The following is a 54,224-nucleotide window of genomic DNA, read 5'->3' as shown; positions in this document are numbered from 1 at the left end:
TCGCGCCCGAAGTGCTTCGCCATCTGCTGGTGGCGCTTGCCCATGGCGGCGAGGAACTCCTCGGTCTGCGGGTGGGTGTGCACGTCGATCGCGACGAGCTCGTCGGTGCGGGTCATGCGCGGGTCCCTTCTGCGACGGCGACGTCGTCGATGATCGTGGATGCCTCGCCGAGCAGTCGCCCGTCGTGCTCGCCGAGCCTCGGGGCGGCGCGCAGCGCCGGGCGACCGCTGCGGTGGAACCGGGTGCTCGGCACCGGCACCCGCAGCGGCCCCTCGTGCCCGGCGATCTCCTCGACCAGGCCCATCGACGCGACCTGCGGGTCGTCGAAGAGATCGGCGACGGTGTTGAGCGGCCCATGGGGGATGTCGTGCTCGACCAGGCGATCGAGCCAGTACTGCCGAGGCATCCGCGCCGTGATCTTCTTGAGCTCGACGTCGAGATCGTCGTAGTTGCGCACGCGAGCCTCGCGCGTCGCGAAACGCGGGTCCTCGGCGAGCTCGGGGTGCTCGAGCACGTCGACGAGGCCGGTCCAGAACTTCTCGGGCACCGACATGTGGATCACGAACGCCCGGCCGTCGGAGCCGCGGCACGCGTAGGCCTGCGCCCGCCGCGGGCGAGAGTCGGGCCCCGCGACCTGGCCGGTCTCGAGGTAGGTCGACGCCGCCTCGGTGAGGAAGTCGATGAGCGAGCCGACCATCGACACCTCGATGTGCTCGCCCTCACCGCTCGCGTTGCGGGCGTGCAGCGCCGCGAGCACCGCCTGGGCGGCCTGCATGCCCGAGAGCAGGTCGGAGAACGCCGGCCCCATCGGCCGCAGGATGTGCTCGGGCACCACCTGGCTGTACATGCCCCCGACCGCCGAGATCACGGTGTCGTAGGCGGGGCGCTTCGCGTACGGGCCCTCGGCCCCGAAGCCCGTGATCGAGCAGCTGACGAGGCGCGGGTTGCGCGCGCGCAGGACGTCGGGCCCGAAGCCGAGCCGCTCGGCGACCCCGGGGCGGAAGTTCTCGATGAGCACGTCGGCGTCACCCGCGAGCCGCAGCAGCTCGGCGAGTCCGCGCTCGCCCTTGAGGTCGAGCACGACCGCGCGCTTGCCGCGGTTGTAGGCGGCGAACTGCGGGCTCATGGCGCCGTGGCCCTCCCAGCGGCGCATCGGGTCGCCGTCGGGCGACTCGACCTTGATCACGTCGGCGCCGAGGTCGGCGAGCAGCTTCGCCGCGTACGGGCCCGAGATGTACTGGCCGAGCTCGACCACGCGGATGCCGACGAGCGGGCCCGCCGCTCGAGGAGGCGACGAGGGAGCCGACTCGAAACCCTCACGTTCAACTGACATCGATGATCACCTTTCCTGGCGGCGAGTCGGAGAAGTCGCGGTAGGCCCCGCGCACGTCGCCGAGGTCGTAGCGTGCGCCGATCGCGGGAGTCACCGCACCCGCGGCCACGAGGTCGAGCGCACGGCGCACCTGGGCGTAGTCGGCGCTCGCGACGCCGATGAGTCGCTTGCGCCTGAGGTAGAAGTCGCGGGAGTCGAGCTCGACGCCCGGGTCGACCGAGGCGGCGCAGAACACCGCTCGCCCCGCCCACGAGAGCGCCGCGACGCCCGCACCGAGCGTCGGCCCGTGGCCGCTGACGTCGATGACGACGTCGAAGCCGCCGGGCTGTTCTGCGGCGAGCGCGGCGCGCAGTCGGGCGGTCCCGTCGGCGCGGATCGCGCGCACGCCGGGCGGTGCCTCGTCGAGCGAGCCTCGCGAGGCTGCGACGACGTCGGCGCCGAGGTGCGCGGCGAGCGCGGTCGCCGCCCGGCCGAGCGTGCCGCCCGCGCCCGTGACGAGCACGCGCTCGCCCTCGGCGACCCCCGCCGTCTCGATGGCGTTGAGCACGATCGGCACGCTGTGCACGGCCGCCGTCGCGACAGCGGACGGCAGCGCGCCGCGCGGGAACGCGTTGCGCGCCGGCACGGCGACGAGGTCGGCGGCTCCGCCGTCGCGGTGCACGCCGACGACGACCTGCGCGGGGCAGTCGGCCTCGCGCCCCCGCGCGCAGGCCGGGCACCCGCCGCAGGCGATGTTGGGTTTCACGACGACGGCCTCGCCGAGGCGGGCCGGGTCGACGCCGTCGCCGACTGCGACGATCTCGCCGGCGGGGTCGATGCCGAGCACGCGGGGCAGCTTCGCCGCGACACCGGGGCCGACGCCCGCGATGACGTTGAGGTCGAGCTGGTTGACGCCCACGGTCTCGACGCGCACGAGCACCTCGCCGGCCGCGAGGCCCGGCGCCCCGCGCTCGGCGACGGCGAGACCGTCGAGGCCGTGGGCCGAGAGCACCGCTGCGCGCACCGTCGCCTCCTCGTCGAGCGCTCGAGGGCCGTTCGGCCCATTTCTGGATACGGTATCCAAACTGGCCACCGCCGTCCAGCGATGGACAGGATCGGCATCGATCCATGCTCGCCGAAGCAGGCTCCGAAGTCACGGATGACTCGGAGCTCGTCGGCGGGGGTCGAGGGCGCGCGCCGGCGCGCCGCCCTGACCCCGCCGTTACCTCACTTCTTCCGCGAGGTCACGTCGCTGATGTCGCTTCCGGCACGGCTGGCGGCCTTCGACTTCTTGTCGGCCCGCTTCTCCTTGAGCGTGCGGGTGGCTGCGGTCTTCGATGACGAATTCTTGGGGGACTTGCCGGACATGGTGACGACCTTTGATCGGGAGCTCGAACGGCCCCGTGCGCGCAACCCTACGCGGTCGACCTGTGCGCCCCTCGCTCGGACCGGACGAACGGTGGTCTCGCGATGACCATGGACAGTTCCCTCATTTTTGGATACCGTATCCACAACTTCGCGAGCGGCCTCCGTTTCTCGCCGGGCCGGCCGCGAGGCATCCCACTGAGAAATGGAGAGTCATGCGCACATCCATCCCCCGATCCGGCCGCGCCGCGATCGCCGCCCTGGCAGCACTGGCGCTGCTCGCGGGCTGCGCCGCCGCCGGCCCCGGCGCGTCATCCGACCCGGTCGAACTCGCCGACGGCGAGCCCGGTGCCGCCGAGGACACCGAGATCACGGTGGCCATCCCCTTCCCCGACATCACGATGTACTCGATGTACGTGCTCGCGAACGACCTCGGCTACTACGAGGAGGAGGGCCTCGACGTCGAGGTCATCACCGCCGACAACGTCACCGCGGCCGTCGCGTCGGGCAGCGCCGACATCGGCGTCGAGTCGACCGGCACCGTCATCGAGGCGATCCGCGGCGGGGTCGGCGTCGACCTCGTCGGAGGCCACTACTGCCGGCAGAACTTCGACTTCGCCGCCCAGCAGGGCGTGACGAAGGTCGACGACCTCGACGGTACGTCGATCGTGCTCGCGGGCACCCCCGGCGACCCCGCCGAGTTCCAGCGCAAGCGCGTGCTGAAGGAGGAGGGCTGGGACCTCGACACGGTGCAGACCGAGGTGGTCTACCCCGGCCCCGGCTCCGAGTCGTGGACCGAGTTCTTCGTGAACGACAAGATCTCGATGCAGCCGTTCTACGCCGACGACCGTCCCGCGCTCGAGGAGCACGGCGCGAACATCATCGTCGAGTCGCTGCGCAACTGGGCCAACGACGTGCAGGTCGCGGGCACCGGCTGGGCCGCCGAGAACCCGAACTCGCTCGTGCGGTTCCTGCGGGCGACGATCAAGGCGACCGACTACATGACCGCGCCGGCGCCCGGCGAGTTCCCCGAGAACGTCGACTCCGTGCTCGACATCTACGAGGCCAACGACTTCGACGTCGCCGACCTGCGCGACTCGGAGAGCCCCTGGGTGCTCGACGGCCACCTCGCGTGCCCGAACCTCTCCTTCGACACCGAGGCGTGGGACACGACGATCGAGACGCAGAACCTGCAGCCGCTCGAGTTCGACGAGTCGCAGCTCGTGTACCTGCTGAAGGCGCAGGAGCTGCTCGGCCTCACCAACGAGGGGCCGGCCGACCTCGTCTACCCGGGCGACGTGTCGAAGTGAGCTGATCGCTCAGCGACTCGCGCCACCTCGCGACTCGCACCTTCCACCGAGAGCCCCCGCCGCAGCGCATGACGGCGGGGGCTCTCGCGCGCGGGTGGGCCGTCGACGTCGACCGGGGGCGCGGACCGCGATGCGACACTCGTCGGATGACCGCAGTCCTGCCTCGCCCCGTCTCACTCGAGGGACCGGTCGTCTCCCTCGCGCCGATGACGCACGCCGACATCCCCGAGCTGTTCCATGCCATCGGGCGCAAGGAGGTCTTCACGAACGGATATGGCGGCGGGATCGCCGCGCTGCCGCGGGATCTGCCGTCGTTCGAGCGATTCATCGAGTCGTACTACCTCGAGGATCAGCCGTCGGTCGCGTGGACCGTGCGAGGGGCCGGACACCCAGCCGGTCGGGTCGTCGGCGCAACGTGGCTGGGAGAGTTCGACCTCCGCAATGAGTCGACGCACGTCGGCGCCACCGCGTTCGACCCCGAGGTCTGGGGCACCGCGGTCAACGCTGCGACGAAGCTGCTCGTGCTGGGGTTCGCGTTCGACCAAGGCTTCGGCCGAGTGAGGATTCAGGCCGACAGCGCGAACGCCCGCTCCAGGGGCGCGATCGAACGGTTGGGCGCTCGATTCGAGGGCGTACTCCGTCGGGATCAGAGGCGGGCCGACGGCACGTGGAGGGACACCGCTGTGTACTCGGTACTCGCCGACGAGTGGCCGGCTGTGAAGGCCGGCTTGGTGCAGCGGATCGCGAGCACGGGGTCGCAGGGCTGAGATCGGCGCCGGTCGCCCACACTATCGACCGGTGCCGATGAGCCCGCCGGCGTGCGCCAGAGCGATGAGCTCGCTCCGCGATGACGCGTCCATCTTGCCGAGGATGCTGCTCACATGACTCTTCACGGTGGTCTCGGCGATGAAGGCGCGCCGTGCGATCTCCGCATTGGTCATGCCGGCCGCGACGAGGACGAAGATCTCCCGCTCGCGAGGCGAGAGCAGATCGAGGCCTTCCGGCGGGGCGATCGACGGCGCTGCTGGAGCCGTCTTCACGAGCGGCGATGCCGACGTCGAATCTTCCCGCCGCGCACGTGCGCTGCGCGATCCGAGCGCCCACATCCCGAGCGCGGCGGCGACGCAGACGACCGTCCAGGTGGCGATATCGGGCCAGAGCGGCGGTGCATCCCACGGCTTTCCGTTGATCGTTCCCCACACCCCCGACATCGAGAGGCTCGGGAGTGTGAGGAGCGCCGCCACCGCGAGCGCTCCGGCGATCACCGACGCCAGGAGCCAGCGCCGATGACGGACCGGCGATGACTCGGCGAGCAGGTAGGGCACGGGAAGCAGGATCAGATACGCGACCCATCCCGTCTGACTGAACCGTGCCGGCCAGAACAGCAACTGGCAGACGAGGATGACGCCGAGCACGGCAACGGCGACCCAGGGCCGCGATCGGGCCGACGCGAACACCAGCCCCAGACCGATCACGGTGATCGTCGCGTACGGCGATCCGGTGAACGTGTCGGAGCGGAGCGGCACGGACGTGCTGAGACTGTGCCACTCGACCTGCAACCACCATGCGACGAGGACTCCCCCGACCGCGATCTCCAGAAGGAACCTGCCCCGACCCATTGCACGCATGCCGCAAAGCTACGCTGCTCGCTGGACGTTCAGGCGCCGGTTGACTGCCCTTCCTCCCGAAGGAGGAGGACGATTGCCCACAGGAGCAATGCAGTTCCGCCTCAGCGTGAGGCGGAACTGGCAGAGGTCGATCGGGAGCCTGGCGGGTGGCCGGGTCGGCACCATGGTGCTCGGCCAGGCGACCCTGTCCGGCGCCCAGAAGCCGGCCACATCGTCGCGCACATGCGGCGGGGCTTCGCACGGATGGTGTTGCGCCTTCCCCTGGGGCAGCTCGTACGGTGGGAGCCATGTTCACGACCGGCCAGATCGCACGGCTCACTTCGGTATCGCAGAAGGCGATCCGCTTGTACGCGGACCGCGGCCTGCTGGTCTCACGGCGCGACGATGCCGACCGGCGGATCTTCGCCGAGGATCAGGTCGAGCGAGCGCGGCGGGTGGTGCTGCTTCGCAGCCTCGACGTGTCGCTCGCCGAGGTCGCGACCGTCCTCGATGCCGACGATTCCGCCGCCGCCTTCGACGCGATGCGCGACCGGCATCGGCGACACGCGGTCGGTTCGGACGAGGCGCTCGACTACGTGCGGACTCTGCTGCGGGGAGAGGTCGCGCTCCCGGCCGGCCTCGAGGTGCGACGGCGCACGGTCCCCGAACGGGCCGTGCTCGGCGTGCGGGGCGAGGCCTCGCTGGCCGACACGGGTGCGGTGCTCCGCGATCTGACGGGCCGCGTGTTCGCTGCGCTCACCGCGGCCGACGCACCGCTCGGCGGCCCGGTGTACGTCGAGTTCCGGTCTCGCGCCACCGAGACGTACCCCGCGGACCTCCGAGTGTGCGCGCCGTTCGAGGGAGCCATCCGGCCGCCGGAGGGGATGGAGATCACGCTCGACCCCACGCACGACGAGGTGTTCGTGAGCCTCGACCAGGTGCACGCGGACGATCAGGCGCTCCTGGTCGGCGTGCACGACTTCCTGACCGCTCATTGCGGGCCGCAGCGCGAGGGCCCGAACCGCGAGGTCTACCTGCCGTCCTTCGCCACCGGCGCGACGGGCGAGGTGATGAGCATCGCCGTCCCCGTCTCGCTCGCCGAACCGCCGGCCGGCGGCGCGGGCGAGCGAACCGCCGGCCGCGCGGCCTAGGCGGTGCGGCGTGCGAGGAGCCTCCGACGGAGCCTGTGGAGGGTGGGCATGACCGCGTAGATCACGATCGGAACGGCGATCGTGACGACGACGATCGTTCGCGGCACGACCGGCAGCACCGCGAGCACTGGGCCCAGCGCGAGATTGATGACGAGCAAGGTGGGGGTCACCGCGAGCCAGATCATGAGCGCGAGCTCGTGCTGGCTGGGCGGCTTCGGGGTGGACGCAGGAGTCTCGATGCTCAAGGGGGCCTCTCGGAGCGAGTGGAACGTGGGGACGAGAGTCCACAGTGTCGAGTTCCCCTCCGCCGGCGCAACGAAGCTTGCCGAAACCGCAAACTCGGCGTTCGCGGCAGGTGCTGGGCCCACCGCAGGAAGTCCTGCTGCGCCGGCGGCGTGTCATGCGGCGGCACGCCGCGCACACCCCCGAAGATCTGCACTCCGCATCTGCACCGCCCGCCACCGCGGCCGACGCGCGAGAGCCGGCCCCCGTCGTCGCGCATGAGGCGGGGGCCGGCGGCCTGCGGGTGGAGCGGTCTCGATGCGCTCCCCTTCACTGCTCGGTCGGCGGAAGACGCCTACTCGACCGGCGGCGACAGCGTCACGACGCCCCCGCGATCTTGCGATCGTCGTACCAGGGCGCGAGCCGGCGGCGCAGCGTCGAGATGAGCAGCAGCGTCAGGTTCGCGATGATCACCATCACGATGACGAGCGCGATCGCCTCGGCCATCTCGAACTGGTACGCCGCGAACTCGAGCATGTGGCCGAGTCCGCCGGTACCGCCGAGGAACTCGCCCAGCACCTCGCCAGTGAAGGCGAGCGCCGCGCCGCGCTGGATGCCCGACAGGCTGTACGGCAGGGTCGCCGGGAAGATGACCTTCCAGCCGAGCGCGAGGCCGTTGACCCCGTACACGCGGCCGGCGTTCACGAGCGAGCCGCCGACCGTGACGGCGCCCTCCATCGTGTTGAGGATGATCGGGAACACCGCCAGCAGGAACACGAGCGCGATCTTCGATGCGCTGCCGAGCCCGAGCGCGAGGATGAACAGCGGCGCGAGCGCCACCTTCGGCGTCGAGTACAGCAGCCACAGGAACGGCGCGACCGTGAACCGCAGCGCCGCCGACCAGCCGACCGCGAGGCCGACCACCACGCCGACCACGATCGCCAGCACGAGCCCGATCACGACGTTCGTCAGGCTGTAGGCGAACGCCTGCCAGAACGCGGGGTCGACCATCAGCTGCGCGAAGGATGCCGCGACCGCGGTGGGCGGCGGCAGGAAGGCCTCGGGCACGAGGTGCAGCCAGCTGACCGCGGCCTCCCAGACGAGCAGGATCGCCGCGACCACGCCGATGAGGAGCCACGTCCACTTCGCCTCGTCTCGGCGCACGACCCGGCGGGGCCGCACGATGCGCATGGTTCCGGTCGCGCTGGTGACGCTCATCGCCGGCCCTTCCTCGTCCACGGGGCGACCCATCGCTCGACGAGGGTCACGAGCTGCGCCATCCCGACGCTCCACAGCATGACGATGGCGATCGCCGCGTACGCCTGGCCGGTCTGGTAGGTGTTGACCGACTTGATGATGAGGGCTCCCATGCCGATCGCCGAGCCCGACAGCTCGGCGACGACCATGCCGATCGTCGCGAGCACGACCGCCTGCCGGAGGCCGGCGAAGAGGAACGGCACGGTCGACGGCAGGTACACCGACCGGTAGAGCTGCATCCGGGTCGCGCCGTAGACGCGCCCCGCCCTGATGATCGAGGCGTTCGTCGTGCGCATGCCCGCCGCCACGTTCAGCAGGATCGGGAACAAGGCGCTGATCGCCACGAGGAAGACGACCGGCCCGATACCGAACCCGAACCACGCCTTCGCGAGCGGCTGGTAGGCGATCGACGGGGTCGCGTAGATCGTCCACGCGATCGGGCCGACGACCCGGTCGACCGGCAGCGAGGTGCCCATGAGCAGGCCGAGCGGAATCGCGATCACGGCGGCGATGACGAAGCCGATGAGCCACGCCTGCAACGAGATGAGCAGGTTCGGCCACAGCACGCCCGACGCGACGAGCTGCACGAAGCCCTGCCAGATCGCGGTCGGCGGCGGCAGGAAGACCGGGTTGATCCACCCGAGCACGCCGACGACGACCTGCCAGACGAGCAGCATGACGACCACCTCGGCCGCGAGCACGCCCGCCTTGCCGGCCGGGCTCAGCCCCGCCAGCCAGGCCGCGACGCCGCCACCGCGGCCGAGGTTCGGCCCGCTCGCGAGGAAGGCGCTCATTTCGAGACCGCCGCCGCCGTCGCCTCGCCCTGCAGGGCGTCCCAGAGATGGTCGCGCAGTTCGAGGAAGCGCGGGTCGTGCTGCACGCTGCGCTCCGAGCGCGGCCGCTCGAGCCCGGTCTCGATGACCTCCTTGATCGCACCCGGATGGCTCTTGAACACCACGATGCGATCGCCGAGCAGGATCGCCTCCTCGATCGAGTGCGTGATGAAGAGCACGGTCTTGCCGGTCTTCTGGATGAGCTTGTCGATCTCGTCGCGCATCACCTCGCGGGTGAGGGCGTCGACGGCGCCGAGCGGCTCGTCCATGAGCAGGATGCGGGGCTCGGCGACGAACGCGCGGGCGAGCCCGACGCGCTGCTGCATGCCGCCCGACAGCTCGCGCGGGTACGACGACTCGAAGCCGGCGAGGCCGACCAGCTCGATCGCCTCCTGCACCCGGTCGCGCCAGCCGTCGCCGCGCAGCTCCTTCTGCATCTCGAGCCCGAACTTCACATTGTCGAAGACGGTGCGCCAGGGCAGCAGCGCGTAGTCCTGGAACACGACGGCGCGATCGGGCCCGGGCCCGGTGACGGGCGAGCCGTCGACGAGCACGGTGCCCGTCGACGGCTTCACGAGCCCGGCGACGACGTTCATGAACGTCGTCTTGCCGCAGCCCGACGGCCCGAGCACCGTCACGAACTCGCCCTCGTGCACGTCGAGGTCGACGCCCTCGATCGCGATGAGGCGCTTTCCGGTGCGGGCCACGTCGTACGCGACCGAGAGGTCCCGCACTGAGATCAACGGTGCAGACGGGGATGCCTCCGGCACGCGTGGTTCGGTCGTCGTCGTCATTCGCTCCTCCTCGTTGAGGTTTCGTGTCGATGGCTTCATCGCCGGTCGAGGAGCGAAGCGTATCGAGACCCGTGTGATGGTCTCGATACGCTCGCTTCGCTCGCTACTCGACCGGCAGAGGCAGGGTCACGCCGCAGCCTGCCCCTGGCGGAACTTCGGCAGCACCTCCGTGCCGAGCAGCTCGATCTGCTCGAAGAAGCGGTCGAACTTGAACCGGAAGTCGAACACGAGGTGCTCGACGCCGAGCGCCTCGAACTTCCGGATCTCCTCGACGGCCTGGTCGGGGTCGCCCACGATGAGCTGGCCCTCGAGGTCCTCGACGGTCTGGAAGCTGCCCGACTCCGGCTTCACCGTGAACCGCGCCTTGTTCGCCCACGCGAGCAGGCCCGGGATGTTCACGTGCTTGAGCGCCTCCTCGCGGGTGTCCTCGATCGACGTCGGCGGGATCACGGCGACGGTCGGCATCGGCCGCCCCGAGGCATCCGTCATGCTCTTCATGACCTCGATGCGCTTCTCCATCGTGCGCAGCGAGATGCGTCCCGGCATCCAGCCGTCGGCGTACTCGGCCGCAAGTCGGGCCGACGCGGGCGTCGCGCCGCAGTACCAGAACGGCACCGGCCCGCCGACGGGCTTCGGCTCGATCGTCACGTTCTCGAACGAGAAGATGCCGTCGTCGTAGGTGACGTCGTTCTCGGTGAACACCCGCTTCAGGATCTCGGCGTTCGAGCGCACCATCTCGACGCGGTTGAGGTCGCCCCAGCCGACGGCCTCGAACTCGTGGTCGAAGGTGCCGGCGCCGAACCCGAGGATGAGCCGCGGCCCGACGAGCTGGGTGATCGTGCCGGCCATGAGCGCCGTCACGAGCGGGTGGCGGAACGGGATGAGCGAGCCCGTGCCGAGCTCGAGCTTCTCGGTCACGGCGCCGATCGCGGTGAGCGTCGTGAGCGCGTCGTAGAAGGTGCGGTTCGGCTTCTCCATCTCGCCGTGCGGCTCGAACACGAGGTGGTCGCGCACCCAGACCGAGTCGAAGCCCTTCTCCTCGGCGAGCTTCGAGCCCTCGAGCAACTTCTCGCGGCTCGCCTCCTCGCCGAAGTGCGGCAGCAGCAGTCCGAATTTCATGTCAGTTCCCTTCTGCGGCCGAGCCGGCCGCCACGGCGGCGTGCGCCGCTGGTCCTTCGGCCCGTGCGGCCGCGAGCTTCCCGTCGCCGGGCTTGCCGACGACGACGCCGTCGGCGTAGACCTCCCGGCCGCGCACGAGGGTGCGCTCGATCCGGGCGGAGATGGTGCGGCCGTCGTACGGGGTCCAGCCGATCTTCGACAGCACGTCGTCGTTCGTGATGGTCCACTCGTGGGCCGGGTCGGCGATCACGATGTCGGCGTCGGCGCCGACCTCGAGCGAGCCCTTGACGCCGGCGAGGCCGAACTTCTCGGCGGGGATGCGGGCGACCATGTCGACCGCGCGCTCGAGGGTGAGCTCGCCCCGGTTGACGGCGTCGAGCATGAGCTCGTAGTAGTACTGGATGCCGGGGGTGCCGGTGTGGGCGCTCCACATCTCGGTCCAGCCGATCTCCTTCTCCTCGCGCGTGTGCGGCGCGTGGTCGGAGCTCGCGATGTCGATCGTGCCGTCGCGCATGCCCTCCCAGATCGCGGCGCGGTTGTCGTCGGGCACCCAGTAGCTCAGCGCGTACGGGCCGAGCGTCTCGACGTCGTTCCAGGTCGAGAGGAACGGCGCCCAGTGGTTCACCTCGCACGTCACGTCGACGCCGGCGGCCTTCGCGCGGCGCACCGCGTCGATCGAGCGGCGCGTCTGGATGTGCGCGATGTGCACGGGGCAGCCGGATGCCTCGGCGAGTCGCAGCACGACGTCGATCGCCGTGTCCCAGATGACGCCCTCGCGGGCGGCGTACGCCGAGGCGTAGCCCTGCGGCGTGTTCTCGCCGCGGGCGAGCACCTCGCCCTCGATGTAGTCCATGAGCGCCTGGTCGTGCGGGTGCACGATGAAGCGCTTGCCGGTCGTGGCGATGCGGTCCATGATCTGCAGCAGGTGGCCGTGGTCGTGGATGCCGGTGCCGGCCGGGTGCGGGTAGGTGCGGCCCGTGTCGACGACCATGTAGATCTTGTAGGCGCAGATGCCCATCTCGGCCATCGGCACGATGTCGTCGAACTTCGTCGGCGCCGGGTTGTGGTTCCAGTCGACGATCGAGCTCGCCGTGTAGCGGTCGAACACGTCGCGCAGGGTCGTCACGTCGACGGTCGGCGGGTTGAGGTTCGGCATGCCGAACATCGTCGTGACACCGCCGGCCGCGGCCTGCTGCGAGGTCGTGAGGATGTCGTCCTTGTGCTCGTAGCCGGGCTCGCGGGTGTGCACGTGCACGTCGACCATGCCGGGCAGCACGAGCCGGCCGGTCGCGTCGATCGTGCGGTCGGCCGGGGCCGCGACGCCGGCGCCGACGATGCCGGCCACGCGGCCGTCGTCGATGAGCAGGTCGGCGGCGACGGGCCCCGACGGGCTGACGACGATGCCGCCGGAGATCCTCAGGTCGATGCTCATCGCACGGCCTCCGAACGCGTTGCCTCCACGGGCGCCTCCAGTCGTTCTGCGGTCTCGCCCTGGCCGGGCGAGCGGGTGGTGCGGACCTCGACGTCGCTCGGCCGCACGTAGCGGTCGAGCCAGTCGACGATCAGCGGGGTGGTCTCGGTCCAGTAGCGGTCGTACGCCGCGTAGTGGGTGGTGTGCCGCTGCATGATGAGCTGCTTCGGCCCCTTCGCCGCGGCGTAGAGGCGCTCGGCGTGATCGGTCGGGGTGGTCGCGTCGCCCTCGACGCCGATCACGAGGAGCGGGGTCTCGAGGCGGGATGCCGCGTCGATGGGCCGGTAGGCGAGGATCTCGTCGGCGCACGAGAGCGGGATCGCGCTCGGGATCCTGTCGTCGACGTCGGCCTTGATGGTCGTGGCGCGGCGCTCGGGGGTCGGCACCATGATCTCCTCGCGGGGGTGCACGAGGCGTCCGGCGCCGGTCGCGACGCGCAGCCGACGGTCCTCCTCGAGGCCGGCGAGGAAGGCCAGCCATTCGTGCTCCTGCCGCATGCGGTGCAGCCAGTCGGTGCCGTCGGCGACGGGGACCTGGCTGACGGCCGCCTTCACGCGCGGGTCGGCGTCGGCGAGCAGCACGGCGTTGCCGCCGCCCGTGCCGCCGGTGCCGAACGCACCGATCGCGTCGGCGTCCACATCGTCGCGCGTGGTCAGGTAGGTGACGGCGTTCACGAGGTCCTGCAGCTGGCGGGCGGGCGAGAGGATGCCGCGGTCGCCGGCCGAGTCGCCGAAGCCGCGGTAGTCGAAGACGAGCACGCCGAAGCCGGCGGCGGTGAGCGCCTCGTGGTAGCGCACGTAGAGCTTCGCGTCTTTCAGGCCGAGCCAGCCGGGGCCCTGCACGATCGCACGCAGCGGGCCGTCGACCTCGTCGGGCGTCCGCCAGATCGCGGCGATGCGATCGCCTTCGCTGTAGAACTCGACCTCGGTGCTCTTCATGCGGGTCCTCCCGGATCTCGACGCGGCATTGCGCGGGACCCGGACACGGCGGGCGAACCGTCGCCCCGGCCCTGATCGAATGCTCGATCGAGGCCCGCGAGGACATCATGACCCATTTTGGATCCAGAATCCAGTATTGATTCCGAAGTCCTCACGGCGTTAGGCTTCGAAGCGACCACCGGGCTGACTTGCCCGGTCGTGGTGGCCCGGGATTGGGCCGCGAGTCGCCGACCGTCGTCGGACACGCCTGCACGCCATCCCGGAGGAACTCTGCCCATGCACCGCCACGCCCGCCTGCCCCTCGCCCTCACCGCCGTCGCCGCCGTCGCCCTGCTCGCCGGTTGCGCGAGCCCCGCCGGCGCCTCGCAGAGCACCGCCGACGCCGCGAACGGCGCAGGCGGCGAGGCATCCGCCTACCCGCTCACGCTCGACAACTGCGGCACCGAGGTCACGTTCGACGCCGCCCCCGAGCGGGTCGTCACCATCAAGTCGTCGACGCTCGAGCTCATGCTCGCGCTCGGCCTCGAAGACAAGATCGTCGGCACCGCCTTCAGCGACGGGCCCGTGCCCGAGGCATCCGCGTCGCAGGCCGACGGCCTCGAGGTGCTGAGCGACAAGGTGCCCTCGCAGGAGGCGACCCTCGCCGTCGAGCCCGACCTCGTCTACGCCGGCTGGGAGTCGAACCTCTCGGCCGAGGGCGCCGGCGAGCGCGACGCCCTCGGCGCGCTCGGCGTCGCGACGTACGTCGCCCCAGCCGCCTGCAAGGGCGAGGGCTACATGCCCGACCCGCTCACCTTCGACGAGGTGTTCCGCGAGTTCGAGGAGGCCGGGGCGATCTTCGGCGTGCCCGACCGCGCGGCCGACCTCGTCGCGTCGCAGCGCGAGGCGCTCGAGGCGATCACCCCCTCGCAGGACGGGCTGAGCGCGCTCTGGTACTCGTCGGGCGACGACCAGCCGTTCGTGGGCGCCGGCATCGGCGCACCGCAGATGATCATGGATGCCTCGGGGCTCGAGAACGTCGCGGCCGACGTGCACGACACGTGGACGGCCATGTCGTGGGAGGCCGTGGTCGAGGCGAACCCCGACGTGATCGTGCTCGTCGACGCGCCGTGGAACACCGCCGACGCGAAGATCGCCGCGCTCGAGCAGAACCCGGCGACCGCGTCGCTTCCTGCGGTGCAGGGCGAGCGGTACGTCGTCGTCGACTTCCCCGCGACCGAGGCGGGCGTGCGCAACGTCGACGCCGTCGCCTCGATCGTCGACCAGCTGGACGCTTTGGAGGGCTGATGTCCGCGCCTGCCACCCGCGGCACCGATCGTCGAGTCGCCGAAAGCCGTCCTTCCCCCGCTCGGGAAGCGCAGAACTCGGCAACTCGATGGGGCGGCGCGTCTCGCACCCTCCTCTGGGGCGCCGGGCTCGCGGCGCTGCTGGTGGTGTCGATCGTGGTCGCGGTCACGATCGGCCCGGCGGCGCTGTCGCCGGCTGACGTGCTCGCGAGCGTCGGCGCCCACCTCGGGTTCGGCGAGTCGACGCTGTCACCGCTGCGCGACGGCATCGTCTGGCAGCTGCGCATGCCTCGCGTGCTCACCGCCGCCGCGGTGGGCGCGGGCCTCGCCCTCTGCGGCGCCGTCATGCAGGCGCTCACCCGCAACCCGCTCGCCGACCCGTACCTGCTCGGCCTCTCGTCGGGCGCCTCGGTGGGCGCGGTCGTCGTGCTCGTGCTCGGCTGGTCGCTCATGCTGCCGCTCGCCGCCTTCGCCGGCGCGATCGTCGCACTGCTCGCGACCCTCGGACTCGCGCTCGGGACCGGCCGGGCCGGCCGCGCCGGCGGCTCGGCGGGCGCCCGGCTCTCGCCGACGGCGACCGTGCTCGCCGGCGTCGCGGTGACGAGCGTGTTCGGCGCGATCACGAGCCTCGTCATCTTCTGGAGCGCGACGAACGACAGCTACCGCGAGATCCTGAACTGGCTGCTCGGCTCGCTCGCGGGCACCGACTGGACGTCGGTCGCGATCTCGGGCGTCGCCCTCGTCGTCGTCGGCGTGCCGCTCGTCGCGAGCGCGCGCACGCTCGACGCCTTCGCGGTCGGCGAGACGGGCGCGGCCGCACTCGGCGTGAACGTCGCACGCAGCCGGGTGCTGCTGCTCGGCGGCACCGCCATGCTCACGGGTGCGCTCGTCGCGGTGAGCGGCTCGATCGGCTTCGTCGGGCTCGTGCTGCCGCACGCCGTGCGCCTCGTCGTCGGGCCGGGCCACCGGGCGCTGCTGCCGCTGTCGATGCTGGCCGGCGCGATCTTCCTCGTGTGGGCCGACACCGCGGCCCGCACCATGTTCGACCCGCGGGAGCTGCCGGTCGGCATCCTCACCGCCCTGATCGGCGGCCCGGTGTTCGCCTGGCTGCTGCTGCGCAGAAGGAGCACGACATGAGCCTCGACCTGTCCCGCGTGCACTTCGACCGCGCCGGGCGCACCATCATCGACGGCATCGACGCGACGCTCCCGGGCGGCGCGCTCACGGCGCTCGTCGGGCCGAACGGCGCGGGCAAGTCGACGCTCCTGCACCTCGTCGCCGCGGTCGAACGCGCGACGGCGGGCGACCTCGCCCTCGACGGCCGTTCGCTGCCCGGCATGCGCCGCCGCGAGCGGGCGCGGCTCGTCGCCCTCGCCGAGCAGCAGGGCGAGGTCGACGCGCAGCTCGACGTCGAGGCATCCGTGCTGCTCGGACGAACGCCGCACCTCGGTGCGTTCGCCGCCGTCGGCGCCGACGACCGGGAGATCGCGGCGCGGGCCCTCGACGCGGTCGGCGCGACCGCGTTCGCGGGGCGCTCCGTCGCCGAGCTCTCGGGCGGCGAGCGTCAGCGGGTCGTGCTCGCGCGCGCGCTCGCGCAGCAGCCCGAGCTGCTGCTCGTCGACGAGCCGACGAACCACCTCGACCTCTCGGCGCAGCTCACCGCCCTCGAGCTGCTCGCCGGGCTCGCCCGTGAGGGACTCACGGTCGTCGCGGCGCTGCACGACCTCTCGCACGCCGCCGCGTACGCCGACCACGTGATCGTGCTCGCCGACGGTCGCGTCGTCGCGGCGGGCGCACCGGGCGAGGTGCTCACCGCCGGGCTCGTCGAGCGGGTGTACGGGGTGCGCGCGCAGGTCGTCGAGCACCCGATCACGGGCCGCCCGCTCATCGCCGTCGCGGCGCCGGGGTCGCATGCTGCGGCGCCGGGGTCGTCGCATGCTGCGACGCCTGTCGCTGCCGGCTCGGGCGCGCACGCCGGTCTCGGCTGAACCCACGAGTTCGCGCTGCACACGCGTTCGGACCACGCTCCCGGAGCCCAGGTCACGGAGCACAGAGCACGGAGCACGGAGCGTCGAGCACGGAGCACGGAGCACGGAGCGTCGAGCACGGAGCCTCAAGCCTCGAGCCCAGAACCCGGACCTGCCGAGGGCGGGGCCTCACCTCCCGCAGTGCATATCGACAAGTCCACAAATCCACACCGCGCACGTCGACAAGTCCACAAATCCACACCGCGCACGTCCACACATCCACAAATCCACACCGCGCACGTCCACACATCCACAAATCCACACCGCGCACGTCCACACATCCACAAATCCACACCGCGCACGGAGCGACCACGCCTCAGCACGCCGAGGCGGAGACCGCTGCATCGCCGCTACCGGACCTCCGACCGCACGAATTCGGCGACCATCAGCCCGGGTCGAGCGGGGCCCCGCTGCACGTGCAGGAGCACGGCACGGCACGGCACGGCAATGCGGCGAACGACCGGCGTAGCCTTGGCGCATGAGCCCGATGCAGGTCGGCCCGCTGCCGACGATCGAGTGGATCGCCGACGAGTTCCTGCACAACGCCCGCCGCGGGCGCCGCCTCATCGCGGTCGACGGCGCCGACCCCGAGGCATCCGCTCGCCTGGCGGATGAGCTGGCGGCGGCGGTCGCCGCCCGCCTCGCCCTCGCACCCGGCCCGACCGACGCGAGCACGGCGGGCCACCGGCACGGCACGACCGTCGTGCGCAGCAGTGTCGGCACGGTCGACGAGGCGACCCTGCGGGCCGAACTCGTCGACCCCTTCCGTGCCCGCACGCTGGTAGGCGCCGAGGGCGACGACGTAGTGCTCGTCGTCGACGGCCGACACCTGCTCGACGACACGGTGCGCGGCGTCTGGCACTTCTCGGTGTGGACGCTCGCGGGCGACGAGCTGCCGCACTCCGGTGCGTCCGTCATCGTCGACGTGAGCGATCCGGCCGTGCCGACCCGGTACTACTACGACTACTGCGCGATCCCGCCGAGCGTGAACCGGCCCGGCCTGCACTGACCCCGCGAAGGCACAAAGGGGCTTGCCGCCCCCGCGCCCCGGGTCTAGCGTGAGGGCGAACGCGCAGATGTCACCACTTCGGGGGGTCCCCATGGTCAACGTCGATCGCGGCCGCTTCGCGGCCGGCCGCAGCATCATCGCCATCGCCGCGGCGCTCTCGCTCGCGGCGTTCGCCGCACCGACCGGTGCGACGGCCGACACCGCCGCAGCGGGGACCGCCGTCACCGGGCGGCCGGCACCACCGGCCCCGGCGACCTCGACCGGGTTCGGCGGTGCGGTCTCGTCGGTGGATGCCTCGGCGAGCGCCGTCGGCCTCGAGGTGCTGCGCGACGGAGGCAACGCGGTCGACGCGGCAGTGGCCACCGCTGCCGCGCTCGGGGTGACCGAGCCGTACAGCGCCGGCATCGGCGGCGGCGGGTACCTCGTCTACTTCGACGCCGAGACCGGCGAGGTGTCGACGATCGACGGTCGCGAGACCGCACCCGCCGCGATGCCGAGCGACGCCTTCATCGACCCGGCGACGGGCGCGCCCTACGCGTTCGCCGACGCGGTCTCTTCGGGGCTCTCCGTCGGCACGCCGGGCACCCTCGCGACCTGGGAGGCCGCGCTCGACGAGTTCGGCACGACGTCGCTGCGCGACGCACTCCAGCCGGCCATCCTGCTCGCGACGAAGGGGTTCGTCGTCGACCAGACGTTCCGCGACCAGACGCTCGCCAACCAGGCGAGGTTCGCGGCCTTCCCCGCCACGGCCGAGCTCTTCCTGCCGGGTGGCGACGCACCGAAGGTCGGCAGCGTCTTCAAGAACCTCGACCTCGCACGCACCATGCGCCAGATCGCGCTCGGCGGTACCGACGTGTTCTACGAGGGTGCACTCGCCGACGAGATGGCCGCCGTCGCGCAGGCGCCGATCACCACCCCCGATGCGACCCTGCCGGTCTACCCGGGATATCTGACCGCCGATGACCTCGCCGAGTACGAGGTGCTCGAGCAGGCGCCGACGCACGTCGAGTACCGGGGTCTCGACGTCTACGGCATGGCCCCCTCGTCGTCGGGCGGCACGACCGTCGGCGAGTCGCTGAACATCCTCGAGAACTTCGATCTCGCGGGCGCCGACCCCGTGCAGGCGCTGCACCTGTACCTCGAGGCCACGGCGCACGCCTTCGCCGACCGCAACGCCTACGTCGGCGACCCCGCCTTCGTCGACGTGCCGACCGAGACGCTGCTGAGCCAGTCGTTCGCCGACGCGCGGGCCTGCGTGATCGACCCGGATGCCGCGTCGGTGAAGCCCGTTCCCCCTGCACCGCTCGATGCGGCCGGTTGCGCGACGGCCGCGCTCGACGAGCCGCTCGACACCGAGAACATCTCGACCACGCACCTCTCGGTCGTCGACCAGTGGGGCAACGCGGTGGCGTACACGCTCACGATCGAGCAGACCGGTGGCTCGGGCATGACGGTGCCCGGGCGCGGGTTCCTGCTCAACAACGAGCTCACCGACTTCAGCTTCGTGCCGAACCCGGCCGACCCGAACATCGTCGAACCGGGCAAGCGCCCGCGTTCGTCGATGTCGCCGACGATCGTGCTCGACGGCGGGGAGGTGCGCTACGTCGTCGGTTCGCCCGGCGGGTCGACGATCATCACGACCGTCGCACAGGTGCTCGTGAACCGCATCGACCTCGGCATGACCCTGCCCGAGGCGGTCGCAGCCCCGCGCGCCTCGCAGCGCAACACCGCGGCGGTCGCGGCGGAGCCGGCGTTCCGGGCGGCCTACGAGGCGGCGCTCGCCGAGTACGGGCACACGTTCTCGACCTCGGCCGAGATCGGCGCCGTCGCGGCGATCGAGGTCGACGCCGACGGGCTCATGACGGCGGCAGCCGAACCAATGCGCCGCGGCGGCGGCACGGGGCTGGTGGTCGAGCCGGCGGGGTGAGTGCGGGGGCTCGTCAGCGGACTCATCGCTGCGGTTCGTGCTGATTCAGCGCCGCTCGGACTCGTCGACCCCAGATCGCCCTCGTGAGGCGCTGCGGCACGTGACCCGACGAACCACGATCGCCACGGCGATGAAGACGAGCTCGAGCCCGATGCCGGCGGCCATCAGACCCCATCCGAACGGGTGCGCCGTCAGGGCGATCACGAGTCCGCCGACGACGAGCACTCCGCACATGGCGATGTCGAACAGCGTACCGATCCGGCCGAATGGGCCGAGCCGGATCCCGTCGAACTTGTGTCGTCAGGGCCGGGATCACCGGGCGAGCGAGCTTGAACTCGGTTTCCGACCACTCCGGCCCCATCCCACCAACGCAGCATGTCGCCCGCGATGGGGTCCGCCTACCAACCCGGCTGAACGGAGTCGGGCGGCGGTGGGTGGCTGCTCACGCGAGGGATTCTTGCACGTCGTTCAGCCGAAGGCACGCTATCGTTGCTCCACCGCACTGCAGGGAGCACCGTTGCGCCGAATCCTCGATCTCAGGATCACCCACTGGGGCTGGAAGCTCGTGTATGTCGTCGCCGCGTACTTGCTGCCGATTCCGGCACCGGCCGCGACAGCGATCGGAATGAGCGATGCCTGGTTCATGACGATCAGTACCGTCTGGACGATCGTCGCCGTGCTCTACGGCGCCCGCATCTTCCGTGGCCGCGGCGAGCCCATCGCGCCCCCTCGACCGTGGTGGCAAATGACCGCGCGACGGACGCTCTCGCGAAACCTCGGCGTGTTGTTCGCCGTGGTCACCGTCTCCTCCCTGCTGGGTCTCGTGTTCGAACTCTCAGGCCCGACCGCCCCCAGGACCGCCCTGGTCGTCAGCGTCTTCAGCCTGGTCGAGTTCGGCGTGCTCGCGTTCCTCTATCTCAACTCCGCCGCCAGGCTGCCCCGGCGCGGCGCCCAGCCGACTGAGCCCACCTTCACGCCGAAGCGTCTGCCGATCAGCTGAGCTCGCCCGGCCGAAATGTCGGAGAATCTGCCGCGAACCGCTCAACTCAGCGCTGAACGAGCGAATCCTCCGACATGTCGACCGGCGGGCGGGCCCGCACAGCCCGCCTCAGCCGCGCGCCCGCAGCCGCGGCGCCAGGTCGCGCTCGAACAGCTCGAGGAAGCGGCGCTGGTCGTGCCCGGGCGCGTGGAACACGAGGTGGTTGAAGCCCCAGTCGATGTACTGCCCGATCTGCTCGGTCACCCGGTCGGGGTCGGTGCCCACGATCCAGCGCTTGGCGATCACGTCGATCGGCAGCGCATCGGCGGCGCGCTCCATCTCGACCGGGTCGGTGATGTCATGCTTCTGCTCCTTCGAGAGCGACAGCGGCGACCAGAACCGGGTGTTGCCGAGCGCGGTGTCGAGGTCCTCCTCGTACGAGAGCTTGATCTCGATCATGCGGTCGTACTCGTCGAAGGTGCGACCGTCGTCGCGCGCCGCGAGGCCCTCGCGAACCGCCGGCATGAGCTGGTCGACATAGAGTTCGGCGCCCTTGCCCGACGTGCAGATGAAGCCGTCGCCGGCACGCCCGGCGTACTTCGCGACCTGCGGTCCGCCTGCCGCGATGTACACCGGCACCGCGACATCCGGCCGGTCGTAGATGGAGGCGTCGTGCGTCGAGTAGTACTCGCCCTCGAAGCTGACCTGCCCCTCGTCCTTCCAGAGCGCGCGCATGAGGCGCACCGACTCGCGGAGCCGGGCGTAGCGCTCGCGGAACTCGGGCCAGTCCTGCTCGCCCGCGCCGCGGAAGCCGGTCGCGATCTCGTTGAGCGCCTCGCCCGAGCCGAAGCCCGCGATGATGCGGTCGGGGTAGAGCACGCCGAGCGACGCGAACGCCTGGGCGAGCACCGCCGGGTTGTAGCGGAACGTCGGCGTCATCACGCTCGTGCCGATCTTCACGGTCGAGGTGCGCTCGCCGACCGCGGCCATCCACGCGAGCGAGAACGGCGCGTGCCCGCCGGTGTGGCGCCACGGCTGGAAGTGGTCGCTCGTGAACACCGACTCCATGCCGTGCCCTTCGGCGGCGACGGCGATCTCGACGAGCTCGCGCGGGTCGAACTGCTCGGCGCTGGCCTTGTATCCGAGGGTGAGGGTCATGTCGTGCTCCTTCTTTCTGCTGGTTGAGCCGGTCGAAACCCGGTGTGCGGCAGCGATCCCTCGGCGAGCACGGCGACCGCTTCGGCCGTGCGCCCGCCGACGCCGAGCTGCAGGGCGCGCTCGAGCGCCTCGACGGTGTCGACGTCGCGGCGGAGGCTCGCGAAGGGGGCGCTGCCCGCGAGGTCGGCGAAGCCGGCCTCGCGATGCCGTGCCGCCGACTGCTCGCCGAACGCGGGGCGCATGGGCACGCCCTCCGCGGCGGTCGCGAGGGTCGTGCCGGTTCCGTCGGCGTCGGCGACGAAGGCGAGTGGATGCCTGGCGGCGGCCTCGAGCGCGAACTCGAGCTCGCTCGTGCGGAGGGAGGGCAGGTCGCCGAGCAGCACCGCGACCGGTGCGAGCCCGTGGGTGCGGGCGTGGTCGACCCCCGCGTCGATCGCGGCGGTCAGCCCGGTCGGGGCGGGGCGGGCGGGCGAGCCCGCCTGGGCGCCGTCCGGTGGGGCGTGGCCTTCGGCCGGTGCCGGTTGCGGTTCGCGCACGAGTTCGACGCCGTCGGGCAGCGGCGACCCGAGGTCGACCTCGCCGGTGACGACGACGATGCGACCGACGTTGCGAGCGGCGCGTGCCGCCGCGATCGTGTCGAGCGCGAACGCCCTGGCGAGGGCGGCACGCGCCTCGGCGGGTACGACGGGCCCGAGCCGGGTCTTCGCCGCGGCGAACGCCTTGACGGGGACGACGACGGTCCAGTCGGCCGATCGCGCCTGCGCGGTCGGCCCGGCCGGCGGGAGCGACTCGGCCGAGGCATCCATGCCGGCGCCGCTCATGCGCGCAGCCCCGGAAGCACCTCGCGGCCGAAGACCTCGAGCCATTCGGCCTGGTTGCGCCCGACGTTGTGCAGGTAGATGCGATCGAAGCCGAGGTCGAGGTACCGCTGGATCTCGGCCCGGTGCCGGTCGGGGTCGGCCGACACGACCATACGGCCCTCGAAGTCCTCGGGGCGCACCGTGCGCGCGAGCTGCTCGAACTCGAACGGCGAACGGATGTCGCTGCGCCCGAACCGCATGCCCGCGATCGGCCATTCGGTGAGCGCGTTGCGCATCGCGTCGCCATCGGTCGAGGCCCACGACAGGTGCAGCTGCAGGATCTTCGGCATGCGCCGCACGTCGCGGCCGCCGTCGCGCGCACCGTCGGCGAAGCGCGCGAGCAGCGCCTCGAGCCGGTCCATCGGCCCGGTCGTCGTGATGAGCCCGTCGGCGACGCGGCCGGCACGGCGCGCGGTGACGGGCCCGGCGGTCGCGACGTAGATCTCGGGGGCGACCGGCGGCATCGTCCAGAGCCGGGTCGTCTCGAGCTTGAAGCTCGGGCCGGCGTGGCGCACGTCGCGGCCGGCGATCGAGGCGGTGAACAGCTTCCTGATGAGCTCGACGGCCTCGAACATGCGGTTGATGCGGTCGGGCGCCTCGGGCCAGTACTGGCCGACGACGTGCTCGTTGAGCGCCTCGCCCGAGCCGATGCCGAGCCAGTGCCGGCCGGGGTACATCGAGGCGAGCGTCGCGCTGGCCTGGGCGACGACCGCGGGGTGGGTGCGGAAGGTCGGCGTCGTCACGCCCGGACCGAAGTCGCCGCGGGTGCGTTCGCCGAGCGCGCCGAGCACGCTCCAGACGTGCGAGGCCTGCCCCAGGCGAGGAGTCCAGGGCTGGAAGTGGTCGGTCGCCATGACCCCGGTGAACCCGTGCTGCTCGGCGAGCGCGGCGAGCGCGACCGCCTCGGCGGGAGGGAACTGCTCGAGCATGGCGGCGTAGCCGATGTGCACTGACACTCCTCCATCCTCTCGCGGGTCGACCGGGCGGCGTCACGCCGAGGCATTTCCTCGTGTGCGTCGTGAATCATTGTTTCGGATACTGGATCCAAAAAGCAAGAGCACGCGGACGCCTCGCACTCGCGCCGTCCGCGTCAGCGGCGCGCGGGCGCCGGGGCCGATTCGCGGTCGAGCAACTCGAGCACCGCGTCGCGCACGTGCTCGAGGTGGGAGCGCAGCACGCCGACGGCGTGCTCGACGTCGCCGCCCTCGACGGCCGCGATGAGCTCCTCATGCGAGTGCCCGTGCTCCGCGCCGTCGACGAGACGCCAGCCGAGCACGTACCGGCCGACCTTGAGGCGCAGCTGCTCGATCATCTCCCAGTGCACGGGCCGGCGGGCGGCGTCGTAGAGCTCGGCGTAGAACTCGGTGCGCGCGTCGACGAAGTCGGCGCCCTCCTCCTCGGCGTCGGCGGTGCGCCCGAGCGCATGCAGCCGCTCGAGGCGCTCAGGGGTCATCTCGGCCATCGAGCGACGCAGCGCCTCGACCTCGAGGAGTGTACGGATGTCGTACACCTCGCGCGCGACGTCGGCCGAGAGCGACTTCACCACGGCGCCCCGCCGCTCGTGGAACTCGACGAGCCCGTCGGCCTCGAGCTGGATGAGCGCCGAGCGCACCGGCAGTCGCGAGACGCCGATCGACTCGGCCAGCGTCTCCTGCCGCAGCTTCTGCCCCGGCGGCAGCGTGCCGTTGAGGATCGCATCGCGCAGGATGTCGTAGACCATCACGCCGACCGAGCGATAGCCCGTCTGGTGCTTGCCGGCGAGCTGCTGCAGGGCGTCGGCGTCGAGCCCGGAGCCCGGGGTCCGGCCCGTCGGGGCGGTGAGTTCGCTCATGGCAACCGAATGTATCGGAAGAACCGGCAGCGGGCACAGGGTTTGGATCCAAAAGCCGAAGCCGATGCGCCGATGGGCGGCGCCCTACTCGAAGTCCTCCGAGGTGGAGCGGAGCGACCCCTCGGCCTGGGCCTCGTCGAATCCGGCGCGGTACCCCTCGTCGTACGCCTCGTCGGCGCCCTGCCGGAACAGGTCGCGCTCGCTCGGCCGCTGGATCGAGCGCGCACCGGGCAGGTCGAGGTCGCCGACGTAGCGGTCGAGCCCCCGGACGATGGCGACCGGCACCCCCGACGACTTGCCCTTCACGAGCTCGGCGGCGCCGGCGATCTCGTCGGCCACGCACGGCATCGTCACGGAGAGGGGCTTGCCCGAGGCATCCGTGCCGCCCCGCAGGTCGTCGAAGACGTGCACGCCGGCCGCGCCGATCGCGAGGTCGGTCTGCCCCTCGCGCCAGGGCCGGCCGAGCGTGTCGGAGAGGATGACGCCCACGCGGTGCCCGGTGAGCGCGCGCAGGCCGGTCGCGAGATCGCGTGCGGAGGCGTCGGGATCGACGGGCAGCAGCAGCACGGTGCCGTCGGGCGCGTTCGAGGCGTCGACCCCGGCGGCGGCACCCACGATGCCCTGCCGGTTCTCGACGATGCGGGTGATGCCGCCGTCGTACTCGCGCGTCGCGACGACGCGCACGGTCTCGGCGGTGATCGCGGCTTCGCGGTCGGATGCCTCGACGACGCGCCCCTCGGCCTTCGAGACGATCTTCGACGTCACGACGAGGATGTCGCCGTCGGCGAGGTCGGTCGCCCCCGCGATGAGCGCGGCGAGGTCGTCGCCCTTCGAGATCTCGGGCAGCCCGTCGACGCCCTCGACGCTGAAACCTGCAGCCATGGACGCTCCCCCATCGGACTCCGCTGCCGCCGGGTGGCGGCGCAACCATTCTGGCAGTTCACCGGCCCTGCCATAGCGGGCGGGTCGCGGGCAAGGGCCTGAACCGACCGGATGCCGCGGCGATACGATCGCGTATGGCCACCGACACCTCCGCCGCGCGGAACGAGACGCCGACCGAGCGCCTCGACCGCAACTGGGCGGACATCCTGCAGGAGCTGCGCTCCGTGCTGACGGGCACGCAGCTCATCTCGGGCTTCCTGCTGGCGGCCGCCTTCCAGCCCCGCTTCGCCGACCTCGACGAGTACGAGCTCGTGCTCTACCTGACGCTCGTCGGGCTCGCCGGCCTCGCCACGGTGCTCGGGCTCGCACCCGTGATCCTGCACCGCATGCTCTACGGGCGCCGCCAGAAGGATCGCCTCGTGCGCACGGGAAACCGGATCCTGTTCGTGCTGCTCGGCGTCGTGTCGCTGCTCGCGGTCGGCGTCGCCGGGCTCATCTTCGACGTCGCGGTCAGCCGCGAGGCCGGCTTCATCGCGATCGCCGTCGCGCTCATCGCCGTCGCGGCGGTCTGGATCGTGGTGCCGGTGCTCGCGCGCAGCGGCGACTGACGCGGCTCGTGGTGTCGCCGGCCTGACCTACGCTGGAACCCATGCGCATCGCCACCTGGAACGTCAACTCGATCCGCACCCGCGTCGGCCGTGTCGTCGACTGGATGGTGCGCGAAGACGTCGACGTGCTGGCCATGCAGGAGATCAAGTGCAAGCCCGAGCAGTTCCCGCACGAGGCGTTCGAGCAGGCCGGCTACGAGCTCGCGCTGCACGGGCTCAACCAGTGGAACGGGGTCGCGATCGCGAGTCGCACGCCGATCCGCGACGTCGAGATCGAGTTCCCCGGCATGCCGGGCTTCCTGAAGGGCCACGACGGGCCCGACCTGCCGAAAGAGGCACGGGCGATCGGCGCCACCGTCGACGATGTGCGGCTCTGGAGCCTCTACGTGCCGAACGGCCGCGCGCTCGGCGACCCGCACCTCACCTACAAGCTCGACTGGTACGCCGCGCTCACCGAGTACACCCGCGCCGAGACGACGGCCCACCCCGAGCGTCCGTTCGCGCTCATGGGCGACTTCAATGTGGCGCCGTTCGACGTCGACAACGGCGACCCGACCGTCGTCGTCGGCCAGACCACCCACGTGTCGCCCGAAGAGCGGGCTGCGTTCTTCGCGCTCGAGGGCGCGGGGCTCTCCGACGTGGTGCGGCCGCACGTGCCCGAGGGGCTCTTCACCTACTGGGACTACAAGCAGCTGCGGTTCCCGCGCAACGAGGGCATGCGCATCGACTTCATCCTCGGCTCGAAGGCGTTCGCCGACGCCGTGACCGGCGCGTCGATCCACCGCAACGAGCGCAAGGGCGACGCCCCGAGCGACCACGTGCCGGTGCTCGTCGACCTCGAACTCGGCGACGACGACGGCGACCTGCCGATGATCTTCGGCTGACTCGCCCCGACCGCAACCCCCAGTCATGACGCAGGCGAGCGGGATACGCTCGAAGACGTGACGAGCACGCACCATCCCGGCGCCGACCCGTTCATCGGGGCGGTGCTCGGCGGGCGCTACCGGCTCGAGGCGCTCATCGGCCGAGGCGGCATGGCGAGCGTCTACCGCGCCCACGACGAGTCGCTCGGCCGCGCCGTCGCGGTCAAGCTGTTCGCCGAGGCCGCGGAGGGCATCGACGACGCCGCGAGACGGCGTTCGGAGGTCGCGCTGCTGGCGAGCCTCCAGCACCGAGCGCTCGTCCGCCTGTACGACGCCGCCCGCGACCCCGCGACCGGGCGCGAATACCTCGTGATGGAGCTCGTCGAGGGACGCGACCTCCGCGAGGCGCTTCGGCACGGGCCGCTCGACGCGGCCGACGCGGCCGGGATGCTCGCCGACCTCGGCGAAGGCCTGCACGTCATCCACGACCGCGGCATCGTGCACCGCGACGTGAAGCCCGCGAACGTGCTGCTCGAACCGGCTCACCTGCCCGCGCGCACGTGGAACGCGAAGCTCGCGGACTTCGGCATCGCCCGGCTCATCGACGACGCCCGGCTCACCCGCACCGGGCTGCTCGTCGGGACCCCCGGATACGTCAGCCCCGAGCAGGTCGGGGGCACGCCGGCCGGCCCGGCCTCCGACGTGTACTCGCTCGGGCTGCTCGCGCTCGAGGCGCGCACGGGCCGCACCGCGTTCCCCGGCCCCGCGGCCGAGGCGGCGGGCGCCAGGCTCGTCCGCGACCCCGAGATCCCCGAGGCGCTCGGCGCCGACTGGGTCGCGCTGCTCAGCGCGATGACCGCGCGCGAGCCCGAGGCGCGACCCTCGGCGCTCGAGGTCGCTGTCGCCGCCGGACGCCTCGACACGTACGACGCCGGCGGCACGGCGACGGGTCCGACGCGGGTGCTGCCGGTCGCGGTCGGCTCGGCTGCGGCCGGCGCGACGGCTGCCGGCTTGTCCGGCGCGTACGGAGCCACCGGGGCCACCGTGGCCATGCCGGCCGACGAACGCGATGCCCCCGAGGGCGATCGTCGCTCGCGTCGGCGTCGACCGGCCCTCGTCGTGGCCGCCCTCGCGATCGCCGCCGTCGCGATCGTGCTGATCACGCACGCGGTCATCGGTGCGGTGACCACGGGCGGCGAGGCCGACATCGGTCCGACGCCGACGACGCCGGCCGGCTCGAGCACGCCGAGCGAGACCGCGACGCCGACGCCGACGCCGACCGAGGCCGACGACGACAACAGCGGGCCCGGCAACAGCGGCGGCAACCGCAACGACGGCGACAAGGACGACAAGGGCAAGGGGAAGAAGGACGACTGAGCGGGGTCGACGCCGTTGCGCCCCCGGCGCCCGTTCGCCGGGGCGACGCCCCGAGCCCTAGCATCATGGGATGCCCGTTCTCGAACTCCCCGGCGCCGGACTCCGCTACGAGACGGCCGGCGCCGTCTCCGACCCCGCCCTGCTGCTGATCCCGGCCGGCATCGCGACCCTGCGCATGTGGGACGAGCAGGCCGAGGCCCTCGCCGCGCAGCACTTCGTGGTGCGCTACGACCCGCGCGGGTTCGGCGGCACGAGCCACGACTTCTCGGTGCCGTTCGCCAACCACGACGACGCGATCGCGCTGCTCGACCACCTCGGCATCGAGCGGGCGACCGTCGTCGGTGCGAGTCGCGGAGGGGCGCTCGCGATCGACGTCGCGCTCGCGGCTCCCGACCGCGTCGCCGGCCTCGTCACGATCGGAGCGCGCATCGGCGGCCACCCCGACGTGGCGCCGACGCCCGACGAGCAGCATCGCATGGACGCGGTCGATGCGATCGACCCGCTGGCCGACCCGGCCGGGTACATCCGGCTCGAGACGGCACTGTTCGCCGTCGGCACCGGGCGAGGCGAGTCGGACCTCGACCCGGCGTTCCTCGCCCGGGCGCACGAGCTCGCCGAGCCGAACATCGCGCACGTGGCCGACGACGGCGAGCAGGTGCCGCTCGACCCGCCCGCTGCCGAGCGCCTCGGCGAGATCGCCGTGCCGACCCTCGCGATCGTGGGCGAGCACGACCTCACGCCCTTCGCCGTGCAGTACGAGGCGATCGTCGAGTCCGTGCCGCACGCGACCGGGATCCGCGTCGCGGGCACCGCGCACCTGCCGAGCGTCGAACGGGCCGACGAGGTCGGCGCAGCCCTCCGCCGCTGGCTCGACGAGCACGGGCTCTAGCCGACTCCGCCCGCGCGGCCCGACTCGCCCGTCGCGTCAGTCGGGCCGCGGCAGCACCGTGAGCACGCGCGTCGTGAACTCGAGGAAGCGCCGCATGAACACCCGCAGGAACTCCTCGGTGCTCTCGACCGTCACCTCGCCGTCGGGGGTGATGAGCCCGGGCGTCACGTGGATGTACGCCTCCGGCGCGTTCATCTGCGGCGCGTTGCAGAAGCTCAGGATGCTGCGCAGGCTCTGCTGGGCGACCGCCGTGCCGAGCGCCCCCGGCGAGGCGCCGATGACGGCCGACGGACGCCCGGTCAGCGCGTTCTCGCCCCAGGGGCGGCTCGCCCAGTCGATCGCGTTCTTGAGCGGGCCCGGCACCGAGCGGTTGTACTCGGGCGTGACGAACAGCAGCGCATCCGACGCCTGGATCGCGGCCTTGTAGTCGCGCGCGACCTGCGGGTAGTCGGGGTCGTAGTCGCGACTGTAGAGCGGGAGGTCGCGGTAGACGATCTCGTCGAACGCGAACTCCTCGGGCGCGATTCGCATGAGCGCCTTCGCGAGCGTGCGGTTGATCGAGTCGCTCGCGAGGCTGCCGATGAAGACCCCGACCCGATAGGGCGGCTCGTGGTGGATGATGTCGACCTGCATGTGAGAACCCCCTCGTCTCGTGGGTTCCAGACTGCACCCGCTCGCGGCGACCCGCCAGAGGCACGACCCGGCGGGGATCCGCGAGGTCAGCGCATCGCGCGGTAGGCCGTCCGCTCGTCGGGCGTCAGGTGCTCGGTCGCGTACGAGAGCATCGTGCGCGGCATCCGGGCCGCGTGCTCGTCGAGGAACCGGGTGAGTTCGGCCCGGTCCACCCGTTTGCCCGCCTCGCGCAGCATCCAGCCGACCGCCTTGTGGATGAGGTCGTGGCGATCGTCGAGCAGCCGCTCGGAGATCGCGAGCGCCGGGCGGGCATCGCCCGCCTTCGTCGCCGCGAACGTCGCGAGCACCGCGACGCGGCGCGGCCATACCGAAGGGGATGCCGCGAGCTCGACGACGAGCGCAGGTTCGACCTGCTCGACGGGGGCGCTCGTGAAGAGCACCTCGCCGACGAGCACCTCGGCCGAGCTGTCGACGAGATCCCAGTTGTCGACGCGACCGCGTCGCACCGCCGCGAGGTAGGCGTCGTGCAGTCGCAGCCGAGCCGCCTCGTCGCGCGTGCGCGTGCGGCTCGCGCGGCCGAACTGCGCGACCATGACGAGCAGTGCCGCGAGGCGGTGCTCGTGGACGGGGCTGTCGAGGAGCTCATCGACCTCGGCGGGGGGCAGCTCGGTGAAGCGGCGCACGACCGCGCGGGTCTCGGGCACCGTCACCCCGATGAAGCGATCGCCTTCGGCGTAGCCTCCGGGGCCGGTCTTGAAGAACCGTGCGAGCTGCGGTACCCGGTCGGGGTCGGCCGCCTCTGCGAGCGCGGCGCGCACGGCGTCGGCGCCCTGGGCCGCGGGCGAGGCATCCGTCATGCCGGTACGCTACCGCGGCCCTTCCCTCTCGGCGGGGCATCGGCCACGATGGAGCGATGAGCGAAGCGATCACCGAGACCGAGCCAGCAGCAGCCGACGACCAGGTCGTCGAATTCCGCCCGATCACGGGCGACGACCTGCGCATGTGGCTGCCCGAGTCGATGGCCTACTACGAGGCGGCGCGGCTGCGCGCCGGCGACACCCCGTCGGAGGCGAAGGCGGCCGTCGAGGCGTCGACGAATCGCTTCTTCGCCGACGGCGAGATGAAGCCAGGTCATGTGCTGCTCGCGATCTTCGTCGACGGCGAGGATGCCGGCTGGCTCTGGCTCGGCCCGTGGGCCGAGGGCGGCGACGCCTGGTGGGTGTGGGACGTGCACGTGCGCGAGCCCTTCCGCCGGCGCGGCCTGGGGCGTGCCGCCATGCAGCACGCCGAAGAGGTGGCGCGCGAGCACGGCTCGCCGACGCTCGGCCTCAACGTCTTCGCCTACAACCTGCCCGCGATCGAGCTGTACGAGAGCCTCGGCTTCGAGGCGGCGTCGCTGCACATGGCGAAGAGCCTCTGAACGCGAAGGGCCCCGGCACGCGCGGCGTGCGGGGGGCCCTTCGACGGAGGGAGCGGTCAGGCTCGCGCGGGCTCGTCTCCGGCGTCGCGCGCCTCGGCCGGTGCGGATGCCCCGGCGGCGACCGGCTCGGCGGCGGCGTCATCGTCGGTGGCGGGCGCGGCGGCGACCGGCTCGGCGGCCGTCGCCTCGTCGAGCACCGGCGCCGCGACCGGCTCGGCGTCGAACTCGTCGTCGTCGATCGACTCGACCTCGTCGGCCGGCGCTTCGGCCGCGGGCTTGGAGAGGGCGCCGAAGCCGATCAGCGCACCGAAGAGGGCGAGCGACACGACGATTCCGACGATTCCGGCGGTGACGAGGCCGCTCGAGGCGACGATCGCCGACTGGCTGCCGTAGACGTCGGCCGCGGTGCCGGTCTGGCTCGTGAGCGCGGCGTTCAGGGTCGCGGTCGCCGAGTTCGTGGAGAGGGCGCCGATCACGGTGACGACCACCGAGCCGGCGAGCGCGATCGTGGGCAGGATCAGCGCAATGGGGGCGGACGGACGGGCAGTGGTCATGCGGGCGACTCGATTCGGATCGTTCACGACGGGTGCTCGGGAGCGAGCCCCGCGGGCCGACGGCATGCGACCCGAGCCTCGACGATACGGGTGAAGGCTATGGGTCGGCTATGCCCCGTCTCCACGAACGCATCGTGCGATCAGCACCGCTGCCTCAGCGCAGCACGAGAGCGGGGTCGGCCGGTCAGGCACGAGCCCCGCTCTCGGTCGCGGCTCATCGATTGCGCGGTGAGATCGGTCGCGGCGACGGGGTGGGCACCGGGGTCGCGTTCTCGTGGGCGGTGAACTGCTCGGCGTACTGCGCGAGGCGCTGCCCCTGCTGGTCGGCGGCGTTCGTGCCGGCCTCGCCGACCGATTCGGCCTGCTTCTGCTGACGCATGAGTTCGGGGATCGAGACCGTGACGCGACGCTCTCCGAGGCGTTCGCGGATCGCCTGCTGCTGCAGGCTCACCGCGTCGAAGGCGCGCGAGTCGAACGACTGCTGCACGGCCTGTTCGCCCTTCTCGGTACGAGCGGCCCGCTGCTGTGCGGATTCCGCACGAGCGGCGTCCTGCTGCGCCTCGAGCGAGGTGGTCGCGCGCTGCTGCACGCCGCCGTGGGCGGCGGTCCGCTGCAGGGCGGCCTCGCGACGGGCGCTGTCCTGCTGGGTCTGCAGCGAGGTGATGCTCGCGGCGCCCGAGCCCTGCTCGACCTGCGAACGCACTCCGGCGCACCCGCTGATCGAGATGATGATCACGGCGGCGCCGATCGCAGCGGCTCCGCCCTTCTTGATGTTCATGGTCCTCTCCTGTTCTGTCGGGGGTTGACGGGGATCTGAACGATCCTCAAATTACGGATCGGCGGGACCCTCGACATCAGGACGCCCACCGGACCTGCGGTCGGTTCCGGCGCGGGTCCGGAGGCGTGCAGGCACCGAGGGCGGTCGGGGCAGGCGCTGAGGTATTCTCATGATTGCTCGGCTGCGGCCGTTGCGCCGACTTGGCGATCTCGATCGCCGGATCGAGCCCGAACGCAGCATTCCCGCGTAGGGACGCAATCAATCGCGAGCGGATGCCTCGTAGCCTTGAGTTGTGCGGCGATTCATGCCGCGCGCCATCACCCATCAGCAGTATCGGATCCCTCAACGAGGAACGGAGGTTCACAATGTCGAACATCACGATCGACCCCATCGTCGGCGAACCCGAGGTCCTCGAGGACGTCACGCCCGAGCAGATCGCCCTCGCCGACGGCGTCGAGAACGACCCGTCCTGGCTCCGCCTCAAGGAGTCCGCGACGAAGCTCCAGTCGCTCCAGGTGAAGGACGGCTCCGTCCCCGTCGAGGCCGACAAGGCCGAGGCATCCGCCCTCGTCGACGCCATCGTCGAGTCGGTCGCCGCGCTCGCGCCGCGCTTCCCGCACGAGGCCGCGTACCTCACCGCGCTCCAGGCAGACTTCCGCAAGTGGCAGGCCGCGGGCCTCGAGGTCCCCGACTTCCTCGACTCGCTCGTCGAGTTCCAGCCGCAGCGTCACCGCATCGACGGCATCCGCCACCTCGTCGTCTTCCCGATGTACACGCAGAACGGCTCGCTCGACCGCCACGTCGAGGCGCTCGTCGTCGAGACGATCTGGCCCGAGTTCATCGCGGCCCTCGAGGCCGGCGACTACGGCAACAAGCTCTTCGTGTCGCTGCGCCTCGTCGACTTCACGCCCGGCTACGACACCAACTCGGCGGTGCTCTTCCCCGAGACCGTCGCGATGCGCGAGATCCCGCCGTTCACGTGGGGCGCCATCTTCCAGGACCGCGAGGCCGCCCGCTACCGCAAGGTCGTGCGCGCCGCGAGCGACATCACGAAGCTCGAACTGCCCGCCGACGCGGCCGAGATGCTCACCGACCAGGAGCTCACCGAGCGCACCTTCGTGATGTGGGACATCATCCACGACCGCACCCACATGCGCGGCGACCTGCCGTTCGACCCGTTCATGATCAAGCAGCGCATGCCGTTCTTCCTCTACTCGCTGGAAGAGCTGCGCTGCGACCTGACCGCCTTCCGCGAGTCGGTGAAGATCCAGCGCGGGCTCGACGCCCGCCTGGCCAAGGGCGAGGAGCTCACCGACGTCGAGGAGCAGATGCGCCGGGCCGGCAAGCTCGTGCAGTACGCGGTCATCTTCGACCGCATCTTCCGCTTCGCGATCACCGGTTCGCGCGTGCGCAACTACGACGGCCTCGGCGGCCAGCTGCTGTTCGCCTGGCTGCACAAGAAGCACGTGCTCGAATGGCGCGACGTCGAGCTCAGCTTCGACTGGGACAAGGTCGCCGACGCGGTCGTCGAGCTCGGCGACGCGATCGACCTGCTCTACTGGGAGTCGATCGACCGCCCGAAGACGGTGCACTGGCTCAAGGCCTACGAGCTCGTCTCGTCGGTCGTCACGCCGAACCCGGCGTCGGTCTGGGCCGAGGGCCTGCCGCGCGAGGTGCTCGCCGGCCCGCCCAAGGGCTACACCGACCTCGTGATGGACGACGAGTTCCCGCTCTCGATGTTCTTCGAGGCGCTCGACAAGAAGATGAAGCCCGTCATCGAGTCGACCGTCGGCATCACGGCCAAGACCGAGGTCTGACCCCACCGTTTCAGGAAGACGTACGCTGCTCAGGACGGAATCTGCGGTTTCGTCCTGAGCAGCTTCCTTTCTCCTGGATCACGCTTCCACTCAGCTCGACGAGGAGCCCCACATGACCGACCACCCCACCGGCGCCGCAGGGCGCACCGTGCTCATCGCGGGTGCCACGAGCGCCTCGGGCCGGGCCGTCGCCCGCGCGCTCCTCGAGGCGGGTGCCCGCGTCGTCGCCGTCGGCAGCGACCGCGGCCGGCTCGACGAGATGGCGGCGGAGCTGCCCGGCATCGTGACCGAGGTCGCCGACCTCACCGACCAGATGCAGGTCTGGCCGCTCGCGATGCGCGTGCACGGTCGCGTGGGCGACGTCGACGGCATCGTCCACCTCGTCGGCGGATGGCGCGGCGGCGGAGGCATTCCGGGGCAGACCGAAGAGGACTACCGCGTGCTCGAGCGCTCCTTCTCGGCGCTGCGCCATGTGAGCCGGGCGCTCTGGGACGACCTCATCGCCTCCCCCGCCGGCCGCATCGCCATCGTCTCTTCGACGACCGTCGAGCGCCCCACCGCGGGCGGTGCGAACTACACGGCCGTCAAGGCCGCGAGCGAGTCGTGGATGCAGTCGCTCGCGCACGGCCTCGCCAAGGAGGCGCCCGCAGGTGCTGCCGTCACCTTCCGGGTGAAGGGGCTCGCCGGCCTCGAGGAACGGCTCGCCGACGAGGTCGTCGCCCTCTGGTCGAAGGATGCCTCGGAGCTGAACGGGCGCGTCGAGACGCTCGCCTGACTACTGCTCAGCCCTCGACGCCCTCGGCGCCCTGGGGCGCCTCGACGCCGGACGATTCGCCGTCGGGCGCGCCGGCGTCGGGGGCATCGCTCGGCGGGGGCGTCGCCGACTCCTGCTGGTCGTGCTCGACGGCGACCACGAGGCATCCCTCGCCGCCCTCGGTGCCGTAGAGCGCCTCTCGCCAGGCGGCCTGCCCGGGCTCGGTGAGGTCGTCGGGCATCGCCGGCGCGAGCGATTCGGGGTCGGGCGACTCGGCCTCCCACCACTTCCAGTGGCGGTACTCGAAGCCGGCACTCGTCATGCAGTCGCGCACGAGCTGCTGGAACGACAGCCATGCCGCCTGTTCTTCGGCCGTGGGCACGGGGTCGGCGGGTGGCGGCGTCTCGTCGCCGGGTTCATCGGGCGAGGTTCCGGGCGAGGGCGCCGGGTCGTTCGGCTCGGGCGTCGTCGAGTGGCGCGGCACCGGCTCGGTCGGGCCTCGACCTCTGCCGGGATCGCCCGGGCCGCCCGGCGCATCGGTGCCGCGCGCACCTGCATCGTCGTCGCCCGCGGTCGCCTCGCCGGCACCGCTCGTGTCGCCGGCGTCCGCCCCGGGGACGCGCGGACCGGTGCCCGTCTCGGGGTCGAGCTCGTCGACCGCCCCCGGTTGCACGCGGGCGTCGTAGAGCACGGGTGCGCCGGTGCGCGCGACGGCCACGCCGAGCGACACCGAGCCGACGAGCAGCACGGCCATCGCGGCGCACAGCAGGAGGACCTTGCGCACTCGGCACCTCCTCGTCGCGCCGCGGCAACCGGTCGGCGCTCAGGCGTCCGGCCATGCTACGTGACCCCCGAACGGGGTACAACCCCCCTCAGGCGGTTTCATGCGCCTCCGCAGGGCGCCGATACGGGCGCGGCGAGACCGGCGACGTCAGCCGACGACGAGCGGCGAGATCGTCATCGTCGAGACGTCGCCGTCGCCGTCGCACACGGTGATGGCGTGCGCGGCGTCGATCCCGGCGTCGGCGCCGTCGGGGCTGAGGCGGGCGCGGACACCAGACGCGTCGACGGGCGTGCAGTCGTACGCGCCGGCCTGCGACGCCCGGACGTGCGCGGTCGCGACGCCGCCGGCCGGCACGACGACGAGTGACGACGTTCCGGCGTCGGCGACTGCGGGCATGCCCACCTCGGCGCCGTCGGCGGCGATCGCGATGAGGCCGGGCCAGCCGTCGAAGCTGCACGCGTCGTCGGACATGTTCGTGAAGACGAGGCTGAACCCGAAGGAGCCGGCGCCCGACTCGTCGGGCAACGGTTCGACCGCGAGCGCGAACTGCCCGTCGAGGCAACGGAGTGCGAACGCGTCGTCCGAGAACGGCTCCTGGTCGCGTTCGGCGACGCCGGGGTCGCCGGCGGAACCGGTGGCGTCGGCGCCGGCGCCGGGAGCCGTCGTCGCCGAGTCGGATGCGGCCGGCGTGCTCGAGGCGGTCGGCTCGCCCCTCGAGTCGCCCGAGAACGTCGCACCCGCGCAACCGCTCAGGGCGATCGCACCCGCCAGCAGCACGCCGAGGGCGACGACGATGCGTGCGACCCTGACCGACATGTCCCACTCCTCACCGCGGCGACGTCGCCGACGCCACAGGCTAACCCCCGAGGCATCCACCGGGAAGAGGGATGGCCCTGATGCGCCCCAACCGCTACGCGTCCCGGTCAGTCGGCCTGCGGCCCGCCCTTGGGCTCGGCCGCATCGGCGGCCGTCGCCTCGCCGGGGACGCCCGTCGCGACGTCGGCCGGCGACTGCTGGCGGCGGCTGAGCCAGATGAACGGCACGGCGAGCACCTGGAACGCACTGCTCACGAGCAGCGACCCCGGGTACCCCCACAGGTCGGCGGACCGGCCGAGCACGGGCTGGATGACCGCACCGCCGGCGCTGCCGAGCAGCGAGTCGAACGAGAGCACGGTCGCGCGCTGGGCCGACGGGATCATGTCGTTGAGGTACGCCCGCCGCACCGGGCCCGCGGCCGCGTCGACGAGGCCCCAGAGCACGAGCAGCAGGAGCGCGAGCCAGAAGCTCCGGTTGAGGCCGAGTGCCACGAGCACGCCCGTGCTCACGACGAGGCTCAGCAGGACGGTCGTCGTGCGCCGGCGGAAACGACGCCGCACCCACGGTGCGAGGTAGCCGCCGATCACCTGGGCTCCCGACAGGATGGCCGCCGCGAGTCCGGCGATCGAGTACGCCTCCTCATCGCCCCACAGCTCGACGAGATACGGCTGCAACGCGTAGAAGACGTAGAAGCCGACGCCGGTCGTGAAGAACGACGCGAGCATGAGGTATCGCACCGGCGGGCGGCCGAGCCCGTAGGTCAGCGACGCCTTGAAGACCGTCTTCGTCGCCTGCAGCGGGTGCGCACGGCCCGCGGGTGTGAACCCGAGGTCGTGCATGAGCAGGGCGGCGACGACGAACATGATGACGAGCACGCCCGCGCGCATGATGAACGGCACGCCCAGGTCGGTCGCCTGCGCCACAGCGCCGCCCGTGATCGAGCCGATGAACATCGCCGCGCCCGAGAGCGCCGTGCCGCGGCCGAACACCCGTTCGAGGCTGCCCGTGTACCCGGTCGCCGTGAGGGCGTCGACGAGCCACGCCTCGGTCGCACCCGAGAAGAACGTGAAGCCGAGGCCGAGCAGTACCGAGACCACGGCCCACGCCCAGAACGGCGCCTCGATCACCCAGAGCCAGTAGTACATGGCCGTCGTGGCGGCGAGGGTGATGGTGCCGAGCAGGTACGACATGCGTCGCCCGAGGGTGTCGGCGACGACCCCCGTCGGCACCTCGAAGATGACCATGCCGACCGAGAAGAACGCGTTCGCCGCGAAGGCCTCGAGATTCGAGAGGCCCGCGTCGAGCAGGAACAGCGTGTTCACGCCCCAGATGAACGACGCCGCGAGCGTGTTGCCGATGAGCAGGGTGAAGTAGACGGACTGCACCCGTCGCGCCGTCTGGGTCACCGCCGTCGGCTCGCTCACCCGCCCATCATCCTCCCGACCGGCCCCGCACGGAAGCGGTACGCTCACGCCATGGTGCGCTTCCTCATCCGGCTCGGCGTCTCGCTCCTGCTCGCCGCCCTCGCCCTCTTCATCGCATCGCTGCTCGTTCCGGGCATGCACCTGCACTGGTCGGGGTTCCTCGTCGCGATCATCGTGTTCGCCGCCGTGCAGGCGCTCCTCGAGTGGCTCGTCGAGACCCTCTTCCACCGCGGCGCCCCCGCGGTGGCGGGTGTCGCCGGACTCATCTCGACCGCGGTCGCCCTCTTCGTCGCCTCCCTCGGCGACGGCATCACGTTCGACGGCGTCGCGCCGTGGGTGCTCGCCGCCGTCATCGTCTGGATCATCACCGCGCTCGCCGCCTGGCTCTCGGGCAAGTACCTGCTGCCGCGCATCGCGCCCGCCAAGAAGGCCTGAGCACGCGCGGATGCCTCGGGGCCCTCGGCGGAAACCGAGCCGGATTCGGCCCCTACGGGCGGCCGGGTTAGCATGCTCGCACCCGAAACGGCGCGTGGGTGTCCCCCCGCTGGCCGCCGCCCTCCGTGCCCGAGCGACCCCGCCTCGAGGCATCCCGACCCGAAGGCACCACCCATGCGCAAGCGCACCGTCGCGCTCATCGTCGTCGCCGTCCTCGCCGCCGTCGCCGGAGGACTCTACTGGGCCGGCCGCCACCTCTTCTACGAACCCACCGCGAAGGGCGTCGACTCGGTCATCGACGAACTCGGCGGCACCCGCGTGCTCGGCGTGTTCGCCCACCCCGATGACGAGCAGACCGTCAACGGCCTGTTCTGGCACGCGCACGAGGGTGGCGCGTTCACGGCGATGATCACGGCGACGCAGGGCGAGGCGGGACACCAGACCCCGGTCGTCGCCCGGCAGGAGGACCTCGGCGAGATCCGCAAGGCCGAGGCGCTGAAGAACAGCTTCAACCTCGGCGTCGATCGCCACGTCGTGTGGGACTACCCCGACGGCGGCGTGCCCGAGGCCGACGAGGACGAGCTCGTCGACCGTGTCGCCGACGAGATGAAGCGGGTGGAGCCCGACGTCGTCGTCGCCTTCTGGCCCGGGTCGGGCGCGACCGGCCACAAGGACCACATGCAGATGGGCCACGTCACCGAGCTCGCGATCGCGAAGCTCGAGGAGGAGGGCGGCGCGTACGCCGGGCCCGAGCACCTCGTCTACACGATCAGCCCGTCCGGTGCGCTCGCGACGTTCGGCGGAGAGACCGGCGCCTTCGTCGTCGCCAACCAGCCGAAGCCCGACTACGCGATGGATGCCGCGGTGCAGAAGAAGCACGAGGGGTGGACGATCCACGCCTCGCAGGCGAACTTCATGCAGGAGTCGTACCTCCTGCCGACCTGGCTCATCTACCTGCTCTGGGACCAGGAGTTCTACCACGTGCGCGACCTCGAGGCCGAGCCGCTCGGTTGAGCGCGTCGGCCCGAACGGGTGCCGGAGCGGAGCGCAGCGAGCTCCTCGAAACCTCGCGCGCCTACCCGCGCGCCGTCTCCTCCGCGATCTCGGCCACGAGCCGCTCGACGCACGGGGCGACCCGAGCGGCGAGATCGCTCCATTCCCCGCCGTCCTCGGGCACCTCGCCGAGGTAGATCGCCCGAGCGCGCAGCACCACCTCGCGATGCCCGGCCGGCAGGCGCCCGGCCGCCCATTCGGCCGCGTCATCCTTCGCGACGATCTCGCCGGTCGCGAGCGTCAGCCACACCCTGGCGAGCGTCAGCACGACATTGCGGGTGTCGTCGGCGAGCTCGTCGACGAGCCCCGGAACCCCCTCGACGATCGCGCGGCGCAGGTCGCCGGGCGGCACCTCGTCGAGCACCTCCACCGCCGGGGACCCACGGAGGCCGATGCCGCGCTGCAGCACCATGGTGACGAGCACGGCCAGGTCGGCGTCGGACCCGGGTCGTGGCATCCCGCCCGCCTCGTACCCGTCGCGCAGCCACTCGCCGTATTGGAACTCGCGCTGCGGCGGGTACCGCCATGGCCGCAGCTCGTCGTGCACGGCGAGCGTCAGCTCGACCGGGCGGGCCGGTCCGCGCCGGGCCCGCCGACCGGAGAACTCGAGCAACCCGTCGACGAGGGCCGCACGTTCGGCCTCGGTGAGCGGTCGGCGCAGCACGCCGAACACGTCGACGTCGCTGGACGGCCGGAGCCCGCCGAGCACCCACGAGCCGTACAGGTAGGCGGCGACGAGGTCGCCGCCGAGCTCGCGCTCGAGGAGCGCGACGACCTCGTCGACCTGCGAGCGATCGGCATCGACCGAGCCGCCGGGGCGGGTACGGGGCATCCCGTCAGAACCGCCTCGTGAACGGCAGCGGCTTGCGCATGCGCACCAGCAGCACGATCGGCACGAGCACGTACGGCAGGTTGAACGCCAGGAACTTGACCGGGTTCGTCGTCTGCCACTCGGGCTCGCCGAAGAACTCGACGCCGAACACGATGATGCCCGTGATCGTCGAGATCATGGTCGCGTAGATGAGGCTCGGCAGCTGGATCCAGTTCCAGCCCTTGATGAGCGAGGTCACGAGCAGGATGTAGAACGGCATGTACACGAACGCCGAGAGCCCCGTGACGATGCGCATCCACCTCGGCGGCTCGGCGAACAGCGGATCGGTGTCGTGCGCGTACCAGTAGTTCGAGTTGACGAAGAAGTTCGACGACGGCTGCGAGATGTCGACGCCGAGGGTCGGCAGCATGTCGCTGATGAGGCTCGTGATCGTGAAGATCGAGAAGATCACGATGAAGAACCAGTCGAAGGGGCGCTCGCGCAGGCGCAGGTTCGGGGCGGACGTCGGGGCAGCCGTCATGGGTCGAGAGCGTACAACGAGGATGCCTCGTGGCGCACGCGTGTCGTCACGGGGCCCGGTCGCGGGCGAAGTGCGGCGACGGCAGCGAGCACCTGTGGAGGACTCGCGGCAGCACTTGCCTGTGCTGGGCGACGACGGCGGCGGCACGGCAGCGGCAGCGGCAGCGGCACTGTCGGCGACGGTCAGAGTCGATACCTCGGCATCGGCGCCGCGGCGAGCGCTCGACCGCCGCGTGTAGCCTCCCCACGTGACCACCGTGATCCGCGCCTCCGCCGTACTGCTCGACATGGACGGCACGCTCGTCGACTCGACCGCCGTGGTCGAGCGGGTGTGGACCGACTGGGCGGTCGAGCACGGACTCGATCCGGCCGACGTCCTGCCGGTGATCCACGGCAGGCAGGCGCACGCGAGCATGGCGATCCTGCTGCCGGCGCGAGCCGTCGACGAGAACCTTGCCGACAACCGCGCGATGCTCGAGCGCGAGACCACCGAGACCGAGGGCGTCGTCGCCGTCGCCGGCGCCGCCGGCCTCCTGCGTGCACTCGCCGGGGTGCCGCATGCGCTCGTCACGTCGGCCACGCTCGCACTCGCGACCGCTCGCATGGCGGCCGCCGCGCTCCCGATGCCCGCGATCGCGGTCACCGCCGAGAACGTGACCGGGAGCAAGCCCGATCCCGAGGGATTCCTCGCGGCGGCCGCCGCGCTCGGCGTCGCACCGCACGACTGCGTGGTGTTCGAAGACTCCGGAGCCGGGATCACCGCCGCCCACCGGGCCGGCATGCGCGTCGTCGGCGTCGGCCAGCTCGCCGAACGGCATGGGGCCGATCATCTCGTCGCCGACCTCTCGACCGTGCGGGTCACCGTCGACGGGCCGACGTTCACCATCACGCTGACGCAGCGCTGAGACACCGCGACGAGCCGCGCTGCGGATGACCGCGACGGGGCGCACCCCGCGCCCACTGTCGCACCACCGCAGCACCGGACCGCCCCATCTCCGCCGCACGACGGATCTCGCCGCGACCACGGCTCGCTAGCGTGGAGGGATGCCCGAATCCCTGATCAACGCGCAACCGGTCGCGCCGGGCGCGGAATGGGTGCGGCCGCGCCCCGACCGACGCGGGTACCGCAACGACCTCGTCCTGGCGCTCGTGCTCGCCGTCGGCACCGCCGCCAGCGTCGTGCTCTACCGGGCCACCGGCTGGGGCGAGGGAACGCCGTGGTGGGCCTCGGCGCTCTGGGTGGTCGGCATGAACCTCCCCCTGGCCGCGCGGCGCCGGTGGCCCGAGGCGGTCGCGCTCGTGGCATCCGCGGTCTTCATCGCGGGCGGGCAGACCGGCGTCGGCGAGGCGCTCTTCTCGAACATCGCACTCTTCGTCGCGATCTACTCGGTCGGCGCCTGGAGCCGCAGCCGCCGCATCGCGACGATCGTGCGCGCGGTCATCGTCGTCGTGATGTTCGGCTGGCTGTTCTGGGGGCTCATCTTCTACTCGGCCATGCAGGACCACCTGCCCGAACTCTCCCGCGAGGGCGGCCTACTCTCGCCGTACGTCGCGTACGGCCTCATCAACGTGCTGACCAACCTGCTCTTCTTCGGTGGCGCCTGGTACTTCGGCGACAACGCCTACCGGTCGGCGCGCGCCCGGGCCGAGCTCGAGCAGCGCACGGGCGAGCTCGCCGCCGAACGCGAACGCACCCGCACGCAGGCCGTCGCGCTCGAACGCCTGCGCATCGCACGCGAACTGCACGACGTCGTCGCGCACCACGTCTCGGTCATCGGCGTGCAGGCGGGCGCCGCCCGCCGGGTCCTCGCGAAGGACCCGGCCGCGGCCGCCGCGTCGCTCTCGACGATCGAATCGAGCGCCCGCGAGGCCGTCGACGAGTTGCACGCGCTGCTCGGCACGCTCCGCAGCGACGGCGACACGGGTCCGGTCGACCTCGGCGACACCGGTGGGGTCGACGACCGCGGCGGCGTCGGCGAGGCGGCCGCCACGAGCACCTCCACCCGCGGACTCGCCCGCCTCGACGAGCTCGTCGCCGAGTCGTCCGACGGCGGGCTGTCGGTGACGCTGTCGATCGTCGGCGAGCCGCGACCGATCTCGCAGATGGTCGACCTCAGCGCCTACCGCATCGCGCAGGAGGCCCTCACGAACGTGCGCAAGCACGCGGGCGCCGCCGCGACCGCCGAGGTCCGGGTGCGCTGGACCGACGCGGCGCTCGAGGTCGAGGTCACGAACACGGGCACGGCGACCACGCTCGCCGGCAATGCACGACGCGGGGATGCCTCGACCGGGGCCGGCCTCGGCCAGCTGGGCATGCGCGAGCGGGTCGCCGCCGTCGGCGGCACGCTCGAGCTCGGACCGCGCGCCCGCGGCGGCTATCTCGTGCGCGCGAGTCTCCCGCTCCGGCGGGTCGAGGAGGTGGGCGCGTGAGCATCCGCGTGCTCGTCGTCGACGACCAGAGCCTCGTGCGGGCGGGGTTCCGCACGATCCTCGACTCGGAGGACGGCATCGAGGTGGTCGGCGAGGCCGCCGACGGCCGGGCTGCACTCGACCGGGTCGCGGAACTCGCCCCCGACGTCGTCTGCATGGACGTGCAGATGCCCGGCATGGACGGCCTCGAGGCGACGCGGCGCATCACGGCCGACGCGGCGACGACCGCGGCCGTGCTCGTGCTCACGACGTTCAACCGCGAGGACTACCTGTTCGCCGCGCTCGATGCGGGCGCGAGCGGGTTCCTGCTGAAGAACTCGAGCCCCGAGCAGCTCATCGAGGCCGTGCAGGTCGTCGCCCGGGGCGACGCGCTGCTCTCGCCCGACGTCACACGGCGGGTGATCGAGGCGGCACGACCCGGCCGGCCGAGGAGCGGCGACCCTTCGACCGCTCGACCGGCTCAGGGGGAACCGGGCTCCGGACTCGAGACGTTCGCAGACCCCGTCGCCGACCGCGGCGCCTCCGGCGACGGCGTCGACGGGCAGCCGGCGGCGCGCTCCGGCACCTCGACCGCGACATCCCCCGCCCTGCTCACGCTCACCGACCGCGAACGCGAGGTGCTCGAACTGCTCGCCGAGGGCATCTCGAATGCCGAGATCGCCGAACGGCTGTGGGTCGGCGAGGCGACCGTGAAGACGCATGTGTCGAAGGTGCTCATGAAGCTCGGCATCCGCGACCGGGTGCACGCCGTCGTCTACGCGTACGAGCACGGCGTGGTGCGCCCGCGCGGCTGATTCCGGGTCGGGGTTGACGCACGCCCACGACCGACCTATGGTTAAGCAATTCATTAATTACGGAGTTGCTTACATTGGTCGAGGCGAACGACGAGCTGAGCGCGGTGTTCCAGGCGCTCGCCGACCCGACCCGCCGCGCGATGCTCTCGCGCCTGCGCGTCGGCCCGGCGACCGTCGGCGAGCTCGCCGAGCCCTTCACGATGAGCCGCCCCGCGATCTCGCAGCACCTCAAGGTGCTCGAACGCGCCGGCCTCATCGAGCGCACCGCGACGGCCCAGTGGCGCACGTGCACCCTCCGCACCGAGCCCCTCGACGAGGCGTCCGCGTGGGTCGAACGACACCGCGGCGAGTGGAACGACCGCTTCGACCTGCTCGCCGAGCACCTCCGCACCATGAAGGAGAATTCGGAATGACCGAGTACCAGACCACGACGACGGATGCCTCCGGCTCCGCCGAACGCCCGCAGTTCACGATCACCCGCGTGTTCGACGCACCCCGCGAACTCGTCTGGCGAGCATGGACCGAGCGCGCCGACGCCGCCGAGTGGTGGCACCCGCGCGACGTCACGATCAAGCCGGGCAGCATCGACCTCGACGCACGTGTCGGCGGTCGCTACCGGTACACGATGGTCGCGCCCGACGGAACCGAGTACCCCACCGCCGGTGTCTACCGCGAGCTCGACGCCCCGAAGCGCCTCGTCATGACCTGGGGCTCGCCCGGCGATCCCGACGACGGCGCGCCGGTCATCACGGTGACCCTCCGCGAACTCCCCGGCGAGCGCACCGAGATGCTGTTCCACCTCATGGGGATCGCCGGCGCTGCGGGCGACGACAACGTCTACGACGGGTGGGACTCGGCGTTCGACGTGCTCACCGAACACCTCGACGGGGCCGGCCCGTCGTCGGGAAGCGAGGCGAGCTGATGGGCCGCCTCATCGTCGAACAGGTCGTGACGGCCGACGGGTACGCCGCCGACCCCGACGGCGGCATCGGGTTCTTCGAGGCGCTGATCCCGACCGGGGACGACGGCGAGCCCCAGCTCAACGACGCCGAGCAGCTCGCCTACGTCTCGCAGGCCGACGCGATCCTGTTCGGCGCGACGACGTACCGCATGTTCGCCGACTACTGGCCGAAGGCCGACCCCGCCGTCGAGCACGTCGCCGGGCTCATCGATCGGCTGCCGAAGCTCGTCGTCTCGAACACGCTGGCCGAGGCGCCGTGGGGCGACGGCCGGATCGAGATCCTCTCGGGCGACGGCGCCGAGCGCACCGCCGAGGTGAAGCAGCGATTCGACACGACCATCGTGTGGGGCAGTCTCGTCCTCACCGACGCCCTCTTCGCGGCCGGTCTCGTCGACGAGCTCCACCTGCGCATCGTGCCGGTGCTGCTCGGCGACGGTCGATCGTTCACGCCGACCGCGATGACCGACCGGGGCCTGACGCTCGACCGCGTCGCCGAACGCCCCGGTGGGGTCGTGAGCCTGCGCTATCGCGTGCGCTGAGCGCCGTCGCGCCACGGAGGCCGGGAAGCCATGGGCCTCCCGACCTCCGGGCACTCAGGGGCGGAACGTGCTCAGGGCTGGAAGCCGTGCGGCTTGGGCAGCACCGTCACGGGTTCGGACGACGCCGTCCCGGCCGGCAGGCCGGGCGCGCGTGCCGTGACCGTGAGCACGAGCTCCTTGCCCGAGATCGACGGGTTCACCTTGAGGGCGGCGCCGTCGGCCCACGGGATGGTCCGGCCGTCGGCGGTCCACCGGTAGCTGAACCGGGCGCCGTCGACGTCCCATACGCCGGGATCGGCCGTGAGCGTCGCCCCCGGGATGGGAGTCCCGGTGAACGACGGCGCCTCGACGGCGACCGGCGCACCGGGGCGCACCGTCACCGTCGCCGACCCCGACGCGGCTCCGAGCGTCGCGGTCAGCACGTGCTCGCCCGCATAGGCCGGCAGCTCGACCGAGGCTCCGTCGACCACGTCGGTCGCCACCGAGCTCGTCACGGCGACGAGGTCGGAGACGTCGCCGATCGGCGCACCGTCGGCATCGAGCGCCTCGACGGCCAGCTCGACCGAGTCGCCCTTGTCGACCGAGGTCTCACTCGGGGTCACCTCGAGCGAGACGGCGACGGATGCCACGTCCGCCCATTTCGCATACGCCACGGCGTCGTCCACGAGCACCGCGTCGAAGTCGAACGGCGTCGTGAGCGCGGCATCCGCGAACCAGCCCTGGAACACCCACCCGTGCTCGCTCGGCGCAGCCGGCTCGACGGGCGCCGAGCCGTACGCGACCGCCTGCGGCGGCATCGCCTCGCCGTGGCCGCCGAGGTCGAACGCGAGCGACACCGGGTCGACGACGCCGAAGGCGCCCGACGCGGCCGCTGCGGCGGGCCCGCCGACGACCGGCAGCACGATGCGGCTCACGGCCGTGTCGACCGTCACGCTCGCGTTGGCCGTCCCCCCGATGCTGTAGCCCGACAAGTTCGTCGTGACGACCACGCCGATGCGGTGACCGGCGGCGAACGTCGTGTCGTACGGTTCGAGCGGGAAGTCGAACGCCGTCGCCTCGCCCGGCGTCACGGGCACGGCCTCGCCGTCGGCCAGCGAGAAGCGGTTCGACGAGTCGAGCGCCCCGCGTGCGGCGCGCCACACGTCGGTCGTCTGCGAACGACGGTCGACCTCGAGGTAGCACGCGTCGTCACTCGCGCTCTCGGCGCCCCAGCAGGTGCGCTCGGTCGTGTTCACGACGCCCTCGCCGCTCCGGGAGGTGCGGGTCGAGGTGCCGTAGTCGACGAGGAGCGCGCTGAGGTTCGCCTGCGACTGGCCGAGCGAAGCGGTCAGTTCGACCCGCGCCGTGCCCGAGATCCGCAGGTCGCTCGTGAGCGGCTCGGACAGGAAGACGAGACGGTTCGCCTGCGACCCCTCCGGCGCGTTGATCGCGTTGCCCTCCGAGATGGATCCGGACGGCCCCGTGAAGGTCGCGGTCGCGGCGCCGTCACCGGGCTGCAGTCGGAGGTCGCCGGCTGCCCCGGGGGTCGTCCCGCCGAGCAGCACCTCGACCCCGGTCGTCCCGGGAACCGGCCAGCTCGCGACCTCCTCGTAGACCTCGGGGTCGGTTTCGACCGTGGCCACCGGCTCGTCCATGATGCCGTTGTCGATGCCCTGCAGCCAGTAGTCGTACCACCGGTGGATCGTCGACACCCACTCGACGCGGTTGTAGTCGAACGGGTCGGTGTGGCCGACCTTCGCGAGCCAGATCTTGCGCGGCACGTCGTGCTCGCCGAGCGCCTCCCAGTACTCGCCCACCTGGCTCATGCGCACGTTGTCGTCGTTGAGGCCGTGCGCGAGGAACACCGACGCCCGGACATCGTCGATGTCGAGCCGGTAGTCGCGCTCCGCCCAGAACGGGTTGACGTCGCCGGTCTCATCGCCGTCGATCGCGCTGAGGTTCGCGCGCACCGGGGCGCACAGCGGGCGGCGATCGGGGTTCGTGACCGTGTTCGACAGGCTCGCCGGATAGTTGGTGTTGTGCGCGATGCCGCCCGTGCGCGAGTAGCCGTACCAGTACGAGATCGCCGAGATCGGCACGATGGTCGTGAGGCCCTCGACGCCGGTCGCCGCGACGCCGTTGGCGAGGGTGCCGTCGTACGACTTGCCCATCATCGCGGCCTTGCCGTTGTCCCAGTCGGCGACGGCGGCGGTGCCGTCGGCGTAGTGGCCGGCGACGCGGCCGTTCAGCCAGTCGATGACGACCTTCATGCTCTCGATGTCGCCCGGCCCGCCGTGCATCGGGCACCCGGTGGAGTTCGCGGTGCCGTCCATCTCGGCGAGGATCATCGCGTACCCGCGGGGCACGAAGTAGTTGTCGTAGAAGAGCGGCCACTGGTCGTTGAGGCCGTCGCCGTCGACGTCGGCGATGAGCTGGGACTCGTTGCCGCGGCCGAGCGTCGTGTAGTACGGGCTCGTGTCGATGATGGCGGGCACCTTGAGGCCGGCGTCGCTCTCGGCGGGACGGATGATCTCGATCGCGGTGACGTCGTCGACGCCGTCGAGGTCCTGGTCGACGCCGGCGACCGGGATGAGCACGCGCTCCCTGATCGCCTGCGTGTAGTCGAAGACCGGCGCGGTGACGCCGTCGACGATGCTCAATTCGGGCACGTCGTCGGCGACGGCCGTGGTGGGGAACATGAGGGTGCCGACGAGTGCGACGGCGAGTCCGGCGACGATGCCGGCGGCCCGGCGTCGACGACGCGCGGGCGGCAGTTGAACCGTAGTGAGCGGTGACATGCCCTCTGTCTACCGTCGCGGTGGACGCCGGCGCTAGGAATTCGGCCGAGAATGTTCAACAAACTTGCAGCAGGCCGGGCGCGGCACGCGTGCCCGGCCTCTCCGATGGGCACGTCGGCACCGCCCGCGGCGCGGGTCGCCTCGGCGAGCGCCTCCGCGGGTGACGCGTCGCGGAAGCGGAGGGTGGTGCCGCCCGCCATCTCGATCGACGGACGCGGTGCGTGCGTGAGCACGAACACCGGCACGTGGAACGGCGGCTCGTCACCCCGGTGGGGGTCGTCGGCCTGCGCTATCGGCTGGACCGAACGCTCTGGTCCGCGTCGACGACCTCGCCGTTGCGCGGCAACCAGCCGCCGAACGTGATCGGCACTGCGCGGGCATGCACGACGTCGAGCCGGTCGACGACCTGCAGGTGCACATGCGGCTCGGTGCTGTTGCCGGAGTTGCCGCACCGGCCCACCTGCTCACCGGGCCGCACGGCCTGCCCGATTCGTACGCTCACGCTCGCTCGCTGCAGGTGGCACAGCACCACGATGCCGCCCTCGGCCCGGATCATGACGTGATTGCCGGCCAGGGCGAGCCACCCGAGGCTCGCACGACGGCGTTGCCCCAGTGCATAGCCGATCGACGGCACCCCGCGATACGCGTCGTGATCGGGTTCGGCGTCGTGGGTGGCGACGACCACGCCTGCGACGGGCGAGAGGATCGGACGTGCGAAGCCCGGGAAGCGTTCGGCCGGTTCGGGCCGCACGAGCGAGGCGAGCGTGATCGCCCCCGATCGCCCGTCGGCACCGACGGGCACGAAGTCGATCGCGTACGACGTGGCGAACTCGGCGGTGCCATGGCTCGGCACCCGGTCGGCGGGGCTGTGCTGCGTGAGCCAGCGCCCTTCGAACGGATATCGCAGGTCGACGGGCGGCACCGCGTCACCGCCGCTCGGGCGGCACGGTCGCCGCGTCGGGCAGGCCGGTCTGGTACTCGGCCGAGAGCATGCGGTACGAGCGGGTCGTGAACGCCACGAGCGCGAGTGCGACCATGACGAGCCCCGCGAAGAAGAACACGAGCGCGATGCCGCGGGCTTCGCCGTCGCCGAGCAGCCAGCCCCAGGTCGCCTGCCCGTCGGGCGAGTCCATGTACGGGATGATCCAGAACTGGGCGATCGGCGCGATGAGGAACGCCGTGATCGGCGCGGCCGCGGCCTCGAAGGCCTGCGCGAAGCCGAACACCCGCCCCTGCCGGCGGAAGGGCACGACCTTCTGGATCACCGTCTGCTCGGCCGCCTCGACCACCGGGATGAGGCACATGTACGCCCAGATGCCGAGCCCGTAGAGCACCCACCACTCTCGGATCGTGAACAGGGCACCGAGCAGGCCCATGCCGATCACGACGAGCAGCATCGTGCGGATGGGGTTCTGCCCGAGTCCCCACTTGGCGATCACGAGCCCGCCGATGATGAATCCCGTCGCAGTGACGCCGAGCACGACGCCCCACGCCTCGACCGGGAAGAGCGTCAGGCCGTACGGGTCCATCAGCGCCATGTACACGCCGCCGATGAGGTTGTTGAACGTCGAGAAGATGATCAGTGCGAAGAGTCCGGGCGCCGCCCGGATCGCGGTGATGCTGCCGCGCAGGTCGACCGCGGGGGCCCGGCCGTCCTCGGCGACCGGACGTTCTTCGGGGATGCGGACGAACATCAGGTGCACGAGCGCGACGAGCGTCATCGCGATCGCGATCGCGAGGGTCCACCCCATGCCGAGCAGGCCGATCGCGAGCCCGCTGAACACGCTCGTGACGATGAACGAGAGCCCCTGCACGGTGCCGACCATGCCGTTCGCGTTGGCGTGGCGCTCGACGGGCACGAGGAGGGTCACCGTCGTCGAGAGGGCGATGTTGCGCATGTTCTCGACCACCGACCCGAACAGGATGATGCCGGAGAACGCCCAGAACCACGGGCCGCCGAGGTCGACGAGCGCCGACTCGGGCTGCAGCAGGTACAGCACGCCGGCGATGCCGAACGAGCCGAGCGTGACGAGGCTGGAGAACACCATGACCCGGTGCTTGCGGTGCCGGTCGACGATCGTGCCGAAGAACATCGCGAAGACGGCGATGAGCAGCATGTACGCGCCGCCGATGATGCCGGTGGCGAGCACCGACTTCGTCTCGAGGTAGACCCAGAACGTGAGCGCGAACCAGAGGAAGCTCGTCGTCACGTTCGCGATCATCGTGTTGGCGAGCACGTGCAGGAAGGTGCGCATGCCGTTCGCCGGCGGCTCGGGCTGCGACGCGGACGTCGGCGCCTCGGCCTGCGGCGGAACCCCCGCAGGCGTGATCTCGCCGGCCGGCGACGCCGCCGCCGTCGCCTGCCGGTCCGTCTCGGTTCCGTCGAGCCGTTCGCCCACCCTGCGAGGGTAACCGCGGCCGCCGACATCCATAACCCCCTCGCGGCACGACCTCCCCCACGCGACGGAGCCGGGAAACCCGTCGGCCGGCGGATGCCGCCGGCCCCGGGACATCCGTACCGTGAGGGCATGCTCGAACTCCACGACGTGACCAAGCGCTACGGCGAGCGCCTCGCGCTCGACGCCGTCTCGTTCTCCGTCGGCGACGGCCGCCTCACGGGCTTCGTCGGCGGCAACGGCGCCGGCAAGACGACGACCATGCGCATCGTCCTCGGCGTGCTCGCCTCCGACGGGGGCACGGTGACGCTCGACGGCGAGCCCGTCACCGCGACCGACCGCCGCCGATTCGGGTACATGCCCGAAGAGCGCGGCCTGTACCCGAAGATGCGCGTGCTCGAGCAGACCGTCTACCTCGCCCGCTTGCACGGCTGGAGCACCGAGGCGGCGACCCGCAACGCGGTCGAGCTGCTCGAGCGCCTCGGCCTCGGCGAACGGCAGGGCGACACGATCGAGTCGCTCTCGCTCGGCAACCAGCAGCGTGCGCAGATCGCCGCCGCGCTCGTGCACCGCCCCGAGGTGCTCGTGCTCGACGAGCCGTTCTCGGGGCTCGACCCGATGGCCGTCGAGACCGTGCAGGCCGTGCTGGCCGACGTCGCGGCGACCGGCGTGCCCGTGCTCTTCTCCTCGCACCAGCTCGACATCGTCGAGCGGCTCTGCGACGACCTCGTGATCATCGCGAACGGACGCATCGCCGCGTCGGGCACGCGCGACGAGCTCCGCACCGCGCACGGATCGGAGCGCTGGGAGCTGCTGACGAGCGGCGACCTCGGCTGGCTGCGCGAACGGCCGGGCATCGAGGTCGCCGACTTCGACGGCGGCTGGGCCGTGTTCGAGGCCGATTCGGATGCCTCGCGCCAGTCCGTGCTCGCCGAGGCCGTCTCCCGCGGCGAGGTCGTGAGCTTCAGCCGCGAGCACACCACGCTCGCCCAGATCTTCAAGGAGGTCGTGCGATGAGCGGCGCGAACCGGCCGACGGCGCCGAGCTTCGTCGACAGCGTCTCGCTCATCGCGGGTCGCGAGATCACGATGCGCCTGCGCAGCAAGGCCTTCCTCATCTCGACGGGCGTGCTCATGCTCGCCGTACTCGCCTCGGTCGTGCTCGGCAGCCTCTTCGGCGGGCAGTCCGAGCCGACGAAGGTCGCCGTGGTGGGCACCGCCGCCGATGCCGTGGCCGGCAGCGACGCGCTCGAGGCCGTGCCCGTCGACGACGAGGCCGCCGGCGAGCAGCTGCTGCGCGACGGCGAGGTCGACGCGATCGTCGTGCCCGAGCCAGGCGCTCATCAGGGTCAGACGGTCGACCCCCTCGGCATCACCGTCATCGGGCTCGACCAGACGCCGACGGGCGTGGTCCAGGCGCTCTCGGTGCACCCGAGCGTCGAGCTGCTCGACCCGGCCGCCGTCGACCCCGGCCTCGCCTATCTCGTCGCCTTCGGCTTCGGCATCGTGTTCTTCATGTCGGCGCTCACGTTCGGCACGACGATCGCGCAGTCGGTCGTCGAGGAGAAGCAGACCCGTGTCGTCGAGATCCTGCTGTCGACCGTGTCGGCGCGTGCCCTGCTCACCGGCAAGGTGATCGGCAACAGCGTGCTCGCGTTCGGGCAGATCCTCGCGATCGCGGTGCTCGCGATCCTCGGGCTCATGCTCACGGGCCAGAAGGTGCTGCTCGGCGGGCTCGGCGGTTCGGTGACCTGGTTCGTCGTGTTCTTCGCGATCGGCTTCGTGATGCTCGCCGCCCTCTTCGCCGCGACGGCGGCGATGGTGTCGCGTTCGGAGGACATCGGGTCGGTGACGACCCCCGTCACGATGCTCGTGATGATCCCCTACTTCCTCGTCGTGTTCTTCTTCGACGACCCGACGGTGCTCGGCATCATGAGCTACGTGCCGTTCTCGGCGCCCGTCGGCATGCCGGTGCGCATCTTCCTCGGCCAGGCGGAGTGGTGGGAGCCCATCGTGTCGCTCGTGATCCTCGTCGCGACGACGGCGCTCGCGGTCGCGATCGGCGAGCGCATCTACCGCAACTCCCTCCTCAAGACGGGCGCCCGCGTGCCGCTCGCCGAGGCCCTGCGCGGGTAGCCGGCCCGCTCGCGCAGCACAGGCCGCGGGCGGATGCCTCGGAGTCGGGGGACACGAGGCATCCGCCCGCTTCACGTCGTGCGCCGGCGCGAGGCATCCGTGCGTCGTCGGCGCGAATGCGCCGATTCCGTGCGCCCGGCGTCACGATGCCTGCCCGCCCGCGGATGCGAGGATGGTTCGGTGAACTCTCCGCTCCACGACACGACCTTCCGCGGCTTCGCCTCCGACAACTACTCGGGCGTGCACCCCGAGGTGCTCGCCGCCATCCAGACGGCCAACGACGGCCACCAGGTGGCCTACGGCGAGGACGTCTACACCGAGCGCCTGCAGCAGGTGTTCGCGCACCACTTCGGCGAGGGCGTCGAGGCGTTCCCGGTGTTCAACGGCACCGGTGCGAACGTGACCGGCCTGCAGTCGATGCTCCCCCGCTGGGGCGCGGTCGTCTCGGCGAAGACGGCGCACATCAACTCCGACGAGGGCGGAGCGCCCGAGCGCGTCGGCGGCATCAAGCTGCTCACGGTCGCCGCGCCCGACGGCAAGCTCACGCCCGAGCTCATCGACGAGGAGGCGTGGGGCTGGGGCGACGAGCACCGGGCGCAGCCGCTCGTCGTGTCGATCACGCAGACCAGCGAGCTCGGCACCGCGTACACCGTCGACGAGGTGCGCGCGATCACCGAGCACGCCCACTCGCTCGGCATGAAGGTGCACATGGACGGCGCGCGCCTGTCGAACGCGGGCGCGACGCTCGGCGTTCCGCTGCGCGCGTTCACCCGCGACGCGGGCGTCGACGTGCTGAGCGTGGGCGGCACCAAGAACGGATGCCTCGGCGCCGAGGCGATCGTGGTGCTGAACCCCGAGGCATCCGAGGGCCTGAAGTACCTGCGCAAGCTCAACATGCAGCTCGCGTCGAAGATGCGCTTCGTCTCGGCGCAGCTCATCGCGCTCTACGAGGGCGACCTGTGGCTGCGCAACGCGACGCACGCGAACGCGATGGCCTCGCGCCTGCGCGACGCGCTCGACGCGGGCATCGCGGCGGGCGAGCTGCCGGGCCTCGGCTTCAGCCAGGCGACGCAGTCGAACGGCGTGTTCGCGACGCTGCCGCAGGGTGTCGCCGACAAGCTGCGCGACCGCGGGTTCCGCTTCTACGACTGGGACGCCGCACGCGGCGAAGTGCGCTGGATGTGCGGGTTCGACACGAGCGAGGCCGACATCGACGCGTTCGTCGCCGGCATCCGCGAGGAGCTCGCGGCGGCGTAGGCCCGTCGACGCCACGAGGGCGCGGCATCCCCTGCGGATGC

Annotated in this window: 57 protein-coding genes (1 of these 57 running past the window's edge); 27 read left to right on the top strand and 30 right to left on the bottom strand. The window is 71.6% G+C overall.

Annotated elements, in window-relative coordinates; genetic code table 11:
- From ACWGPE_RS09595 to ACWGPE_RS09580, 4 genes are all read right to left on the bottom strand, one after another.
- On the bottom strand, nucleotides 1–116 hold the start of the coding sequence (locus ACWGPE_RS09595) for an amidohydrolase family protein (protein WP_231429584.1). The gene continues 748 nt to the left of window position 1, outside the view; 116 of the gene's 864 nt are visible here — the first part of the coding sequence; its start codon is at nucleotides 114–116; its stop codon lies beyond the left edge, outside the window.
- Complete coding sequence (locus tag ACWGPE_RS09590; RefSeq protein WP_452048587.1) at nucleotides 113–1,333, bottom strand: CaiB/BaiF CoA transferase family protein; 1,221 nt, start codon at nucleotides 1,331–1,333, stop codon at nucleotides 113–115. The genes ACWGPE_RS09595 and ACWGPE_RS09590 overlap by 4 nt, the downstream gene beginning before the upstream one ends.
- A complete protein-coding gene (locus tag ACWGPE_RS09585) occupies nucleotides 1,323–2,336 on the bottom strand; it encodes an alcohol dehydrogenase catalytic domain-containing protein (RefSeq protein ID WP_231429582.1) in 1,014 nt (337 codons plus the stop codon). The genes ACWGPE_RS09590 and ACWGPE_RS09585 overlap by 11 nt, the downstream gene beginning before the upstream one ends.
- 203 nt (nucleotides 2,337–2,539) lie before the next feature.
- Entirely contained in the window at nucleotides 2,540–2,680 is a 141-nt protein-coding gene (locus ACWGPE_RS09580) for a hypothetical protein (RefSeq protein WP_231429581.1), read from the bottom strand.
- Between the two features lie 212 nt (nucleotides 2,681–2,892).
- On the opposite strand from ACWGPE_RS09580, the gene ACWGPE_RS09575 reads away from it, so the two are divergent.
- Nucleotides 2,893–3,987, top strand: a complete 1,095-nt coding sequence (locus ACWGPE_RS09575) for an ABC transporter substrate-binding protein (RefSeq protein WP_231429580.1) — start codon at nucleotides 2,893–2,895, stop codon at nucleotides 3,985–3,987.
- Between the two features lie 146 nt (nucleotides 3,988–4,133).
- Nucleotides 4,134–4,754, top strand: a complete 621-nt coding sequence (locus tag ACWGPE_RS09570; RefSeq protein WP_452048586.1) for a GNAT family N-acetyltransferase — start codon at nucleotides 4,134–4,136, stop codon at nucleotides 4,752–4,754.
- Between the two features lie 21 nt (nucleotides 4,755–4,775).
- On the opposite strand, the gene ACWGPE_RS09565 is transcribed toward ACWGPE_RS09570, so the two are convergent.
- Nucleotides 4,776–5,513: a response regulator transcription factor gene (locus tag ACWGPE_RS09565; protein WP_452048585.1), complete on the bottom strand. Its 738-nt coding sequence runs from the start codon at nucleotides 5,511–5,513 to the stop codon at nucleotides 4,776–4,778.
- A 389-nt stretch (nucleotides 5,514–5,902) separates the two neighbouring features.
- Here ACWGPE_RS09565 and ACWGPE_RS09560 point away from each other — a divergent pair, with 389 nt between their 5' ends.
- Nucleotides 5,903–6,745, top strand: a complete 843-nt coding sequence (locus ACWGPE_RS09560) for a MerR family transcriptional regulator (protein ID WP_452048584.1) — start codon at nucleotides 5,903–5,905, stop codon at nucleotides 6,743–6,745.
- On the opposite strand, the gene ACWGPE_RS09555 is transcribed toward ACWGPE_RS09560, so the two are convergent.
- The 7 genes from ACWGPE_RS09555 to ACWGPE_RS09525 form a co-directional block, all read right to left on the bottom strand.
- Nucleotides 6,742–6,990, bottom strand: a complete 249-nt coding sequence (locus ACWGPE_RS09555; RefSeq protein ID WP_231429576.1) for a hypothetical protein — start codon at nucleotides 6,988–6,990, stop codon at nucleotides 6,742–6,744. The two genes, ACWGPE_RS09560 and ACWGPE_RS09555, sit on opposite strands and share 4 nt — an antisense overlap.
- Before the next feature lie 355 nt (nucleotides 6,991–7,345).
- Entirely contained in the window at nucleotides 7,346–8,185 is an 840-nt protein-coding gene (locus tag ACWGPE_RS09550) for an ABC transporter permease (protein WP_231429575.1), read from the bottom strand.
- Nucleotides 8,182–9,018 (bottom strand): ABC transporter permease, encoded by an 837-nt coding sequence (locus ACWGPE_RS09545; RefSeq protein WP_231429574.1) that lies wholly within the window; start codon nucleotides 9,016–9,018, stop codon nucleotides 8,182–8,184. Before ACWGPE_RS09545 ends, ACWGPE_RS09550 begins: the two co-directional genes overlap by 4 nt.
- Nucleotides 9,015–9,851 (bottom strand): ABC transporter ATP-binding protein, encoded by an 837-nt coding sequence (locus tag ACWGPE_RS09540; RefSeq protein WP_231429573.1) that lies wholly within the window; start codon nucleotides 9,849–9,851, stop codon nucleotides 9,015–9,017. Before ACWGPE_RS09540 ends, ACWGPE_RS09545 begins: the two co-directional genes overlap by 4 nt.
- 126 nt (nucleotides 9,852–9,977) lie before the next feature.
- Nucleotides 9,978–10,970, bottom strand: coding sequence for an LLM class flavin-dependent oxidoreductase (locus ACWGPE_RS09535; protein ID WP_231429572.1), 993 nt, complete (start codon nucleotides 10,968–10,970; stop codon nucleotides 9,978–9,980).
- Between the two features lies 1 nt (nucleotide 10,971).
- Nucleotides 10,972–12,402, bottom strand: coding sequence for a dihydroorotase (locus ACWGPE_RS09530; protein WP_452048583.1), 1,431 nt, complete (start codon nucleotides 12,400–12,402; stop codon nucleotides 10,972–10,974).
- Complete coding sequence (locus tag ACWGPE_RS09525; protein ID WP_275505160.1) at nucleotides 12,399–13,379, bottom strand: alpha/beta hydrolase; 981 nt, start codon at nucleotides 13,377–13,379, stop codon at nucleotides 12,399–12,401. The genes ACWGPE_RS09530 and ACWGPE_RS09525 overlap by 4 nt, the downstream gene beginning before the upstream one ends.
- Before the next feature lie 276 nt (nucleotides 13,380–13,655).
- On the opposite strand from ACWGPE_RS09525, the gene ACWGPE_RS09520 reads away from it, so the two are divergent.
- The 5 genes from ACWGPE_RS09520 (at nucleotide 13,656) to ggt (ending at nucleotide 19,628) form a co-directional block, all read left to right on the top strand.
- Nucleotides 13,656–14,666, top strand: a complete 1,011-nt coding sequence (locus tag ACWGPE_RS09520; RefSeq protein WP_231429569.1) for a putative F420-0 ABC transporter substrate-binding protein — start codon at nucleotides 13,656–13,658, stop codon at nucleotides 14,664–14,666.
- Nucleotides 14,666–15,802 (top strand): putative F420-0 ABC transporter permease subunit, encoded by a 1,137-nt coding sequence (locus ACWGPE_RS09515; RefSeq protein ID WP_452048582.1) that lies wholly within the window; start codon nucleotides 14,666–14,668, stop codon nucleotides 15,800–15,802. Before ACWGPE_RS09520 ends, ACWGPE_RS09515 begins: the two co-directional genes overlap by 1 nt.
- The gene (locus ACWGPE_RS09510) at nucleotides 15,799–16,653 is read left to right on the top strand and encodes an ABC transporter ATP-binding protein (RefSeq protein ID WP_452048581.1); all 855 of its coding nucleotides are present in this window, start codon (nucleotides 15,799–15,801) and stop codon (nucleotides 16,651–16,653) included. The genes ACWGPE_RS09515 and ACWGPE_RS09510 overlap by 4 nt, the downstream gene beginning before the upstream one ends.
- 517 nt (nucleotides 16,654–17,170) lie before the next feature.
- A complete protein-coding gene (locus ACWGPE_RS09505; RefSeq protein WP_231429566.1) occupies nucleotides 17,171–17,701 on the top strand; it encodes a hypothetical protein in 531 nt (176 codons plus the stop codon).
- Nucleotides 17,702–17,792: 91 nt separating this feature from the next.
- Entirely contained in the window at nucleotides 17,793–19,628 is a 1,836-nt protein-coding gene (gene ggt / locus ACWGPE_RS09500) for a gamma-glutamyltransferase (protein ID WP_452048580.1), read from the top strand.
- A gap of 45 nt (nucleotides 19,629–19,673) precedes the next feature.
- Here the strand turns inward: ggt and ACWGPE_RS09495 are convergent, their stop codons facing one another.
- The gene (locus ACWGPE_RS09495; RefSeq protein ID WP_275505157.1) at nucleotides 19,674–19,862 is read right to left on the bottom strand and encodes a hypothetical protein; all 189 of its coding nucleotides are present in this window, start codon (nucleotides 19,860–19,862) and stop codon (nucleotides 19,674–19,676) included.
- Nucleotides 19,863–20,145: 283 nt separating this feature from the next.
- Here ACWGPE_RS09495 and ACWGPE_RS09490 point away from each other — a divergent pair, with 283 nt between their 5' ends.
- A complete protein-coding gene (locus ACWGPE_RS09490) occupies nucleotides 20,146–20,628 on the top strand; it encodes a hypothetical protein (protein WP_452048579.1) in 483 nt (160 codons plus the stop codon).
- Between the two features lie 108 nt (nucleotides 20,629–20,736).
- On the opposite strand, the gene fgd is transcribed toward ACWGPE_RS09490, so the two are convergent.
- From fgd to cofE, 5 genes are all read right to left on the bottom strand, one after another.
- Entirely contained in the window at nucleotides 20,737–21,765 is a 1,029-nt protein-coding gene (gene fgd, locus ACWGPE_RS09485; RefSeq protein ID WP_452048578.1) for a glucose-6-phosphate dehydrogenase (coenzyme-F420), read from the bottom strand.
- A complete protein-coding gene (cofC, locus tag ACWGPE_RS09480; protein ID WP_452048577.1) occupies nucleotides 21,762–22,586 on the bottom strand; it encodes a 2-phospho-L-lactate guanylyltransferase in 825 nt (274 codons plus the stop codon). The genes fgd and cofC overlap by 4 nt, the downstream gene beginning before the upstream one ends.
- A complete protein-coding gene (locus tag ACWGPE_RS09475; protein ID WP_231429560.1) occupies nucleotides 22,583–23,581 on the bottom strand; it encodes a TIGR03557 family F420-dependent LLM class oxidoreductase in 999 nt (332 codons plus the stop codon). Before ACWGPE_RS09475 ends, cofC begins: the two co-directional genes overlap by 4 nt.
- Nucleotides 23,582–23,715: 134 nt before the next feature.
- The gene (locus ACWGPE_RS09470) at nucleotides 23,716–24,456 is read right to left on the bottom strand and encodes a GntR family transcriptional regulator (protein WP_452048576.1); all 741 of its coding nucleotides are present in this window, start codon (nucleotides 24,454–24,456) and stop codon (nucleotides 23,716–23,718) included.
- An 84-nt stretch (nucleotides 24,457–24,540) separates the two neighbouring features.
- Nucleotides 24,541–25,338 (bottom strand): coenzyme F420-0:L-glutamate ligase, encoded by a 798-nt coding sequence (cofE, locus tag ACWGPE_RS09465; protein WP_452048575.1) that lies wholly within the window; start codon nucleotides 25,336–25,338, stop codon nucleotides 24,541–24,543.
- A 134-nt stretch (nucleotides 25,339–25,472) separates the two neighbouring features.
- Between cofE and ACWGPE_RS09460 the strand changes: the two genes are divergently transcribed.
- The 4 genes from ACWGPE_RS09460 (at nucleotide 25,473) to ACWGPE_RS09445 (ending at nucleotide 29,075) form a co-directional block, all read left to right on the top strand.
- Nucleotides 25,473–25,946 carry a DUF6328 family protein gene (locus ACWGPE_RS09460; protein WP_231429557.1) on the top strand — a complete coding sequence of 158 codons (474 nt, stop codon included), beginning with the start codon at nucleotides 25,473–25,475 and terminating at the stop codon, nucleotides 25,944–25,946.
- Nucleotides 25,947–25,987: 41 nt separating this feature from the next.
- Nucleotides 25,988–26,830 carry an exodeoxyribonuclease III gene (locus ACWGPE_RS09455; RefSeq protein WP_231429556.1) on the top strand — a complete coding sequence of 281 codons (843 nt, stop codon included), beginning with the start codon at nucleotides 25,988–25,990 and terminating at the stop codon, nucleotides 26,828–26,830.
- A gap of 57 nt (nucleotides 26,831–26,887) precedes the next feature.
- Nucleotides 26,888–28,186: a serine/threonine-protein kinase gene (locus ACWGPE_RS09450; protein WP_452048574.1), complete on the top strand. Its 1,299-nt coding sequence runs from the start codon at nucleotides 26,888–26,890 to the stop codon at nucleotides 28,184–28,186.
- A 70-nt stretch (nucleotides 28,187–28,256) separates the two neighbouring features.
- Nucleotides 28,257–29,075: an alpha/beta fold hydrolase gene (locus tag ACWGPE_RS09445; protein WP_275505151.1), complete on the top strand. Its 819-nt coding sequence runs from the start codon at nucleotides 28,257–28,259 to the stop codon at nucleotides 29,073–29,075.
- A gap of 36 nt (nucleotides 29,076–29,111) precedes the next feature.
- On the opposite strand, the gene ACWGPE_RS09440 is transcribed toward ACWGPE_RS09445, so the two are convergent.
- Nucleotides 29,112–29,708 (bottom strand): NADPH-dependent FMN reductase, encoded by a 597-nt coding sequence (locus ACWGPE_RS09440; protein WP_376930727.1) that lies wholly within the window; start codon nucleotides 29,706–29,708, stop codon nucleotides 29,112–29,114.
- An 86-nt stretch (nucleotides 29,709–29,794) separates the two neighbouring features.
- Nucleotides 29,795–30,565: a DNA alkylation repair protein gene (locus tag ACWGPE_RS09435; RefSeq protein ID WP_452048573.1), complete on the bottom strand. Its 771-nt coding sequence runs from the start codon at nucleotides 30,563–30,565 to the stop codon at nucleotides 29,795–29,797.
- A 56-nt stretch (nucleotides 30,566–30,621) separates the two neighbouring features.
- Here ACWGPE_RS09435 and ACWGPE_RS09430 point away from each other — a divergent pair, with 56 nt between their 5' ends.
- Nucleotides 30,622–31,128 carry a GNAT family N-acetyltransferase gene (locus ACWGPE_RS09430; RefSeq protein ID WP_275505148.1) on the top strand — a complete coding sequence of 169 codons (507 nt, stop codon included), beginning with the start codon at nucleotides 30,622–30,624 and terminating at the stop codon, nucleotides 31,126–31,128.
- 56 nt (nucleotides 31,129–31,184) lie between these two features.
- Here ACWGPE_RS09430 and ACWGPE_RS09425 read toward each other — a convergent pair whose 3' ends face one another.
- On the bottom strand, nucleotides 31,185–31,682 hold the full coding sequence (locus tag ACWGPE_RS09425; RefSeq protein ID WP_231429550.1) for a hypothetical protein: 498 nt from the start codon (nucleotides 31,680–31,682) through the stop codon (nucleotides 31,185–31,187).
- 214 nt (nucleotides 31,683–31,896) lie between these two features.
- Nucleotides 31,897–32,460 (bottom strand): hypothetical protein, encoded by a 564-nt coding sequence (locus ACWGPE_RS09420; RefSeq protein WP_231429549.1) that lies wholly within the window; start codon nucleotides 32,458–32,460, stop codon nucleotides 31,897–31,899.
- A gap of 365 nt (nucleotides 32,461–32,825) precedes the next feature.
- On the opposite strand from ACWGPE_RS09420, the gene ACWGPE_RS09415 reads away from it, so the two are divergent.
- The gene (locus ACWGPE_RS09415) at nucleotides 32,826–34,277 is read left to right on the top strand and encodes a DUF6421 family protein (protein ID WP_452048572.1); all 1,452 of its coding nucleotides are present in this window, start codon (nucleotides 32,826–32,828) and stop codon (nucleotides 34,275–34,277) included.
- Between the two features lie 112 nt (nucleotides 34,278–34,389).
- Nucleotides 34,390–35,052 carry an SDR family NAD(P)-dependent oxidoreductase gene (locus ACWGPE_RS09410; protein WP_231429547.1) on the top strand — a complete coding sequence of 221 codons (663 nt, stop codon included), beginning with the start codon at nucleotides 34,390–34,392 and terminating at the stop codon, nucleotides 35,050–35,052.
- Between the two features lie 7 nt (nucleotides 35,053–35,059).
- Here the strand turns inward: ACWGPE_RS09410 and ACWGPE_RS09405 are convergent, their stop codons facing one another.
- The 3 genes from ACWGPE_RS09405 to ACWGPE_RS09395 all read right to left on the bottom strand — a co-directional run bounded on the left by ACWGPE_RS09405 (nucleotide 35,060) and on the right by ACWGPE_RS09395 (nucleotide 38,055).
- Nucleotides 35,060–35,815 (bottom strand): hypothetical protein, encoded by a 756-nt coding sequence (locus ACWGPE_RS09405; protein ID WP_452048571.1) that lies wholly within the window; start codon nucleotides 35,813–35,815, stop codon nucleotides 35,060–35,062.
- A gap of 147 nt (nucleotides 35,816–35,962) precedes the next feature.
- Nucleotides 35,963–36,631: a DUF4232 domain-containing protein gene (locus tag ACWGPE_RS09400; RefSeq protein ID WP_452048570.1), complete on the bottom strand. Its 669-nt coding sequence runs from the start codon at nucleotides 36,629–36,631 to the stop codon at nucleotides 35,963–35,965.
- Nucleotides 36,632–36,738: 107 nt separating this feature from the next.
- A complete protein-coding gene (locus tag ACWGPE_RS09395; RefSeq protein ID WP_452048569.1) occupies nucleotides 36,739–38,055 on the bottom strand; it encodes an MFS transporter in 1,317 nt (438 codons plus the stop codon).
- A 51-nt stretch (nucleotides 38,056–38,106) separates the two neighbouring features.
- Between ACWGPE_RS09395 and ACWGPE_RS09390 the strand changes: the two genes are divergently transcribed.
- On the top strand, nucleotides 38,107–38,490 hold the full coding sequence (locus tag ACWGPE_RS09390; RefSeq protein WP_452048568.1) for a phage holin family protein: 384 nt from the start codon (nucleotides 38,107–38,109) through the stop codon (nucleotides 38,488–38,490).
- A gap of 174 nt (nucleotides 38,491–38,664) precedes the next feature.
- A complete protein-coding gene (locus tag ACWGPE_RS09385; protein WP_452048567.1) occupies nucleotides 38,665–39,504 on the top strand; it encodes a PIG-L deacetylase family protein in 840 nt (279 codons plus the stop codon).
- Nucleotides 39,505–39,565: 61 nt separating this feature from the next.
- Here the strand turns inward: ACWGPE_RS09385 and ACWGPE_RS09380 are convergent, their stop codons facing one another.
- Both ACWGPE_RS09380 and ACWGPE_RS09375 read right to left on the bottom strand, forming a co-directional pair.
- Nucleotides 39,566–40,375 (bottom strand): aminoglycoside adenylyltransferase family protein, encoded by an 810-nt coding sequence (locus ACWGPE_RS09380; RefSeq protein WP_452048566.1) that lies wholly within the window; start codon nucleotides 40,373–40,375, stop codon nucleotides 39,566–39,568.
- A 4-nt stretch (nucleotides 40,376–40,379) separates the two neighbouring features.
- Nucleotides 40,380–40,895 carry an EXPERA domain-containing protein gene (locus tag ACWGPE_RS09375; RefSeq protein WP_452048565.1) on the bottom strand — a complete coding sequence of 172 codons (516 nt, stop codon included), beginning with the start codon at nucleotides 40,893–40,895 and terminating at the stop codon, nucleotides 40,380–40,382.
- 247 nt (nucleotides 40,896–41,142) lie between these two features.
- Between ACWGPE_RS09375 and ACWGPE_RS09370 the strand changes: the two genes are divergently transcribed.
- The 6 genes from ACWGPE_RS09370 to ACWGPE_RS09345 all read left to right on the top strand — a co-directional run bounded on the left by ACWGPE_RS09370 (nucleotide 41,143) and on the right by ACWGPE_RS09345 (nucleotide 45,618).
- Nucleotides 41,143–41,799: an HAD-IA family hydrolase gene (locus tag ACWGPE_RS09370; RefSeq protein ID WP_452048564.1), complete on the top strand. Its 657-nt coding sequence runs from the start codon at nucleotides 41,143–41,145 to the stop codon at nucleotides 41,797–41,799.
- 139 nt (nucleotides 41,800–41,938) lie between these two features.
- Nucleotides 41,939–43,324 (top strand): sensor histidine kinase, encoded by a 1,386-nt coding sequence (locus ACWGPE_RS09365; RefSeq protein ID WP_452048563.1) that lies wholly within the window; start codon nucleotides 41,939–41,941, stop codon nucleotides 43,322–43,324.
- Nucleotides 43,321–44,118 (top strand): response regulator, encoded by a 798-nt coding sequence (locus ACWGPE_RS09360; RefSeq protein ID WP_452048562.1) that lies wholly within the window; start codon nucleotides 43,321–43,323, stop codon nucleotides 44,116–44,118. Before ACWGPE_RS09365 ends, ACWGPE_RS09360 begins: the two co-directional genes overlap by 4 nt.
- A 74-nt stretch (nucleotides 44,119–44,192) precedes the next feature.
- The gene (locus ACWGPE_RS09355) at nucleotides 44,193–44,531 is read left to right on the top strand and encodes an ArsR/SmtB family transcription factor (RefSeq protein WP_231429536.1); all 339 of its coding nucleotides are present in this window, start codon (nucleotides 44,193–44,195) and stop codon (nucleotides 44,529–44,531) included.
- Nucleotides 44,528–45,040 (top strand): SRPBCC family protein, encoded by a 513-nt coding sequence (locus tag ACWGPE_RS09350; RefSeq protein ID WP_275505145.1) that lies wholly within the window; start codon nucleotides 44,528–44,530, stop codon nucleotides 45,038–45,040. Before ACWGPE_RS09355 ends, ACWGPE_RS09350 begins: the two co-directional genes overlap by 4 nt.
- On the top strand, nucleotides 45,040–45,618 hold the full coding sequence (locus tag ACWGPE_RS09345; protein ID WP_231429534.1) for a dihydrofolate reductase family protein: 579 nt from the start codon (nucleotides 45,040–45,042) through the stop codon (nucleotides 45,616–45,618). Before ACWGPE_RS09350 ends, ACWGPE_RS09345 begins: the two co-directional genes overlap by 1 nt.
- A gap of 71 nt (nucleotides 45,619–45,689) precedes the next feature.
- On the opposite strand, the gene ACWGPE_RS09340 is transcribed toward ACWGPE_RS09345, so the two are convergent.
- The 3 genes from ACWGPE_RS09340 to ACWGPE_RS09330 form a co-directional block, all read right to left on the bottom strand.
- On the bottom strand, nucleotides 45,690–48,395 hold the full coding sequence (locus ACWGPE_RS09340) for a CocE/NonD family hydrolase (protein WP_452048561.1): 2,706 nt from the start codon (nucleotides 48,393–48,395) through the stop codon (nucleotides 45,690–45,692).
- Nucleotides 48,396–48,684: 289 nt separating this feature from the next.
- A complete protein-coding gene (locus ACWGPE_RS09335; protein WP_452048560.1) occupies nucleotides 48,685–49,317 on the bottom strand; it encodes a M23 family metallopeptidase in 633 nt (210 codons plus the stop codon).
- A gap of 4 nt (nucleotides 49,318–49,321) precedes the next feature.
- Nucleotides 49,322–50,650 carry an MFS transporter gene (locus ACWGPE_RS09330; protein WP_231432236.1) on the bottom strand — a complete coding sequence of 443 codons (1,329 nt, stop codon included), beginning with the start codon at nucleotides 50,648–50,650 and terminating at the stop codon, nucleotides 49,322–49,324.
- A 273-nt stretch (nucleotides 50,651–50,923) separates the two neighbouring features.
- Here ACWGPE_RS09330 and ACWGPE_RS09325 point away from each other — a divergent pair, with 273 nt between their 5' ends.
- The 3 genes from ACWGPE_RS09325 (at nucleotide 50,924) to ACWGPE_RS09315 (ending at nucleotide 54,183) form a co-directional block, all read left to right on the top strand.
- The gene (locus ACWGPE_RS09325) at nucleotides 50,924–51,808 is read left to right on the top strand and encodes an ABC transporter ATP-binding protein (protein WP_231429531.1); all 885 of its coding nucleotides are present in this window, start codon (nucleotides 50,924–50,926) and stop codon (nucleotides 51,806–51,808) included.
- Nucleotides 51,805–52,926, top strand: coding sequence for an ABC transporter permease (locus ACWGPE_RS09320; RefSeq protein WP_275505142.1), 1,122 nt, complete (start codon nucleotides 51,805–51,807; stop codon nucleotides 52,924–52,926). The genes ACWGPE_RS09325 and ACWGPE_RS09320 overlap by 4 nt, the downstream gene beginning before the upstream one ends.
- Nucleotides 52,927–53,106: 180 nt before the next feature.
- A complete protein-coding gene (locus ACWGPE_RS09315) occupies nucleotides 53,107–54,183 on the top strand; it encodes a threonine aldolase family protein (protein WP_231429529.1) in 1,077 nt (358 codons plus the stop codon).
- Nucleotides 54,184–54,224: the final 41 nt, after the last annotated feature.

The sequence above is a fragment of the Agromyces sp. NPDC055658 genome (assembly GCF_053618155.1).
This window is presented reverse-complemented; position numbering and strand designations above follow the sequence as displayed.

Bases quoted from the DNA above. Each gene is read 5' to 3' on its own strand.
- ACWGPE_RS09470 (WP_452048576.1), bottom strand. From the start codon at position 24,456: ATGAGCGAACTCACCGCCCCGACGGGCCGGACCCCGGGCTCCGGGCTC.
- ACWGPE_RS09455 (WP_231429556.1), top strand. From the start codon at position 25,988: ATGCGCATCGCCACCTGGAACGTCAACTCGATCCGCACCCGCGTCGGC.
- ACWGPE_RS09545 (WP_231429574.1), bottom strand. From the start codon at position 9,018: ATGAGCGCCTTCCTCGCGAGCGGGCCGAACCTCGGCCGCGGTGGCGGC.
- ACWGPE_RS09320 (WP_275505142.1), top strand. From the start codon at position 51,805: ATGAGCGGCGCGAACCGGCCGACGGCGCCGAGCTTCGTCGACAGCGTC.
- cofE (WP_452048575.1), bottom strand. From the start codon at position 25,338: ATGGCTGCAGGTTTCAGCGTCGAGGGCGTCGACGGGCTGCCCGAGATC.
- ACWGPE_RS09520 (WP_231429569.1), top strand. From the start codon at position 13,656: ATGCACCGCCACGCCCGCCTGCCCCTCGCCCTCACCGCCGTCGCCGCC.
- ACWGPE_RS09530 (WP_452048583.1), bottom strand. From the start codon at position 12,402: ATGAGCATCGACCTGAGGATCTCCGGCGGCATCGTCGTCAGCCCGTCG.
- ACWGPE_RS09385 (WP_452048567.1), top strand. From the start codon at position 38,665: ATGCGCAAGCGCACCGTCGCGCTCATCGTCGTCGCCGTCCTCGCCGCC.
- ACWGPE_RS09535 (WP_231429572.1), bottom strand. From the start codon at position 10,970: ATGAAATTCGGACTGCTGCTGCCGCACTTCGGCGAGGAGGCGAGCCGC.
- ACWGPE_RS09510 (WP_452048581.1), top strand. From the start codon at position 15,799: ATGAGCCTCGACCTGTCCCGCGTGCACTTCGACCGCGCCGGGCGCACC.
- ACWGPE_RS09435 (WP_452048573.1), bottom strand. From the start codon at position 30,565: ATGACGGATGCCTCGCCCGCGGCCCAGGGCGCCGACGCCGTGCGCGCC.
- ACWGPE_RS09340 (WP_452048561.1), bottom strand. From the start codon at position 48,395: ATGTCACCGCTCACTACGGTTCAACTGCCGCCCGCGCGTCGTCGACGC.
- ACWGPE_RS09460 (WP_231429557.1), top strand. From the start codon at position 25,473: ATGGCCACCGACACCTCCGCCGCGCGGAACGAGACGCCGACCGAGCGC.
- fgd (WP_452048578.1), bottom strand. From the start codon at position 21,765: ATGACCCTCACCCTCGGATACAAGGCCAGCGCCGAGCAGTTCGACCCG.
- ACWGPE_RS09330 (WP_231432236.1), bottom strand. From the start codon at position 50,650: ATGCGCACCTTCCTGCACGTGCTCGCCAACACGATGATCGCGAACGTG.
- ACWGPE_RS09580 (WP_231429581.1), bottom strand. From the start codon at position 2,680: ATGTCCGGCAAGTCCCCCAAGAATTCGTCATCGAAGACCGCAGCCACC.
- ACWGPE_RS09390 (WP_452048568.1), top strand. From the start codon at position 38,107: ATGGTGCGCTTCCTCATCCGGCTCGGCGTCTCGCTCCTGCTCGCCGCC.
- ACWGPE_RS09350 (WP_275505145.1), top strand. From the start codon at position 44,528: ATGACCGAGTACCAGACCACGACGACGGATGCCTCCGGCTCCGCCGAA.
- ACWGPE_RS09495 (WP_275505157.1), bottom strand. From the start codon at position 19,862: ATGTGCGGAGTGCTCGTCGTCGGCGGACTCGTGATCGCCCTGACGGCG.
- ACWGPE_RS09380 (WP_452048566.1), bottom strand. From the start codon at position 40,375: ATGCCCCGTACCCGCCCCGGCGGCTCGGTCGATGCCGATCGCTCGCAG.
- cofC (WP_452048577.1), bottom strand. From the start codon at position 22,586: ATGAGCGGCGCCGGCATGGATGCCTCGGCCGAGTCGCTCCCGCCGGCC.
- ACWGPE_RS09570 (WP_452048586.1), top strand. From the start codon at position 4,134: ATGACCGCAGTCCTGCCTCGCCCCGTCTCACTCGAGGGACCGGTCGTC.
- ACWGPE_RS09365 (WP_452048563.1), top strand. From the start codon at position 41,939: ATGCCCGAATCCCTGATCAACGCGCAACCGGTCGCGCCGGGCGCGGAA.
- ACWGPE_RS09375 (WP_452048565.1), bottom strand. From the start codon at position 40,895: ATGACGGCTGCCCCGACGTCCGCCCCGAACCTGCGCCTGCGCGAGCGC.
- ACWGPE_RS09550 (WP_231429575.1), bottom strand. From the start codon at position 8,185: ATGAGCGTCACCAGCGCGACCGGAACCATGCGCATCGTGCGGCCCCGC.
- ACWGPE_RS09425 (WP_231429550.1), bottom strand. From the start codon at position 31,682: ATGACCACTGCCCGTCCGTCCGCCCCCATTGCGCTGATCCTGCCCACG.
- ACWGPE_RS09430 (WP_275505148.1), top strand. From the start codon at position 30,622: ATGAGCGAAGCGATCACCGAGACCGAGCCAGCAGCAGCCGACGACCAG.
- ACWGPE_RS09515 (WP_452048582.1), top strand. From the start codon at position 14,666: ATGTCCGCGCCTGCCACCCGCGGCACCGATCGTCGAGTCGCCGAAAGC.
- ACWGPE_RS09345 (WP_231429534.1), top strand. From the start codon at position 45,040: ATGGGCCGCCTCATCGTCGAACAGGTCGTGACGGCCGACGGGTACGCC.
- ACWGPE_RS09420 (WP_231429549.1), bottom strand. From the start codon at position 32,460: ATGAACATCAAGAAGGGCGGAGCCGCTGCGATCGGCGCCGCCGTGATC.
- ACWGPE_RS09400 (WP_452048570.1), bottom strand. From the start codon at position 36,631: ATGTCGGTCAGGGTCGCACGCATCGTCGTCGCCCTCGGCGTGCTGCTG.
- ACWGPE_RS09540 (WP_231429573.1), bottom strand. From the start codon at position 9,851: ATGACGACGACGACCGAACCACGCGTGCCGGAGGCATCCCCGTCTGCA.
- ACWGPE_RS09440 (WP_376930727.1), bottom strand. From the start codon at position 29,708: ATGCAGGTCGACATCATCCACCACGAGCCGCCCTATCGGGTCGGGGTC.
- ACWGPE_RS09575 (WP_231429580.1), top strand. From the start codon at position 2,893: ATGCGCACATCCATCCCCCGATCCGGCCGCGCCGCGATCGCCGCCCTG.
- ACWGPE_RS09505 (WP_231429566.1), top strand. From the start codon at position 17,171: ATGAGCCCGATGCAGGTCGGCCCGCTGCCGACGATCGAGTGGATCGCC.
- ACWGPE_RS09325 (WP_231429531.1), top strand. From the start codon at position 50,924: ATGCTCGAACTCCACGACGTGACCAAGCGCTACGGCGAGCGCCTCGCG.
- ACWGPE_RS09445 (WP_275505151.1), top strand. From the start codon at position 28,257: ATGCCCGTTCTCGAACTCCCCGGCGCCGGACTCCGCTACGAGACGGCC.
- ACWGPE_RS09590 (WP_452048587.1), bottom strand. From the start codon at position 1,333: ATGTCAGTTGAACGTGAGGGTTTCGAGTCGGCTCCCTCGTCGCCTCCT.
- ACWGPE_RS09410 (WP_231429547.1), top strand. From the start codon at position 34,390: ATGACCGACCACCCCACCGGCGCCGCAGGGCGCACCGTGCTCATCGCG.
- ggt (WP_452048580.1), top strand. From the start codon at position 17,793: ATGGTCAACGTCGATCGCGGCCGCTTCGCGGCCGGCCGCAGCATCATC.
- ACWGPE_RS09560 (WP_452048584.1), top strand. From the start codon at position 5,903: ATGTTCACGACCGGCCAGATCGCACGGCTCACTTCGGTATCGCAGAAG.
- ACWGPE_RS09415 (WP_452048572.1), top strand. From the start codon at position 32,826: ATGTCGAACATCACGATCGACCCCATCGTCGGCGAACCCGAGGTCCTC.
- ACWGPE_RS09525 (WP_275505160.1), bottom strand. From the start codon at position 13,379: ATGAAGAGCACCGAGGTCGAGTTCTACAGCGAAGGCGATCGCATCGCC.